Origin of the sequence: Paenarthrobacter aromaticivorans, from assembly GCF_019038615.1 — a bacterium.
Classification (GTDB): domain Bacteria; phylum Actinomycetota; class Actinomycetes; order Actinomycetales; family Micrococcaceae; genus Arthrobacter; species Arthrobacter aromaticivorans.
The window spans coordinates 55,524-111,946 of sequence record NZ_JAHOPC010000012.1 but is presented as its reverse complement, the minus strand read 5'-3'; the positions used below and the strand labels follow the sequence as shown (position 1 = coordinate 111,946).

Genomic DNA, 56,423 nt, shown 5'->3' with positions numbered 1-56,423 from the left:
CGCAGGGCAAGAACGAACTGGACGAATTCTGGAACACCTGGAGCTTCTTGTCCGAACGGCTTGAACAGCTCCGCAAGGAAGGAAACTGACATGGCAGCAAAATGGATCGAAATGGTCACCGGATCACTCGAGCAGAAGAAGCAGTACAAGCAGGCCAAGGCGCGGCTGGATGCCCTGCCCGAGCCCTACCTCACAGTAGCCACAGCCTTCAACCGGTACCTCATGTACTACGGCGGGGTTACCGAAGGGGACACCATGGTGCAGATGTTCACGGATCTCGCAGATCTTTGGGAACGGGCCGCCATCGACGGAACGCCCGTGAGCGAGATCGTCGGCGAGGACCCCGTCGAGTTCGCCGAGGCTTTTGCCCAGGCCTACGGCGGAAAGCGCTGGATCGACAAGGAAAGGGAACGCCTCACCAAGGCAGTAGATAAGGCAAAGGAGGCGGAATCATGACTGCAACAGCCATCCGCGTCCAGGGCATCGAAAAGTCCTACAAGGACCTCCACGTGCTCCGGGGCGTCGACTTTGAAGTAGCGTCGGGCAGCATTTTCGCCCTCCTCGGTTCCAATGGAGCTGGCAAGACCACCATGGTGAAGATCCTGTCCTCCCTGCTGAAAGCGGACGCCGGCACTGCCGCCGTCGAGGGTTTTGATGTTGCCACCGAGTCGCTCCAGGTAAGACAGTCCATCAGCCTAACCGGGCAGTTTGCGGCAGTGGACGAGGTGCTGTCCGGCAAGGAGAACTTGGTCCTGATGGCCAAACTGCGCCATCTGGAGAACCCTGGCGGGATCGCAGATGAGCTGCTGGCGCAGTTCAACCTCAGCGATGCCGGGTCCCGTAAGGTGGCCACCTACTCCGGCGGCATGCGTCGCCGCCTGGATATCGCCATGAGCCTGATCGGCAACCCGAAGGTGATCTTCCTGGACGAACCGACCACCGGCCTGGACCCACAGGCGCGCATCGACGTCTGGCAGACCATCAAGGATCTCGCCCGGAACGGCACAACAGTGCTGCTCACCACCCAATATCTCGACGAGGCCGAGCATCTCGCCGACCGCATCGCGATCCTGCACAAGGGCAGGATCATCCAGAACGGCACGCTCGACGCGCTCAAGCGGCTGCTGCCGCCAGCCGAGATCGAGTACGTCGAGAAGCAGCCCTCACTCGAAGACGTCTTCCTGGCACTCGTCGGCGAAACGGCTGAAGAGCAGAAAGAACAGGAGGCATCCCGATGAGCACCCACGTCCTCGGCGATACCCGCGTCCTCACCGGCCGCTCGCTGCGCCACATCCTGCGCAGCCCCGATACGATCATCACCACCGCGGTCACGCCGATCGCGCTGATGCTGCTGTTCGTGTACGTGCTTGGCGGCGCGATCAATACCGGATCCGACGAGTCATACATCAACTACATGCTCCCCGGCATCCTGCTGATCACGATTGCCTCCGGCATCGCCTACACCGCCTACCGCCTGTTCCTGGATATGCAGGGCGGCATCTTCGAGCGCTTCCAGTCCATGCCGATCGCGCGGTCGAGCGTGCTATGGGCGCACGTGCTCACCTCGCTCGTGGCCAACCTCGTCTCGGTCGCGATCGTCGTCGGAGTGGCCCTCCTTATGGGGTTCCGCACCGGAGCATCCGTGGGCACCTGGCTTGCAATCGCCGGCATCCTGGTCCTGTTCACGCTCGCCCTGACCTGGCTGGCCGTGATCGCCGGGCTCTCCGCGAAAACCGTCGACGGCGCCAGCGCGTTCAGCTACCCGCTGATCTTCCTGCCGTTCATCAGTTCGGCCTTCGTGCCGACCGCGACGATGCCGGGCCCGGTGGCCTGGTTCGCCGAGAACCAGCCAGTGACCTCGATCGTGAACTCCATCCGCGCGCTGTTCGCGCAGCAGCCGGTGGGCAGCGACATTTGGATTGCGCTGGCCTGGTGCTTCGGCATCTTGGTCCTGGCGTTCGCCTTCGCCATGACCGCATACCGGCGGAAGATCGCCTAAGCGCACCCCCGGCCAAAGCTCCCCCCTTTCCAGGGCGGGGAGCTTTCGCCATGAGCGCCGATTAGCCATTTGTCAGACATTAGCTATAGCTTTATCGAAACAGATTTGTAACGGCCGTCACCATTTTGGTGGGCTCTTCGAAGGGTTCTTGAACTAATGTCCGACCAGACGACAAAGGCGCAACTCCACGCCTCCAGCCGGGACAGCGAGCCCCACCTATCACGCTCGCTCAGCAACCGGCACATCCAGCTCCTCGCCATTGGCGGAGCCATCGGCACAGGCCTCTTTATGGGCTCAGGCAAAACCATCTCGGTTGCCGGGCCCTCCGTGATCTTTGTGTACATGATCATCGGCTTCATGCTGTTCTTCGTCATGCGGGCCATGGGTCAACTCCTGTTGTCCAACCTGAACTACAAGTCCTTCAGCGACTTCGCGGGCGACCTCCTTGGCCCGTGGGCAGGCTTTTTCACGGGCTGGACCTACTGGTTCTGCTGGGTAGTCACGGGTGTTGCGGATGTTATCGCCATTGCCGGCTATGCCAATGAGCTGTGGCCAGGTGTTCAACTGTGGGTCCCGGGAATTGCGACCATCATCATCCTGCTCCTCCTAAACCTCCCCACCGTGAAGGCATTCGGCGAGACCGAGTTCTGGTTCGCACTCATCAAGATCGTTGCAATCGTCGCGTTGATCGTCGTTGGCCTGGTCATGATCTTCACCGGCTTCCAGTCCAACGCCGGCACAGCCAGCTTCACCAACCTGTGGAGCCATGGCGGGTTCTTCCCCAAGGAATTCATGGGCTTCGTTGCCGGCTTCCAGATCGCCGTCTTCGCATTCGTGGGCATCGAGCTGGTGGGCACCGCCGCAGCCGAAACCAAGAACCCCGAGCACAACCTTCCCCGCGCCATCAACGCCATCCCCCTGCGCGTCATGCTCTTCTACGTAGGCGCCCTCATCATCCTGATGTCCGTCACCCCGTGGACCGAGTTCAAGGCAGGACACAGTCCGTTCATCGCCATGTTTTCCCTGGCAGGCCTGGGCATGGCGGCAACCGTGGTCAATCTCGTGGTGCTCACCTCTGCCATGTCTTCGGCCAACTCGGGCATCTACTCGACATCGCGCATGGTGTTCGGCCTGGCCAACGACGGCGACGCACCCAAGGTCTTCGGCCGGCTCTCCAGCCGCAAAGTACCCCAAAATGCGCTGTTCCTGTCCTGCGTCCTGCTGCTGGCCGGCGTCGTACTCCTCTACGCGGGCAAGGACGTCGGCGCGGCGTTCGACATGGTCACCACGGTGTCCGCGGTCTGCTTCATGTTCGTCTGGTCCATCATCCTTGCCAGCTACCTCGTGTACCGCAAGCGCCGCCCCGAGCAACACGCGGCTTCCCCGTTCAAGATGCCCGGCGGCATTCCGATGGTGTGGGTTGTTTTCGCATTCTTCGCGTTCCTGGTCTGGGCTCTCACCACACAGCCGGACACGCTCACGGCCCTGCTGGTGACGCCGATCTGGTTCGCGATCCTTGGCATCGCCTACGGCGTGGTCCGCAAATCCCCGCTGCATCAGGCGCGCGTGGCCGAATGGAAGGCGATGGCGGAATCCGAAACGGCGGCACTGAGAAAGTAGCCGAGCGTCTATGGGGCTGTGCCCGCTTCGCGATGCCCACCACGCCGCAGCCCCATAGACGCTCTCTCACATCCCACTGAACTGGTTCAGAGAAGAAGATATGGCTGCCGGTCTTCTCGGCAGAGCAGTATTAACGTCGACGTCGGCACCCAAGGCTGGGTGCCGACGTCGAACGTTTCTTATGTGAGAGAAGATCGCCCACAAACCCGCAGGATGTGAGAGAAGATCGCCGAAAAAGCCACAGGATGTGAGAGAGGAACTAGGCTTCGGCTTTGCGGTCCTCTATGAGCTTCTGGATCGCCGGGAACAGCGGGTGCGACGGCGGAAGTTCGGTAATGCGCTCGACGGCGGCAGCCGCGTCCAGCTCGGAGAGCATGTTTGCGAGTTCCACGGCTTCGTCGTCGGATCCGTCATCGAAACGAAGGGCGGCCGACATCGCCTCCAACAGTGCTACCGGCGTGACACCACGCTCGGCGAGCTCAGCCGCGGGGCCCACAAACCGCTCGTGCCGGCCAAGCTTCCGCAGGGGTGCCCGGCCGACGCGGACCACGGTATCGGGCAGGTACGGGTTGGTGAAGCGGGACAGGATCTTCTGCACGTACGCTTCCTGCTCGGCCTCCACGAATCCGTGCTTGGCCACCAGCAGTTCCTTGGTCTCCTCCAGCACCGCCCGGACCTTCGCCGCCACGGACGGATCAGCCATGGCCTCGGAGATCTTCTCCAGGCCCGCCGCGTAGCCGAAATAGGCAGCAGATGCATGCCCGGTGTTCACGGTGAACAGCTTCCGCTCGATGTACGGGCCAAGATCATCCACAAAGGTAGCACCAGGAATGTCGGGGACGTGGTCACCAAACGGTGTGCGGTCGATGACCCATTCGTGGAACGTCTCCACAGTGACATCCAGGCCCTGGCCCGGCTCCTGATTCGGGACAATTCGGTCCACGGCAGTGTTGGCAAAGACAGCGACTGAATCCAAGTCAGCCGCGGAATCGTCCCAAGCCGCCCGGACTTCCACTTGAAGGAGGTGCGTCGCGTTGATGGCGTTCTCGCAGGCCATTATCTGCAGGGGCGGGAGTGAGGGCTCCCGCGCAGCGAGCCCACGAGCGATCACGGGTGCCACGAACTTCAGGATGTGTGGGCCCACCGCGGTGGTGACCAGGTCCGCCGTCGAGATTTCCTCAACAACGGCGGCTTCCTGCGTGCTCGAGTTCAGTGCACGGAACCGGTCAACGGTTTTAACCGCCGGGTTCTCCCCCACCTCATGGACGTCGTAGCTGCTCGCGGAAGCGAGCTGGCTGATCAGGGCGTCCGCAACATCCGCGAACACCACCTCATAGCCGGCCTCGTGGAGCAGCAACCCCACAAAGCCGCGTCCGATGTTGCCTGCCCCAAAATGGACTGCCTTCACTATGCGTTGACCTTTCCGAACAGCTCCAGCACTTCCTCAACCGTGGTTGCTTCCTCCAACTGGGCTACCTGGGCTTTGTTGGTGAAGATTTTGGCGATCGAGGACAGGATGTGGAGGTGCTCATTGTTGAGGCCAGCGACGCCGACCACGAACTTCACTTGCTTGCCACCCCAGTCGATGCCCTCGGGGTACCGAATGATGGAAACTGCCGAGTGCATGATGTGCTCTTTGGCATCGTTGGTGCCGTGCGGGATTGCCAGGAAGCTGCCCATGTAGGTGGACACGGACTCCTCGCGTTCGTGCATGGCGTGCACGTAGCTGACGTCCACGGCGCCGCGGTCAAGCAGGAGCTGCCCGGCTTCGTCGATCGCGGTATCGCGGTCGCGCGCCGATCCGTTGAGCACAACGCTTTCGGGGAGCAGGACTGCTTTACCCCCGACGACGGCGGCTGGCTCAGCTGCGTGCGCACCGTGCGTCGCGGCTGCTTCAGCTTCGACCGCTCCGTCGGCGTGGGCTGCCGCAGGGCCTTCCGTGTTGCTCGTCTTGACCAAGTCCACGATTTCGTCGTACTTGGGGCTGTTCATGAAGTTGTCCACGGAATAGTGCACCGCGCTGGAAGTTCGCGGCTGGGCACGTTCCGTAAGGTCCTGATGGGTGACCACAACATCGTAGGTGTCACTCAGGTTGGCGATAGCCGAGTTGGTGACCTTGACGTCCGGGAAGCCGGCTGCCTTGATCTTGTTGCGCAGCACCGAGGCGCCCATGGCACTGGAGCCCATCCCGGCGTCGCAAGCGAACACGATGTTCTGCACCGGCCGGGTCAGCACGGCAACGTCGCTGCGGCCACCATGGTCACCCACCAGGGCCGAGGAGACAGAGCTCTTCTTGCCCTTCATGGCTTCCATGCGGGATGTGGCTTCGGAAAGGTCGTCCTCGCCCTTGTTCTTGGAGGTGCGCAGGATCACTGCAGCTATCAGGAAGGAAACGGTAGTCGCCAGGAGTACAGCCAGAATCACGCCGACGTAGCTGTCACGCGACGTCTGGGCGATAACTGCAAGGATGGAACCTGGCGCTGCCGGAGCCACTAGGCCGGAGTTGGTGATGGCCAGTGTTGCGATACCCGTCATGCCGCCACCGATGGCAGCGAGGATCAGGATCGGCTTCATCAGTACGTACGGGAAGTAGATCTCGTGGATGCCGCCGAAGAAGTGGATGATCGCTGCGCCCGGTGCCGAAGCTTTTGCTGCGCCGCGGCCGAAGAACATGTAGGCCAGCAGGATACCCATGCCCGGGCCGGGGTTGGCCTCAAGCAGGAACAGGATGGACTTTCCGTGGTCCAGGGACTGCTGGATTCCCAGGGGAGTCAGCACGCCGTGGTTGATGGCGTTATTGAGGAAGAGAACCTTTGCTGGCTCAATGAAGATGCTGGTCAGCGGGAGCAGGCCATTGTTGACCAGGAACTGGACCACCTGCCCAGCGCCATCGGTGAAAATCTTGACGAGCCACGAAAGTCCGTAGAAGCCACCCAAGGCCAATGCTGCGCCCCAGATGCCTGCGGAGAAGTTGTTCACCAGCATCTCGAAGCCGGGACGGATCTTGCCATCCCAAAGGCGGTCGAGTTGCTTGATGGTCCAGCCACCCAGCGGACCCATGATCATGGCGCCGATGAACATCGGGGAACTTGTACCCGCGATGACACCCATGGTGGCAATAGCACCCACCACGCCGCCGCGGACGTCGTAGACCATCCGGCCGCCGGTATAGGCAATCAGCAGTGGCAGCAGGTACTTGACCATGGGGCCAACGAGGCCGGGGTTGGTTACTCCCTCAGCGTTGGTCCCGAAACCGCCAAGTTCCGCGACTGGAATCCACCCTTCTTTGATGAACAGGGCCGTGATGAGGCCCCAGGCGATGAAGGCGCCAATGTTGGGCATGATCATGCCGGAGAGGAATGTTCCGAACTTTTGGACGCCAACGCGCAGGCTGGTGCGGGGCTTCGCAACGGTCTCTGTTGCCATGTGAATTCCTAACGTGTGTCCCGCAGCGGCGCGGGGTCAGTCGATATAGATCGAGAGAGAACAGCCTTAGGAGCTGCTGGAAATGCGGTGAAGCCACTCAAGGAAGAGCTTCAATTCAGAGCTGGAAAGTTGGTCTGAATGCGAGGCCTGCAGTGCCGCATTCAGGGCGATTGCCGCAACAACCACGGAGGACTTACCGGAGTCCTCCGCTGCGGCGCCACGGGCGGTATCCGTGGAGACGGCGAAAATCATGGAATCCCGGGTCATCGTTGAGAGCTCGAGGTTCCTTTCTTCCACCGGTTCGGCGATGAGCATGAGCGTTACACCCACGTTGGCCGCGAGGATGCTTCGTGCCGCTTCGCGGGGCGGCACATTGATCTGACCGGCGATGGCGGCCTTGTTCAGCATTTCTTCCAGAAGCGCTTCAGCATCGGCCACGATGGCTGGGCGGCTTTCCGGCCTGATATTGCCGAACATCACCAAATACAGGTGGGGCTGGCTCAGCCCGAACTGGACGTGGTTGTCCCACATCCGTCGGACATCTTCCAAAGGCTCCCCGGACGGTGCAAAGTCCCGCTCCCCTGCCACGTACTCTTCAAAGCCAGCGGAAACGACGGCGTCGAACAGTCCTTCTTTGTCTCCAAAGTGGTGGTAGAGCGTTGGGGCCGTAACCCCGGCCAAGGCTGTGATCTGGCGTGTAGAGACCGCTGACCCCTCCGAACTTGCCAGCAATTCAGCAGCTGCACGGAGCAACCGAATTTTTGGCGGAAGCTGGTCATCGAAACTCATAACCGCTACCCTAGCACCTATAGCGTTGCTATATGAAGTGGCTCACAACAGAATTTTGTAGGCTAATTTCACAGGCTCGTGGTGCCGTCGCCGGTGGGTCTGAACCAACACCAAGGAACAGAGGATTCAGTGCAGAATTTCCAAGGAGTAGGGGTAAGCCCTGGCCGCATCATTGGCACCGTCCGCCAGATGCCCAAACCGGTGAGTGAACCGCCGTCGGGTGAACGGTTGGCCGCAGACGTGAGTCCGGAGGACGCCGTCGCGGGCTTGAAAACCGCAGCCCAAGCTGTCCATGACGAGCTCAAGGGCCGGGCCGATTCTGCCTCCGGCGATGGCAAGGCCGTCCTGGAAGCCACGGCGCTCATGGCGAAGGACACCATGCTCCTGAAATCCGCGGCCAAGCTCATCAACGCAGGTTCATCCGCGGAACGCGCCATCTGGGAAGCCGGCGCCTCCGTTTCCGAAATGCTGCACAACCTGGGCGGCTACATGGCCGAACGCGCAACGGACGTGCTGGACGTGCGCGCCCGCATTGTGGCTGAGCTGCGGGGCGTCCCCGCCCCCGGCATCCCGGCTTCGGAGACTCCTTTCATTTTGATGGCCGAGGACCTCGCTCCCGCGGACACCGCCACTCTTGACGCCGAGAAGGTGCTTGCCCTGGTGACCTCGGGCGGCGGGCCGCAATCGCACACGGCGATCATCGCGCGCTCGCTCGGCCTGCCAGCGGTGGTTGCCGCCCACGGCGTTGACCTGATTCCTGACGGCTCCGAAGTCTTCGTGGACGGAGCTGCAGGGTTTGTGGCAGTTTCCCCCTCGGACGAGCAGCGCGCTGCAGCGACCGCCTGGGCGGAAACCTCGGCAACGCTGGCCGCCTTCGACGGAAACGGCACGACGGCGGACGGCCACTTGGTCCCGCTCCTCGCCAACGTGGGTGGGGCCAAGGATGCCGTGGCAGCAGCCGGCCTCGGCGCCCAGGGGGTTGGCCTGTTCCGCACCGAGTTCTGCTTCCTCGAGCGCGATACCGAGCCCTCCGTCGACGAACAAGCCGCAGCGTACAAGGCTGTGTTTGACGCGTTCCCCGGCAAGAAAGTAGTGCTGCGAACCCTCGACGCCGGCGCAGACAAGCCCCTCCCCTTCCTCACCGACGCCACCGAGCCCAACCCCGCCCTTGGTGTTCGCGGCTACCGGACAGACTTCACCACGCCCGGCGTTTTGGAACGTCAGCTGGAAGCCATTGCCCGGGCAGCTTCTCAATCCGAGGCCGACGTCTGGGTCATGGCCCCGATGATCTCCACGGCCGCCGAAGCCGGACGGTTCGCCTCATTGTGCGCTGCTGCCGGCATCCAAACCCCTGGTGTCATGGTGGAAGTCCCCTCGGCTGCCTTGACTGCCGCCTCCGTGCTCCGCGAAGTTGGCTTCGCTTCACTGGGCACCAACGACCTCACCCAGTACGCCATGGCCGCCGACCGCCAACTCGGGCCCCTCGCGGAGCTGAACACTCCATGGCAGCCCGCCGTCCTGAGGCTGGTGCAGCTCACAGTGGAGGGTGCAGAGCAGGAAGCATCCGGCCGGGAAGGCGGCAGCAAACCCGTGGGAGTCTGTGGCGAGGCAGCCGCGGACCCTGCCCTCGCCGTCGTACTTACCGGACTCGGCGTCAGCACACTGTCCATGACCGCGCGCTCATTGGCCGCCGTCGGGACTGTGCTGAAGACCGTCACACTGGAGCAGGCGCAGGAACTCGCCCGGCTGGCCCTCACCGCGCCCAGCGCTACCGAGGCGCGCGAGTGGGTCCGGGCCAAGCTCCCCGTGCTCGAAGAACTCGGCCTCTAAACCCTGCCAATTTCCATCAAAGGAGAAACCCATGCCTGAACGCACAGCCACCATCGCCAGCCGCTCCGGCCTGCACGCCCGGCCCGCCGCACTGTTCGCCGAAGCCGCAGGTGAGCAGCCGGTGGAGGTCACCATTGCCATGCAAGGCGAACCCGCCGATGAAGCCCTCGACGCCGCCAGCATCCTCTCGCTCATGACGCTCGGTGCCGCCAAGGGCGACGTCGTGGTGCTGCGGGCGGAGGGCGACGGGGCCGACGCTGCCTTGGACGCACTGGTGGCGTTGCTGGAGACGGATTTGGACGCGGTGTAGCTTTGGCCTGCGGGCTTGGCTGCCCGATTCGATGGTCCGCTGCGCACTAGACGGTAGGAGTCGTCTGGCCTGCAGGGAGTCATCGAATCGGGCTCACCAGCTTGAATGCCGGGCCTAAGGGAGCGCTGTCACCACCACATCCTGATACGCGGCCCGTCCATCAAACACGTTGACGCCAACCTTGCCTGAAGCCAACGCGGAGTCCGTCACGTCGATTACCTGCGCGCCGTCCACGGAGACCGTGATCCTGTTGCCGACAGCAGACGTGTCCAGGCCATAGCTCACTCCATGGCCCAAGGCTGCGGGCGTGCTCGCAATGACGGTGAATACGCCGTCGACCAGCTTGAACACACGTACCTCGCGCAGGTTGGGGTCCAGGTTCACGTAATAGGCGCTGGATCCGTCGGCGGAGGATCTCAGCAACACCGAGCCTGCACCGCCGTACCCTTTCTCCGGAGCCAGGTCCCGGTTGAGGAGCTCGCCGTTGAACGGTTCGCCGCCGAACCGCACTGTTGCCTGCACTCTCACGTTGGCGAACGCGGCTGCGCTCATGGCCGTCGAATCCTTGTCGAACGTACCTGCCAAGCCCGCGCCTGTGCTCTCCCATTTTCCGCCGGGGACCACTGAATAGGCGCCGAGGTTATGCCGGGCCGTCCCACCCGCAGCAGGCAAAATGTTCGACGGCGGGGCGGCAGTCAGGCGGGCCGTGTCGCTGAGTTGGTGTACTTTGACGGACACCAGCCGCGCATTCCCTCCGGTGGCTGTGAAGGACAAGCCTGCGGAGGAAGGGTCAGGGAAGATCAGCGACGTGATGGCCGCGGTGCCATCCCCACCGAAGACTTCCACGGAGGACGCGTCCACCAGGATTCGAAGTTTCACGCGGCGCTCGGATCCCACCACGGTGGAGCTCCAGGGGGCCGAGGAATTGTCGGCCGTCGAACCCGCGAAGTACCGGGTGAAGTCCTCCCGCCCGGCAGTGCCGCGGTCCACGGTGAGTGCGGCAGCACCGGCGTCGTACTTCACCGTCGTCTCTTGGGCGCCCGAGTCGCCATTGCCCTTCCTTAGCCCGAACGCGAAGGAGGTTGCCCCTCCGAAAGAAGGAATCCCTACCTCCGCCTCGAGTTCGAAAGATCTCCCCGCCGCGCCGGCGAGCGCATTGGCTGACGTTGGCGTGATGGTCACATCAGAGGCCTGCCAGGTGGACGTCCGCAGGGACTCTTCCTCCACAACGGGAGTCTGCGTCAGTCGGAGCCCGGCGCCGGGAACGTCAGCGAGTTTGAGCTCGCGGGGGATGGACAATTGGCCATTCCAGCGGCCTGTGGGCGGGCTGAACGCGTAGTCCCAGTTGCTCATCCAGCCCAGCATGATCCGACGACTGTCCGGCGCGCCGAAGAAGCTCATGGCTGCGTAGTAGTCCCGGCCGTGATCGGCTTGCAGCACCTGCGAAGCTGTGGTGTCCGGGGTAAACGCTGCGCCGTTCCATGTGCCCGTCACATATTGGGCTGCCGAACCGTTCGTGGCCCGGACCGCCCCAGTACTCCACCACAGGACCCACCGCTTCACGCCCGGCTGTCCCTCCACAGGCATCTCGAAGAAGTCCGGGCATTCCCAGACGCCACCACGTACCCAGTCGCCGTAGCCGAAGGTGCTGGAGAAGGTCCAGTGGATGAGATCTGTGGAGGAGTAGAAGCGGATGTGGTCGCCAGCGGCCACCACCATGACCCATTTACTGGAAGCCGCGTCCCACGTGACCTTGGGGTCGCGGAAGTCCCACCCGCCGTCGGGGCCTCCCGGGTTCTCTACTACAGGATCGGCCTGGATTGTTTGCCAAGTTCGCCCCTTGTCCTTGCTGTAGGCGGCGCGGATGGACTGGTTTCCGTTCCAAGCATCATGGTTGAAGCTGGTGTAGTAGGCGATAAGCCCGGACCCGCCGTCGAAGAGGCCACTGGAGTCGGAGGCGTCCACCACCGCCGAGCCGGACCAAGACTCCCCCGCTGCCATGCGCGGGAGGGCGATGGGCAGTTGCTTCCAGTGCATCAGGTCTGCACTGACGGCGTGTGCCCAGCGCCCGCGGTCCTGATGGAAGAGGTGGTACTCACCGTCGAAATAGACCAGTCCGTTGGGATCAGAACTGGTACCCGAGTTCTGGCTGTAGTGGTAGCCGGGCTGGTAGAGACCGTTCATGTACTGATCCGTATCGTCTGCACGGACGTTCTGGAACCAGGCCGTTCCGGTGGTCAGCAGGGCGACACCTTGCCCGGATGAGGCCGGAACCGCGCCATTTAGCACAGGCGTGCCATTAATCAAGACGGACGCTTCGCTGCCTTGGACAGTGAGCTGGACGCGGTTGAGTTGGCCGGCTTTGAAGCTGGTTGGGGGTAACGATCCGGAGTGCAGCAACGCCGACGTGGCCCGGTTGTACAGCGTCGCCGTGCCCGCCCCGGGGTCGATCCTCAGTTCCAGGCCGCCGGTGCCGTCGGTAGCGCTGCGGACCACGACTGAGGCGGTGGCCGGCGAGGTGACGGTCAGGTCCAAGGAGGCAACGACGTCGGAAGCCACCGCCGGGATGAACCGCGCCGCGGTGGCACCCGCCGCGTCCGCTCGGAGCCCCTTGGCATCGGGCTCCCAGGAGCCGGCGGCCGGACGCCAACCCTGCAACGAAGTCTCAAGTCCTCGAAGGGTCATGCTCTGGAACACAGCGGTGCCGTTGAAGGAGCCGAGCCCGACGTGGCCCGACGCATCGGCGGAATCCGTGGCGGTGATAGCGGGTGTGGCGCCGTTCGGGTCCAGGAAGTCGGTCTGCCAGTAGACGGCCAACTGGTTGCCCATGGCCGTGACCCGCAGGCGATAGACCTGGTTGAGGGTTATGGCAGTGCTGAATGTACCCAGTGTGGCATTGTCCGAGACCCGGTAAAGGCGCAAACGTCCGGCGTTCGGGTCCACCTCCGCGGCGTAACCCGCTGTGCCCGCGGCGTTGGTGCGGAACAACAATGTGCCCACGCCGTATTGCGAGCTGACCTGAATGTCGGCGGAGAAGTCGACGTCGGTGGGTAACTGTCCGGTGGCGATGGCCCGGATGTTGCTGTTCGATGGCGCAACACCGCGGAAACCGGTGGCCGAGGCCTGCCAGCCGTTGGCGGTGACAGCCCATCCGCTCAGGTTGGTATCTATGGTCCGTACGCCGGGAGTTCCGAAAGCCACGCTCCCGTTGAACGCGTGCAGGCCCACCCGCCCCGACTCGTAGCGGTAGTCCGTGGCGTCGATCCGCTTGATCCCATCCACGGCGACGTAAATGCGAGGTCCATCCACATGGACATCCACGGTGTAGGCCTGCCCCGAATTCAGCGGGAGGGACACGGGGCTTACAACATCGTCTCCGGTGGCGAGGTCGAACAACCTCACGCGGTCCAGGTTGGGGTCGATCGTCGCGGCGTAACCGGCACCGGCGTCGGGAGTTGCCCGGAAGAGGAGCGCCCCCACACCGTAGGGACTCCCGGCGTCGACCGTCACCGAGGCGGTATATCGGGCGGTTCCTGCAACCACTTGCTCGCTGGTGGCCGCCGCATTCTGGCCGGAAGGCGCGACGGCGGTGTACCCGCCGTGCGCTGTCCGGGTCCACGAACCGCTGACTCCGACGACATCCGGAATGGGGCTCGTGGTGCTGTTGAGGGTGACAGGCGCGGGGTCGAGGGCCACCGCCGGAGCAGTGACCCCCGTCCCCGCCAAGCCAACACCAAGGACCGCGGCCGTGAGGCCGGCAACTATTCTCTTATGCATTCAGATCGCCTTTGATCTCAGGGGTGAGAGAGCGTTCGCCAAAACCTCCTTTGATGTGAGAGAAGATCGGCGAAAAGCGCTCGGGATGTGAGAGAAGGATGGTTTGGGCGGGTGGTGCTAGGGGAAGAGGGGACGCGGGCCTCCCCAGGAGTCGGCCATGGTCCAGGCATCAAAGCTCGCCAAGGTGACGGCGCCCTCTTCCACTGTCAGCGTCACGCGCTCGCCGCCCAGGGTTGGGTATACCCGGGCCGTGAGCGGCTTTCCATTCGCGAAAATCTCGACGGCGGACCGGTCCACCAGGACGCGCAGGCGTACACGTCCGTCAGGCATTGGGACGGCGCCGGACTTGTCCTCCACATCCACGCCAGGATCAAGGCTGCTCCGGGTGCGGTCGAGCCGGAGGATGCCGTTTTCGCCCTCAAGGGAGCAGCTGAGTTCGATGACCGTCTCCTCAGCACCGTCTCCTGATCCGAGGACGCCCAGTTGCAGCACAGAAGCCGGTGCCAGCTGAACGTCCAACTCAAGGTCCAGCTGGTTCCCGGACACACCGGTATCCACAGGCGTACCGCCCCCGACGAGCCTCTTGCCCGGTACGCTCACGTGGTTTCGCCGGAGCTTCTCAACCTCGGGAACCGGCGCAAAGTCCAGGGTTCCGTCATCGGCCAAAGTGGTGACCCGCGGTAGGCTCATGACGCCAGACCATCCTGCCTCCACCATGGCGGCATCACTGCGGCCTTCCTGCATCCAACCGAACATGATGCGCCGGCCCGATTCATCCTCGAACGACTGCGGAGCGTAGAAGAACCGCCCACCATAGTCGAGCCGGTGCAGGGCAGCGGGCTCGAACGTGTCCCCGGAGTAGCGTCCGGTCCAATACAACGGGTGGCGGGTATCGCCGTCGTCCCAGGCAGAGAAAACCAGCACATCAGGATCCTCGTCCGGCTGAACAGAACCGAGCGAGGCAGCACCCAAAGCACCCTCCCCCGCCCTGAACAGGTCCACGCATTCCCACATGGTCCCGGTCCAGTCGGTATCTGCAGGGTCGCCCTGCGAAGCGTCGCCGATGAAGAGGGGGCCGATGTACGTCCAGGTCCGTAGGTCCGCGGACTCGTACAGGAACGCCGTCCCACCGCGCCCCCGAATGCCCGAGCCAACCAGCTGCCGCCACACCGTGCCCTCCCGCCACACGCAGTGGTCCCGGTATGCGGTGATGTCGACGCCGGCCGGAGGGGCCGCGATCACCGGGTTTTCGGACACTTTGGTCCAGGTCATGAGGTCAGCAGATCCTGTGGCAACGCAGGGCAGCTCACGCTCGTCGAGTCGTCCCGAGTACACCAAGGTGGGCGTGCCGCCGTCGTTCACCAACACACCGGACCAGCACCCGTCCGCGTCCGGACCCGCCGACGGTTCCAGGGCAATTGGCTGGTCCGTCCAGGTGACGAGGTCGGTGCTTGTGGCGTGGCCCCACTGGATGCGGTGGTGGAACGCTCCCTCCGGGTTGTACTGGTAGAAGAGGTGGTAGACGCCGTTCCACTGGCTGACGCCATTGGGATCGTTGAGCCAGCCAGCCGGGGAAACAAAGTGGAATCGCGGCCGGAGAGGATCGGCTTCAGCGCGGGCAACCAGCTCGTCACGCGGAACGGTGGCGAGCGGGTGGGTCAGTTCAGTCATGCGGAAGCCTTCTTGTCTGTATGTGCAGTCGCCAGAGGTTCAGTCGCCACGGGTTCGGTTGCCAGCGCGTGTCCGCCCGCTCCAGCCCGCGGCCGGTAGAGGTGGCAGCGCACCCAGTGGCGGTTTGCGGCATCGCCCACCTGATGGCGTACAGGCTCGGAGGCGGAGCAGGCCTGGTGGGGATCGCCGTCGAAAGCGCAGCCCGTGGAAGCCATGACAGCCTGCCGCAGCTCAGCGCGGCGGACAGGATCGTAGGAACCTGCGCGCGCCGGGTCCGGAACGGCTGACACCAACAGTTGTGTGTAGGGGTGGGCCGGGTTGGCCAGCAAGTCCAGGGACTCCCCCTCCTCCACGAGTTCGCCGGCAAACATCACCGCGGTCCGGTCGGCCAGGTAGCGTGCCGAGGCGAGGTCGTGGGTGATGTAGAGCATGGAAATGCCTTGCTCGTCGCGGAGTTTCCGCATGAGATTCAGCACGCCGATCCGCACTGACACGTCCAGCATGGACGTCGGTTCGTCGGCAAGGATGACCTGCGGCTCCACGGCGAGCGCCCGGGCGATCGCTACGCGTTGGCGCTGACCGCCGGAGAGTTCGTGCGGGTAGGAGTTGAGCATGTCGGCCTGCAGGCCAACGGTGGTCATGAGTTCCTCAAGACGACGCTGGGTTTCGGACTCCGAGCCGCCCTTCCCATGGATGGCCAGCGATCTCCGCAGGAAGTGCTCAATCCTGTGGGCCGGATTGAGCGACCCGAACGGATCCTGGAAGACCATCTGCAGCTGTGACCGGAAGGCACGGGACGCTTGGAATCGGTCGCGCTTGAGGACGTCGACGCCGTCAACCAGGATCGCGCCGGAGCTCGGCTTTTCGAGCCGGGCAACACAGCGGGCCAGGGTGCTCTTGCCGGAACCGGACTCCCCAACGAGTGCCACGATTTCGCCGCGGCCAATGGTGAGGTCCACGCCGTGCAGGGCCCGGACGGATTGCCGGGAGAACAGGCCGCCGATGGGGAACGATTTGCCCAGGCCGCGGACTTCGAGAGCGGGTGTCTGGGTGGAAACGTCCGGCCGTGTGGGGGACAGTGCAGAGTGGCTCATCGTGCTGCTCCTTCCAGAACAAGTGCTTCAGCGTCGGCGCCAAACGGGGCCACCAGATGGCCTGGTGCCACCTCGGTGAGATCGGGGATGTTCCGGAACTTCACGCCGTCGGGCAGTCCCGTGAGCGCAACGCGAGGACCGGTGAGCGGCGGGAACGCACCCATGAGCGCCTGTGTATAGGGGTGGCGGGGGTTGGCGTAGACGTCCTGGGCCTTGGCCGTCTCCACGATCCGGCCGCCGTACATGACGGCCATGCGGTGCGAGAGCTCCACCATGAGGGACATGTCGTGGGTAATGAAGAGGACGGAGAACCCGAGTTCGCGCTGGAGTTCCTTGATTTGGGCCATGATTTCCTGCTGCACCACCACATCCAGTGCGGTAGTTGGTTCGTCCAGGATCAGCAGCGACGGCTTGAGGGCAACGGCCATGGCAATCACTGCCCGTTGCCTCATGCCACCTGAGAGCTGGTGAGGGTAGGACTTCAGGCGCGAGGGGTCGATCCTGACGAGCTCCAGCAGATCGCCCGCCCGGCGGAGGGATTCCTTGCGAGAGTAACCGGCGTGCGTGGTGAAGATGTCCACGATCTGTTCGCCGATGGTCAGCACCGGGTTGAGCGAATTCATGGCCGACTGGAACACCATGGCCACGTCCTGCCACCGGAAACGCCGCAGTTCCTCAGGGCTCATGGCCAGGACATCCTTGCCGCCAAAGGAGATGCTGCCCCCGGCGATCTTGGCCGGGTCCTTCAGGAGCCGCATGATCGAGTTGGCAATGGTCGATTTCCCACAACCCGATTCACCAGCCAGCCCGAACACCTCACCGGTGCCGATGCTGAAGGAAACGCGATCGACGGCGGTGGTTGAGCGGGTATCGCCCACGTACTTCACGGTGAGGTCCTTGACGTCCAGGACGGGCTCATGGGAGCCGAAGGAGACTTGGGAGACAGTCACTTGGCGGCCCTCCTTTCTGTGGTTGCAGGGGTCTTGGGTGTCTTGATCTTCCGCAGCCGCGGATTGGTAACCTCGTCCACGGCGTAGTTGATAAGTGCCAGGGCGAAGGCGACCAAGGCGATGCAAACGCCGGAGGGAACAAAGACCCACCAGCTACCGGTCAGCAGGGCGCCTTCATTTCCGGCCCAGAAGAGGTTGTTGCCCCACGAGACCGTGCTGACATCGCCCAGGCCCAGGAACTCGAGACCAGCCTGCGCACCGATGCCGTAAATGACGCAAGCCAGCAGCGTACCCATGACGATCGAGGCCATGTTCGGCAGGATCTCGCGGAACATGATCCGGCCCGCCCGCTCGCCGGACACCACCGCCGCTGCCACGAAGTCCTTTGAACGGATGGACAATGCCTGCGAGCGCAGCACACGTGCCGAACCGGCCCATCCTGTGACCACGAGGACCAGGATCACTGTGCCAAGGCCCGGTGGCAGGAATGCGGCCAGGATGACCAGCAACGGCAGGCCGGGAAGGAGCAGGAAGACGTTGGTCACCAAAGAGAGTGCTTCGTCGATGAACTTGCCGAAGTAGGCGGAAGCAAGGCCCACCAGGATGCCGACGAACGTGGACGCGAAGCCTACGGTGAGCCCGACGAACAGTGAACTTCGTGAGCCGTGGACGGTCAGGGCGAGCACGTCCTGTCCCTTGGCGGTGGTGCCCAGCCAGTGCTCGGGGGAGGGTTCCAGCGAGGCCATCCCGGTGATCCGCGACGGATCGCCAGGGAAGAGCACGGGTGCCAGCAACGCTAGTGCGATGAACACGAGCATCACGGTCATGCCCAGCATGGCTTTCTTATTGGTGAGGAGCCCGTGGACGAAGCTGCGGTTGGGCTTGCGGACAGCGGTTGGAGTTGGCTGCTTCAGAAGTGCGGTTGTCATGATCAGTCCTCTAGTTGCTGCGCACGCGCGGATCGAGGCGGACGTAGAGGATGTCCACCAGGAAGTTCGCCAGCAGCACGGCGGCGGTGATGGTCAGGAACAGGCCCTGCATGAGGGGGTAGTCCAGGCCTTGGACGGCGTTGAGGAGTTGGTACCCCACGCCGGGATATGCGAACACCACCTCTGTGAGCAGCGCACCTCCCACCACGAAACCCAGTCCCATGCCGAAGCTCGTGACTGAAGGCAGCATTGCATTCCGCGCTGCGTAACGGAGCATGATGCGGCCCGGCCGGAGACCCTTGGCCTCGGCCATGGTGATGTAGTCCTCGGAGTTCGTGGCGATCATGGTGTTGCGCATGCCCAACATCCAGCCACCAATGGAAACCAGCACGATCGTCAGCGCCGGCAGCACAAGGTGCGCACCGACGTCGCCGATGAACTCCCACGTAAACCCGGGTTCCAAACCATCCGTGAACGCGTGGCGGATCGGGAACCAGCCCAGCACCACACCGAACAGGTACAGCGCCCCCATCGCGAGCCAAAAATAGGGGAACGAACCGATGAACACAAGCACCGGCGGCAGTGCCGAGTCGATCGCGCCACCCCGCCGCCAAGCGGCCAGGATGCCCAGCAGGTTACCCACGACGGCGGCGATCACCAGTGCGGTTCCGCCCAGCAGGAGGGTCCACCCGATCTGGGCAGAGATAACCTCCGTGACCGGTGTTGGAAAACGGGAGATGGAGACGCCCATCTGGCCGGTGAAGATGTTGTGCATGTAGTCGACGTATTGCTCCCAAATGGGCCGATCGTCCACGCCAAGAAGCTTGCGCAGGGCCTCGATCTGTTCGGGCTGCATTCTGTCCTGGGAGCGGGCAAACATGCGGGAGACGGGGTCGCCGGGCATGAAGCGCGGGAGCAGGAAATTCAGGGTGATGGATGCCCAGAAGGCGATCAGGTAGAAACCCAGGCGGCGCAGGATAAAGCGCACGGTTTCCCTCCATTCGGGAATTGCGGAAAGTTTGGGGCACGCCCGGCGGGGGCTATCAGGTGGCGGCTCGCCGCCGGGCGTGCAGTGTGAAGGATTACTTACGCGGTTCCAGCGTGGTCAGCACCAGGACTGTGGTGGGAGACCGTACCGAGAGGGTTGCGTACGGGTTGCCTTCGGTGGGCCAGCCGGTGAAGCGGGTGTCATTGAAGGCACCCCACTCCGGGCCGGAGAACAGCGGCACCAGCGGTGCGACGTCGTTGTACTCTTCCTGGAGCTTGTTGGCGATGTCCTTCTGCTTGGACTCGTCGGCCTCTGCTGCGAAGTCGGCCAACAGGGCATCAGCCTTGGTGTCACCGAAGCGGTGGTAGTTGTCGAACGTCTTGGTTCCCACCGGCTTCACGGTTGCCGTGCCCATGGAGGTGTTGAAGTACTTGTAAGGGCTGGGGTCGTTGGCGCTCCATACGATGCCGGAATCGAAGTCGCCCGTCTCGTAACCAGCAACCACGGCTGCCCAGTCCGGGGAGTCAACCTTTGCCGTGACGCCAACCTCGGCGAGGTTCTGCGAAATCACGTTGGCTACTGAAAGCCAGTCGGAAGACGAAGCGCCCACGGAGATCTTGAACTCGAACGGCGAGCCATCCTTCAGTTTGCGCTTGCCATCAGCACCCTTCGCGTAGCCAGCCTTGTCCAGCAGCTCGTTGGCTTTCTGCACATCAAGCTTGGTCCAGGTGCAGTTGTCCTTGACCTCGGAGTTCTTCCACTTCTCGTAGTTCCCGGAAAGGCCAGTGCAATCCGCTGGCTTGGCGTAGCCGCTCATGCCGATCTTGGTGACTTGGTCGCGGTCAACGGCCATGCTCAGTGCCTTGCGAACATCAACGTCGTTGAAGGGAGCCTTGGTGGTGTTGAGCTGCCAGTTGATCATGGCGCCGGTTGCCGGGAACCAGTACTGGCGGTGCTCCTTGTCCTTGGAGACGAACGTCTTTTCGATGTTCGGGATGTACTGCGGGGCCCAGTCGACGTCCCCGTTCGCAGCGGCGAGGTTGGCGCCGTCGTTCCCTGCAAAAGCAAGCATCTTGATGCCGGCGATCTTCTGCTTTTCCGGCTGCCAGTAATTGGGGTTCTTCTTCAGTACGAAGGACTGGGCCTGGAAGCTGTCCACTTCCGTGTAGGGGCCGGTGCCCACGGGCTTGGCGTTGGCATCCTTCTCCGGGTCCGCCAGCGCGGACCAGATGTGCTTGGGCAGGATGCTGAGCTGACCGACGTCGTAAAGCGCCGGCGACCACGGCTTATTGAAGTTGAACGTGACCTTGTTAGTGCCATCAGCCGTTACGCTGTCCAGGTACTCGTAACCGCCTTTGATCTTCTTCTGCAGCTCAAACGTGTAAGCCACGTCGTCAGCGACGAAGGGCTGGCCGTCGGACCACTTCACGCCGTCCCGCAACGTGAAGGTGATCGATTTGCCGTCGTCGGCCGCCTTCCACTCAGTTGCGAGCCACGGCACCGTGTCTCCCTTTGCCGGGTTGAAGATCAGCAAGGACTCGTAGATGGACTGCTGGACCATCGGGTTGACGGTGGGTGCGAACGGGTTGAAGTTCTGCACGAACGTGCCCATGTCCTCACGCGGGATGGTGAGGAACGCGCTCGCGTTTGCTGCGGCGTCCGTGCCGGCGGTCTTGTTGACGGTGGCGGCACAGCCGGTCAGCAGCATTGCGCCCACCGCCAGTCCGGCCGCCGTGATGCGGGCAGACCTCAGGAATCGGGGTTGTGTCATGATGGTTATCTCTTTCCTATCTTCATCGTCCAAGGTGAAGGGGTGGGTAAGGGGTTTGCTCTTCGAGGTTGATTTCGCGGTCAGACCGAAGAGCGTTCTAGCAGCGGACAGTCGACCAATTGCTGGTCGGCAATGATCGGCTGTCCTGCTGTAAGAGCGGCGAGCGTCTGGACTCCCAGGGCTCCCATTTTTTGGAACGGCAACGCAACGGTGGTCAGCTTTGGCCTCAGGTAGGCCGCAATCAGCTCCTGGTTATCGAAGCCGATCACTGCGATGTCTCCGGGGATGGTCAGGCCCCGTTCTTTGATGGCGTCGTAGGCGCCCATCGCCATGCGGTCGTTGAGGCAGAACAGCGCGGTTGGCCTGTCCTGTTGGGGATAGCGGTCCAGGATCCGGCATGCGGCTTCGTAGCCGCCGTCGGCCGTTGCGTATCCGGACACCACCAGTTCCGGATCCAGCTCAAGTCCTGCGACGGCCAGTGCTTCGCGGGCACCCTCCAATCGCCCGACTGCTGCGGGAATGACCGGGTCAAGGTTGATGATTCCGATCCGGGTGTGGCCGGCTTGAAGCAAGCGCTCGACGGCGACCCTGCCACCCGCACGCTCGTCAGGGACGATCGAGGGCAGCTTTCCGTCAGCGTCGAAGCAGTTGATCAAGACAGTTGGTACTTCGTTGGCGCTCTGCGGAACGTGCACGCCTCGGTGAAAGGTGGCTGCGTAGAGCAGTCCTTCCACGCGTTGTTCCAGCAGCTTTTCAATGGCGGCATCTTCCAAGCCCTTGTTGGGTCCTACGGCATCGGCCTGGTCGGAGGGCGCGATGAGCAGGAACCGACGATCAAGCCAGGCTTGGTCCTGGGCACCTTTGATGATGTCGACGGCGAACGGTGCCGTCACGATCTCGGTGACAAGCCCGTACCAATCACTGCGCTGGGATGCCAGCGCACGTGCTCCGGCGTTCGGGCGGTAGCCCAGTGCCTGCACGGCGTCGTTGATACGGGTTCGGGTTTCCTCGGAGATGCTGGCGTTTTCGCGGTTGCTCAGCACGAACGAGACTGCGGTCCGGGAGACGCCGGCGTGCTTGGCGACGTCATTCATGGTGACTCCCCGCTGCCGCACAGCCGCGGCTTTGTTGGGGGTGGTGCTTTTCGCCATTGAATGCTCCGGGTGTTGTTTCGGTTGGTGATGCTTATTGTTAGGACGGGACTTGGTAACGCGCGTTACTTGGAACGTGTGATTCAGGTTACGCGCGTTACCTGTTTCCTGTCAACGTCTTCTTTTGGTCCAGCGCAGCCACCAGCCGGCACCGCGCTAGGCTTCTGCCATGGCATTGATAGCTCCCCGCGTTACAGCTGGCCTCCCCGCCGACGACGCCCGGAATCTCGCACGCTCCCTCCAAGACAGCGACGACATCACCGTGTTCGTCGATGGCACGGTCCACCGCCTCCCCGATCAGGCGAGGGACGCCGTCGTCGATCTTCTTGCTCGGCTGAGCCGGGGCGAAACCGTCACGGTCAGCAGCGTGGAGGAAATGCTCACGACGTCCCAGGCCGCGGAGCTCGCAGGCATTTCCCACACCTACCTGCGCAATATGACCGACCGCGGAGAGATCCCCGTGGAATACCGCGGCACGCATCGGCGGATCCGTCAGGCTGCGATCATCGCGTGGCTGGAAACCCAGAAGCGCAAGCAGGCCGAAGCCACCATCGAAGATGACAGCCGGGATGGCCCCGGAAATGACGCGCCCGGCGGCTAAAAGCGTCGGAGTGATAAGGATCAAGCAACGATCCCAGCCAACGGGCCAGCACCTGATTAGCCCGGGGTTACGCTTGTTTGGTGGGCAATTTCAAAGGGTGGCATATCGTGGCCGGGGTGGCCGCAATGGCCCTTGCCGCACCCTTGGGATCGGCCATGGGATTGAACTTCGTTGCCACGTTCATGTTTGCGTGTGTAGTGTTCGTGGCCGTCGCCATGTGGACAGAATCCAAAATCGCCCGACGCCGGGAGGCGGCCGATGCTGCCGGCACCCCTGACGTTTCACATCCCACAAGCGACCCCGCCGAATCGGACGACGCCACCCGGGATTAGCGCGCGGGCGGGTCGAACAGCCCCAAATCCGACCCAGGGCTGTTTCAATAGCGGTATGGCTTCGAGTCCCCGCTCCGTCATTTGGCCCGTTGTGCACGATGAGCGTCGTGCGCTGATCCACGATCTGGAACCCCTTCCCGAGCCACTCTGGGAGACGCCTTCACTCTGCCCGGGCTGGGACATCCATGACGTCCTGGCGCACGTTGTGGACAGCGCAAAGACCACCCGCTTGGGCTTCATCAGGCGAATGATTGAAGCCCGCTTCGACTTCGACCGCGACAACGCCGTGGGCGTGGAACGGGAAAAGGCCAAGGATCCCGGCCGCACGCTGACCGCGCTACGTGCTGTAGTGTCCCGGACATCGGGGCCGCCGGCGGGGATTGCCACCCGATTGGTGGAAGCATTCGTCCATGGCGAAGACATCCGGCGCCCCCTGGGCATGACACGCAACTACCCGGCCGAGCAGGTCGCGTTGGCTCTTGGCTACCAGGTTAAGACAACAACAAGGATGGGCGGCGGCAAGGAGATAGCCGCAGGCTGGCGACTGGTTGCCACGGACACCGATTTCCAGCACGGCGACGGCCCGGAGGTTCAAGGACCAGCCATTTCCCTGCTTCTCGCTGTTTCAGGACGGCCAGTGTCTGAGGACGAGCTAACCGGCCCCGGGGCTCCGGTATTCCTGGAACAGGCCCGGCCTTGACGGGGCGCCGAGGGACGCGGACCACGCTACTGTCTGCCGACGTCGAGGCTTGCGGCCTAGGGGGTCGGATTCTCTGGACGGAAGGAACGCCGCCTCCAGGGACGCACGGGAGCGACCAGCCGGCCTACATCCTTATCCACGGCATCGGCGTCTCGCATCGCTACCTTGCGCGCCTTCACGGCGTCCTGGCAGCGGGCGCGCCCACCTACTCGCTGGACCTCCCAGGCTTTGCCGGTACTCCCAAGCCCGGGCGGCAACTGTCCGTGGAAGACTACGGCGCGTTCATCGCAGAAGCACTGAAGGCCTGCGGCATCGAGTCGTACATCCTGGTAGGCCACTCGATGGGCGTGCAGTTCGCCATTGAAGCGGCCCTCCACGCGCCCGAACGCGCCTTGCACCTTGTCCTTATGGGTCCCGTGGTTGACTCACGACACAAGAACGTGGCACAGCAGTCGCTCGCACTGTTCCTGGACGGAGTACTCCGCGAAAGCCCATCGTCCAACTGGATCGTGATCACGGACTACCTTCAATGCGGTCCGCGCTGGTACATGACGGAGCTGCCCGTGATGATGAGCTACCCAACGGAGAAGCAGCTGGCCAAAGTCCGGATTCCCGTGCTGGTGCTCCGCGGCAGCCGCGATCATGTGGCAGGGCCGGAGTGGTCGCTTAGGCTCTCCCGGGCGGTACCCCAGGGGCGCCTCGTTGAAATCCCCGGAGTAGGGCACGTCGCCCAGCACATGCGGCCGAAGGCCGTGGCGGATGCCATCATGAGCTTCGTTTCGGCAACGTCCCGCTCCAACTAGGCGTATTCGTAGGACGGCGGCGGCAGCCTGGGATGCCCCTTGTTGGGTTTGCGATCTGGAGGCTAGGCTGGCCGGGCAGGCACAATAGTAAGTTTGCTTAGGAAGGGTGACCATGACCAGCTATGACCCTGAGGACGATCCCCGGACCTTCGGAGTCTCCGACGCCCCCGAGCCAGCCGACACGACAGGCGATGTGCACACCGATCCGGATATGCGCCAGGACGAAGACGACGACCCCGCTGCCTCCGCCAATCCCGATCCGTTGGATGGCAACGTCACGGGACTTGAGCCCGGCGGCGGAGTTCCCCCGGGCGAAACCCCGCCGGCCGAGGGCAGCATGAGCAGCGACCAAGGGCACGAAGAGTAGCTCGTCGCCAAGCCGCTATCCCGTCGTTGCTCAACAACGGGATAGCGGCTCAACAACGTGATAACCGGCAACTGACGGACGCCCCGGGCTATGGCAGCCTCAGAATCTCCCCGAGGTCATAGTCAGCAGGCTCCTCCAGTTGGGAGTAGGTGCAGCTCTCCGGAGTCCGGTCCGGACGCCATCGACGAAATTGGGTGGTGTGCCGGAACCGGTCGCCTTCCATGTAGTCATAGGCAACCTCGATAACCAGCTCGGGCCGGAGGGGAACAAAGGAGAAGTCCTTGCCGGCGCTCCACCGGCTCTGCGCGCCCGGCATTCGGGAACCCGTAGCTGCGGCGTCTCCTTGATCGGCCCACTGACCCCAAGGATGTTCGCTGAACTCCGTCTGGTATGGCTCAAGTTCCGCCACCAGGCTTTCGCGCTTGGCCATGGGGAACGAAGCCACCACCCCCACGTGCTGCAGCTGACCGGCGTCGTTATACAGCCCAAGCAGCATGGATCCGACAACCTTTCCCGTTTTGTGCCAGCGGAATCCAGCCACCACGCAGTCCGCGGTCCGTTCATGCTTGGTTTTGAACATGACGCGCTTATTCGGCTGGTACGTCCCCCCGAGCGGCTTGGAAAGTATGCCGTCCAGCCCAGCACCTTCCAGCTGCACGAACCACTCCTGGGCTTGGTCGAGTTCCGTCACCGCCGGCGTAACGTACACGGGCGCCTCAGCCTTGGCCAGTGCCTGCTCCAAGGCAGCTCGACGCTCGGAAAACGGCTTGTCCATGAGGTTCTCGTCTCCCAGCGCGAGGATGTCGAATCCGATGAAGGAGGACGGGGTGCTCCCGGCAAGCATCCGTACACGGCTATCTGCGGGGTGGATTCGCTGCTGAAGGCCTTCGAAGTCGAGCCTGTTCCCAGCTATGAGGACGATCTCGCCGTCGATCACGCATTTGTCCGGAAGATTCTTCTGAAGGGCTTCCACCAGCTCAGGGAAATACCGTGTCATGGGACGTTCGTTGCGGCTGCCCAGGATGATCTCATCCCCGTCCTTGAAAACGATGGTCCTGAACCCGTCCCATTTGGGCTCAAAATGGCCCACATCAGGGATCGAAGGAACGGACTTGGCAAGCATGGGCGAAATGGGCGGCATCACTGGGAGGTCCATACGACTATGTTCTACCTGCCGCTCGCGGCTGAAGCTAGTCTTGGGCCATGGATATCTTGGCCGTTCTAGTGGCAGTGCTGGCAGCACCTGCCCTCGTTGCGGCCCTATGGTTCTGGGTCTCGCGCCAGAACAGCCAGGGGAAAGTCCGGCGCGGCGCCACGGGTGGGATGCTGGGAGTGGCGGACGAAATCTTCCGACCCGAAACCCATTACGCACACCAAGTCCAAAGGATCGAGCACGAGCTGCCAGCCCCGGCTCCGGCACCGGAGCCTAAGTCCTAAGGGACCTTCGCGCTGGAAGGCGTCCCGCCCGTTACATTAATGTGACTTTAGTATGGCGCTCATGTACGGTCTAAGAGCGACCCGTATCTCCGCTGGGCCGCTTCCGGGTTGACGCCGAGCTCTGCCGCAAACCGGGATCCGCCAGACTCGCGGCAGAGACGGGGGACCCAGAGTTCCCGGGCCTGATTTTCCATAGGCCCTTGGGGTGAAGCCGCCATGTGCGGCCGGACGGCCTCGTCCGAACCCGACAGCTAACCTCGCAGGCGTTGAGAGGCAACCACCATGTCCCCAACCATGGATCAGCCGCGCCGCGCCCAAATAGCGCGCGAGCGCACCCAGCCAACCGGACGCCGTCGGGCCCAACCCAGCGGATCCTCCACCAGCGCGCCAGCAGAAGGTTTAGAAGGCACGACGCCGGAACCCGCCACTGCTTCCACTCCCACCCCTGTGGCACCCACCACGCGCGCGGCCGCTCGCGCGGCAGAGCGTGCACGGGCAGCCCAGGCAGTTATTTCAGCTGAGACAGCTCCCGCTGAAACTGCTCCAACAGAAACAGCACCGGTGGACTCTGCTCCGGCGGATTCTGCTCCGGCGGGTTCTGCTCCCCTGGAGCAGGCAACTGCTGCGATTCCAACTGTTCAGGCGCCCGAACCGGTCGCGTCCGAACCGCCTGCGAATCCCGAGCCGGCCACCGCTGCCATCCCGATCGTTCAAGCGCCCATCCCTGCCGCTGCGCCCACCGCCGCCGCGCACGAACCCGAACCAGCCACCGCTGCGATCCCGGTCGTTCAGGCAACGAGCCCTGCCCAGCTCGCCGCGGCCGCGACCGCCGCTGCTGGTCTCGCAAGCCGGAAAGCCCTTCGCGCCCAGGAAACCGAGAGCAGTAATGCCCGTAAGGCGGCACCCGCTGCCGAAACCCTGGCAAGCGCCCCTACCTTCGGAGCTTCATCCGTGGGCGGGTCATCACGGGGTGGGTCATCTCGGGGTGGGTCGTCCTTCAGCCACGAACCACACGCCGTGCTCACCAAGGCGGCCTCGGTTAAAACAATGGGCCAGCGCATGGCAGTTGTAGCTGGAGCCTTGGGCTTGGTGTTGACTGTTGGCACCATGAGCCAGGCCTTCGAGCTTCCCTTCTTCGGGCAGGAAACGCCGACGAAGGAAGCCAGTGACGCAAAGACGGGTGGCGACAGCAGGCAGTCAACTTCGGCCGCCCCTGCACCCACCTCGTCCACCTCCACCGCCACCGCTTCGTCGGCCACCAGCGAGGCCGGACTGCCGGCAACTGTTGCAACGCAGTCGTCAGAAGAGGCACCCGCTCAGTCGCCGTCGTCCCTTCCGACTCCGCAGGTTTCACTTGCGGATCCTGTTTGGGTTCCTTCGGCAGTCCCGTCAGCTGTTGTTCCTGTGCCGGGCGTGACCACTCCTGTCCCAACCCAGCCGGCCCCGAGCCCGGTCCCGTCGGACACGGTTACCACCCCACCGGCCACGACCACCCCGACTCCAACGGGGACTCCGGCGCCCACTCCAACACAGACTCCGGCGCCAAAGCCGACCGGCAGCCCCAGCACCACCACACCGTCCACTGATTCACCCTTGGATCTGGACTCCGTACTTGACGGCGCCACAGGGATCTTGAAATGAGCACGCGGCTTCCCAGGACCAGCGCGCACGTCGGATGGCACGGCCGGTACTGCAGCAGCAGCCGCACTGCCACGTTCCGCAGTCGGATGGGCCGCTGGAGCTGCCAGCGGTTGCGCCGAGCCTAAGGACTCACGGCACCAGGAATCATCGCAATAGGAATAGCAGCAACAAGATGGGGCAGGCACCTACCAGGGTGTCTGCCCCTTGTGCTCCCTTCCGCACCTGATCCGGGGCCTAGATCCGGGGCCGCGAGGCCCACCTCTGGGCCTTCAGTGCGGCGTGCAACTCGAGCCTGATCCCACCGCTCAACGGATCAGCTCCGATGAGCTGGCGGATGCGGCCGAGGCGGTTGTAGATGCTGCTCCTGTGCAGATGAAGTTTCGCGGCAACGTCCTGCACTGAGCTGTCGTTGTCATAGAGCAGTTCCAACACGGGCAGGAGTTCGCCGTTCTTATCCTGGTCCTCCAAAGTCCTGAAATGAACGGAGCCCGTATCATCCCAGCCGCCCGGCGCCTGAAGACGATCGAAGAGTTGATAAACGCCCACCGCCCGGCTCTCCACCAGTTCCCCGAGGGGCGGATCCACGGCTGCGGCCTGCGCTGCCACCTTCGATTGCCTGTAGGCGCCTGCCAATTGCCGGATAACCTGGAACGGCTCACTGATGCCCAGGATCACCCGGTCCACTTTGCGGCCCGCCCGCTTTGCGAGCTCCAATTGATAGTGCACCAGGACCTGGGCGTGATCCGCCCTGCCACCGGATTCGCGGAACAGGACAACGGAATGCGTCTCCGTCCCGGCGCTGAACAGCGCGGCGTTGACACCAATGGTGGACTGCAGCGCTGCTGTTCGGTGCGTTAGCGTGGCGGCGATGGGGTCGACGTCGGTTCCGCCGCCGTCCGCGTCCAGGATGGTCACCAGTTGCCACGGACCGCGGCCTTGGATCTCCTTCCAACCGGCCACCGCTGCCACTGCGTTCGACTCGCCGGTGCAGGCCGCCAGAAACTCCTGCTCCCGCCTCCTGCGAAACTCTGACTCGGCCGTATTGGAATCGAGCAGCAAACCAGCCAACAGATCCAGTTCGTCACGCACGCCGGGCAATTCGGCGAGTATCGCCGTCGCGGTTTGCTCCTCAAGGTCCTGCTGCACCCATAAGTAGCCCACCCGAAAACCGCGCACCAACAGTGGGACGCAAACGCGCCCGAGCATGCCCAGCTCGTCGTTCGCCGGAACAACAACCGGGCGCACCGCCGTCGCGATGCCGTGGGAGAGCTGCCAAGCACTGACATCGCTCGGCACGCGTTTGCTCAACAGGAAGTTCACGCGGACGCGGTCGGCGTGCGACTGGTTGGAACTGTAGGCCAGGAGGACGCCGTCGAGGTCCTCCAGGGACAGCCCCCTGCCTAGCTTGAGCGCCACGCGTTCAACGATCTCCTCGACGTCCTGCTGCATCAAGAAAGCGTACCAACACAAGGCGACACCTGACGTCTCAGCCCTCGACAAATGTCGAGCTTGATTTGAGCTGTTCCTTGAATTTACGGGGTTTTCACTTGCGCCGAGCTGCGAGGTCCATGTCGCCTGCCTCACAGCCGGATTTATTCTGGAATCACAGCCCGCAGCAAATATCCGGCCGAAAAGCCGCTAACGATGGAGCCAGCAAATGATCATCGGCGTCCCCAAAGAAATCAAGAACAACGAGTTCCGCGTAGCCATCACGGCCGCAGGTGTCCACGAGTTCCGCACTCACGGACACACCGTTCTGGTTGAGCGGGGCGCGGGCCTGGGCTCGGGAATCACGGACGAGGAATACTCGATCGCGGGCGCCGAGATCGTTGCCGACGCGGACGACGTCTGGGGCCGGGCCGACATGGTCATGAAGGTCAAGGAACCCATCAAGGCCGAGTACCACCGCTTCCGCAAGGGCCTCATCCTCTTCACATACCTGCACCTCGCCGCAGAGCCTGAACTCACCGCCGAGCTCATCAACTCCGGCGTCACGGCAATCGCCTACGAGACGGTCCAGGAAGGACGCACCCTCCCGCTGCTCGCCCCGATGTCCGAGGTCGCGGGCCGCCTGTCCGTGGTGGTCGGCGCTTCCTCGCTGATGGCTCCGGCTGGCGGCAAGGGCATCCTCCTCGGCGGTGTGCCGGGTGTCCGTCCCGCCAAAGTTGTTGTCCTCGGTGCCGGTGTTGCCGGAACCAACGCTGCCGCCATGGCACTGGGCCTCGGTGCTGATGTCACCATCATGGACATCAACATCAACCGCCTGCGGGAACTCGACGCTCTTTACCAGGGCCGCTTGAAGACCGTGGCATCCAACGCCTACGAGATCGAGAAGTCAGTTGTCGACGCAGATCTCGTGATCGGCTCCGTCCTGATCCCGGGCGCCAAGGCTCCCAAGCTGGTCACCAACGAACTCGTGTCCCGAATGAAGCCGGGTTCGGTTCTGGTGGACATCGCCGTGGACCAGGGTGGCTGCTTCGAGGACACACACCCCACCACCCACCAGGAACCGACGTACAAGGTCCACAACTCGATCTTCTACTGCGTTGCCAACATGCCTGGCGCTGTTCCGAACACGTCCACGTACGCACTGACCAACGTCACCCTGCGCTACGCCGTGGCACTGGCCAACCTGGGCGTCAAGGCCGCATTCGACCGCGACCCCGCCCTCGCCGCAGGCCTCAATATCGCTGCAGGCCACGTGGCACACCACTCGGTGTCGGAGGCGCACAACCTGCCCCTCGTCGCCGACTGGCACAGCGTGGTTACGGCGTAGGCTTTGCCCTTGCGGCGGTGACAAGTCGCTCGCCCGCTATCCCGTTGCTGCCCAGCAACGGGATAGCGGGCTTTGCACGTGTTGGGGCGGGCAGACCCGTGCTGGGCGGCAAACCCATGCTGGGCGGGCAGACCCGTGCTTAGTCGTTGCCGGGGGCGACTGGTTCCTCAGGGACAACGTGGGTGGGAACCGGAACGGGGATATCCGATTGCCGAAGGGTCGGCGGGGTTACATTGGGCGCCTCGATGCCCGGCGGCGTGATGGGTGCCGCGGGAGTCGGGATGCTGATGTTTCCGGGCTGACCATTCCCGGGGAGCTTGGGTGTTTCGGGCGTTCCCGCGTTGGGAGCCTTGGGCGAATTGGAGTGTCCGGACGCGCCATTGGTGCCGCCTTGTGGCTCTTGGCCTGGGTTGGCTCCATTTCCCGAGGTGCCACTGCCCGCCGGGTTGCGGCCGGACGGGTATGGGGTGGCCGGAGTCACGGTGCGGCCACGCTCCTGCTCGGAGGGGGAACCAGGATTCTGCCGCGATCCATTGCCTGATCCCGGCGTGAGCTGCGAAACTACTGAACCGATTGTCGAGCCCAGGTGTTGGAAAGCGCCCGGGATGCCACCCTCGGAGGCGGCCGCGGCTGTAGCACCGCCTGCCAATGACACTGCCACGGCGAGCCCGGCGATCGCGGTGCGGCGCTTACGACGACGGCGGGCCGCGAGTTCGTCAGTAGAGGTCGGGTCAGTGAATCCTTGGACCGAGGTAAGTACTGCCGTCGGTACACCTGCCACGGTGGAGGCGAGCTCCGCCGTCGTGCTTCTGCCGCCGGCAGCCCGGTCACTGATCATCAACGCGCGCACGGCCGCTGAGGGCAGCGGAGCAGTGCTGGCGAGGGAGCGCAGTTCAAGAAGGTCGGCACGGATGTCGCGGGCATCGCCGAGTCCGGAATCGGCCAACAGGCGGTCAATTGCCTGCTCGCCCGTATAACCCTCGGTGCGAGCCGTCCGCCGTCCGGCCGGGGTGCTGTCTTCACTCATGGTGTGCCATTCCTTCGTAGTGCACTTTTCCTCAGTGCACCCAATGCCCTGCGCTGCAGTTGTTTTATTGCCCCTTGGGACTTGCCCATGATGGCCGCCGTTTCTTCCACGGAGAGATCAGCCACCACCCTCAATGCCAGGACTTCGCGATAATCTGCAGCGAGGTCCTCCAGAAGTTCCGTGACACCCAGGCTGCCGCGGCCAAAGGCCTGCTCCTCCGCCGAGGGCGCCCTCCGCGCATCCAACTCAGCCTCATACGGAGCTGAATCCGGGGTCCGTTCACGCTTGCGATAATGGTCCACCATGCGCGCGTGGGCGATCGAGAACAGCAGGGTCCTGGCCCCTTGGAGACCACCCTCAAGGTTCGCCAGCTTCGGATACAGGGCAAGGAAGACGTCCTGCGTCACGGCTTCGGGATCGTCCACACCGCGGGCGCGTAGGTAGCCGAAAACTGGGCCGGAGAACTGGTTGTAGGCATCGGTGAAGAGCAGAGCGGGATCGTCATCGTCCGTCTGCACATATTCATCAGCTAATGGGTTTAGCACCCGTGGATGCCTCCATCCCGCGCAGCGCAGCGGCCTCTCTGGAGCACCCTCCCCGGTTGTTTCCCGGGCTCAGGACATCCGTTGCCACTGCCGTCTGTTACGTACGCCACCGTCCGTAAAGTGGTGGGGCTCCCCGTACTAAACGAAGGAGCCCCACCCTTAAACCGTAACCGCTGAGTGCTTAGCGGACCGAATCGAGGCCTGCACCGGGAGCGGCAGGAACATCGGTGGGCACCTGCGTCGGCAGCGCGGGGGCGGTCGGTGCTGCAGGGACAGCCGGGACAGCCGGGACAGCAGGGGCACCGTCCGTTCCCGGTACGGCCGGGACAGCAGGAACGGCCGGCACCTTGGCTGCAACAGAAGCGTCAGCGTCAGCGGAACCGTCAGCCTTGAGACCGGCAGCCTTGCCGGCGTCGACTACGGCCTGGCAGTGCGATTCAACGTTGGCTTCGCCGCCTGCGGCCACAACCAGGGACTTGAAACCGGGGACCTTGGTGTCAGCCTTGAGTCCGCCATTGATGAAGGCAGTGCAGAGACCGAAAGCTTCAGGCGTTGCAGCGACGGCGTCTTCGGCCTTGGACTTCGCAGCGTCAACAGCGTCCGTTGCCTTGTCTTCGCCAGCCTTGGCAGCGTCAGTTGCCTTTGCCTGTGCGGTCTCAACGGCGTCAGTCGCCTTGGCCTGGCCAGCTTCGGCTGCGTCTGCTGCCTTCGTGGCGAGGGGCGCAGGAGCACCGACGAGGTCGTGGGCGCTCTGCTGGATTTCGGTGGGAAGCGCGCCATTGAAGGCAGCGACACCGGTTCCGCCAGCAGCTACAGCTCCGGCAGCCAGGACGCCGGCGGCGACTTTGCTAGTGGCAAGGACAGTGAACAAGGACATAAAAGCCTCCGACAAACGATGTGGGGATTGCCCCGGCAGCGTTTGGGTCGCTGCCGGATGATCAGCGTGCGGACGTGGCCCGCACACCCTCTACATCGTTCCGGAAGCGGTTGAGGTTACGCCTTCCTCAAGAATTTTTTCGGCGCCGCAATGGAGGTGCTGGTTTTCCACATCCGATAGTTCTCCCCATGGCAGCTTCATCGGGCAGGCGATTATGCTCATGGGATGCCCGGCGCAGCACTTCATGCCCGTCGGCGATCGACACGCCACGGCGTACAGGGGGAGCGTTATGGGACAGGGACTGGTTGGCGCCGACGTCGAAGACCTGCGGCGACTATCGGCCGTCATGGACTCCGAAGCAGAGAAGATCACCAATCTTCAGCGGCAGCTCAGCACGATGATCCAGAACGGCCACTACTGGCGCGGAAACGATGCCGAGCAGTTCCGTAGCCAATGGAACAGCGACCTCCATGGAAGGCTCGCAGCAGCAGCACTGTGCTTGAAGACCAACGCGCGCACCCTTCGCCTCAACGCGGAGCAGCAGGAACAGGCGTCCCTTGGTCTCCCCGGGGGCGGGGGTGGTTCAGGTGTTTCAGGTGCTTCAGAGGGCAAGGACCCGTCTGGCCTACCCGGTTTCACCATGAGCCCCCGGACCTATGGGCCCATCACTGTCCAGGGCAGCGGAGCCGTCGGAACTGAAGGCACAGCAGAGGCCCACGTATCGGTTGGTCCTGATGGAATCAGCATTGACGCCTCGGGGAAGGTCTCATCCGGCGCTCGAGTAACGTTCACCGCCGAGGCGGAACGGGGACCTGCCAAAACCACCGTAACCAACGAGACGTTCGCCGGGTGGCGCGCCGACGGCAAGTTTGACGGAAAAATTCCCATTGGCTTCGGCCCGGCACACCTTGAAGCAAACGGTGAAGCGTTCGTGGGCGTGGAGAACATCACCACTGCGAAGAGCGACTTCTTCGATGGCTGGATCAACAACACCGTCACTACCAGGGTCATGACTGGTGCGGAAGCAAGCGCCCACATCACCGGACAAAGCCCGTTCCTCTTCTCCCCCGGCGGCGAAGCGTTTGCGGGCCAGAAAATGACCGTCGGCAACGAGACGGAAATCGCCGGCGGCCTGTTCGGATTCGGGCAGGGCACGGAAATCCGTGGCGGCGCCTGGGCAAGCGCTGGAGAAAGCGAAATCAACGTCAACAAAACCGGTGATGTGACGGGTGCAGGCGCCAGTGCAGGTGTCGGCGCCGAACTGACCGCATCCCAGTACGTTGAAGTCCTCGGCCAAAAACTCGCGACGTCGGAAACAGTTGCCGCCGGTGCGGGCGAGGGACACTTCTTCAACGCTTCCCTGGACGAGGACGGACTCACCTTGGGCGTTGGTGCCAAGATCACGGCGGAGTTGGGACTTGGCGCTGGCGTGCAGGTCACGCTCAGTCCGTCCGCATTTGTGGATTCCGTCACCGGCTTTGTCGATTTTCTCAACAAATAAGCATTCCCGTTCCCTGAACTTCCCTAAAACAGCGCCGGAAGGGCTCTCACGATGACCGCACAGCAAGTTTTCCCGTCAAAGGCATTCCCCGCCTACCCCACTATCCGCGTCAACCCGCCGGCAGGTTGGACGGAGCAGGTGGTCCCCGACGCCGTGGGTGCGCTGATGGGACCCGCTTCCGAGGGCGGCTACACGCCGAATGTGGTGATTTCCGTATCCCGCCGCCTGCCTGGCTACCAACTGCAGGACATCGCTGCTTCCGTGGACGCCTTCCTGGCTGACTTGCCTGACGCCGTACTTCTGGGGACCGAGCCTGTGGTCATCAATGGCCGCCCATGGCATGTCCGGGAGGCCCGTTATACGCACCCGCAAGCCGGCTCCCTGGCACAATTCACGGCAGTGACGGTGTTCCACCACGAAGTAGCCGCCGACGTCGTGCAGTTGACCGGTAGCTGCCAGCCGCTTGAGGGAGACCAGGACCTGAAAGCGATCTATTCCTTGGTGGCGAGTGCGGACGTGACTGCCGGGCCTGCTTGAACAGGTCCCCGTTTAGGAACTCAGGGCACGCGCCTGTTCGATCAGCTTCAGCACTTCCACCGAGTCAGCCGGATCCACTGGTGCGGGACGTGCGGATGCCGCACCGCCGTCGTCGATCTTTTCGGCGAGGAGGCGATAGAACTCCGGGTAGGCTCCGCGCTCGGTGGTGATGGTTCGGCGCTGGCCGTCGGACTCAAGGGTGCCGTAATTTTCGGCAGGTTCGACGCCGTACTCCGCGTCCGTCGGCAATCCACCGCCCAGAACAAAGGGCTCCTGCGGATCGGTGCCGAACTTTACAAATCCACCCTTCGTTCCCAGCACGCGGAAACGCGGTCCATGGAGGTGGCTGTTGAGGTTCAGGGTCACGTGGCTGACGACGCCGGATTGGTGCTGGAGCGCGATGAAGACGTCGTCGTCGGCCTTCTCCTGCGGACGACGTGCACTGATCTCCGCATAGGTGACGTACGCGGGCCCGAAGAACTGGACGGCCAAGTCCAGTACGTGTGCACCAAGGTCGAACAGCACCCCACCGCCGTCCTCGGCAGTAGCGCTTGCCTTCCACGCTTTGGCGATCTCCGGCGCCCAGCGCTCCATCCCCGCTTCAAACCTGGTCACGGTACCCAGCGTCCCGGCGTCGAGCAGTTTCTTCAAGGTGAGCGCGTCTCCGTCCCAGCGGCGGTTTTGGTAGACAGTGAGGACGCGGCCCGCTCGCGCGGCGAGTTGAATCAGTTCCTCACCTTGCGCACTGTGCACAACAAACGGCTTATCGACGACGACGTCGAGCCCGGCTTCCAGCGCAGCTTTCGCCAGCGGATAGTGGGTCGCTGGCGGTGTGCCGAGGATGATGAGGTCCAATTCGTCGGCCAGCGCCAGGATGTCCGCTGGCGTGTTGACTACCTTTGCCTGCGGGTAGCGTTCAACCGCACTTGCCTGCCTTTGCGCGTTCGCTGTGGCAATGACGGCAAGGTCAAACGAAGGGTTGCTTGCAATGAAGGGCGCATGGAACACGCTGCCCGATAACCCAAAACCTGCGATGGCGGTACGGATCGGCCTGGAAGTCATGCCCCAAGGCTAATTCAGTAAGTGTCCCGCCGGTGCGCTGTTCCCAGGATCAGGACGTGAGAGAACGTTCGGGAAAAGGCAGCAGGATGTGAGAGAGGGATGGCATGGCAAAGGCCGGGACCTCCCAAACCATTTACAGGTTCAGGAAGATCCCGGCCTTCGTGTGTTTCAAGCTTTACTGCAGAGCGTTACTTCTTGGCGCCCTTTACCCAGCCGAGAGTGGTCCAGTCCGGAACGTTGGACAGGCTCTTGAACAGTGACGGGCCGTAGTTGGCCAGGCCCGTGCGGACGAACTGGATCTCCGGGCCGTTGAGGACGGTGCCCATGGAGAAGTACTTCTCCATGTGCTTCTTCTCTACGTCCATGGCCGCCTTGTTGCGCTCCTTGTCATCTGCGATGGTTGCCAGGCGCTTGATCTCGGCATCCAGCTCAGCGTCGCCCAGGCCGTTCTCGTTGGTGGTGGAGTCGTAGAACTGCTTCACGGCGTCGGTAGCGTCTGCGCCCACGGTGTAACCGGAGATCGTTACGTCGAACTCTCGGCCACCGATGACCTTGCCGAAGTCGGCGTCTCCGCGCTGATCGATGGCAACATCCATTCCCGCAGCCTGGAGCTGCTTCTGCAGCGTCTGCGAGGTTGCGGCCGTGGTGGGGTCGTCGCCGAAGTTGGTGATCTTGAAGGAAACAGGAACACCGTCCTTCGCCATGATGCCCTTGTCGTTCGGGGCGTAGCCGGCATCGGTCAGGACCTTCTTGGCAGCCTCAGCGCCGGTGTCCTTCACGGGGTAGTTGTCCTGGTAGTACTCGGAGAACGGCATGAGCATCATGGAACCCGAGCTCTCTTCGGACCAGTTCAAGCCGTTGAAGCGGACATCGCGGATGGCCTTGCGGTCCACTGCGGTGAAGATTGCCTTGCGTACGGCCACATCGGTAAGGGCCGGGCGCTTGGCGTTCAGGTTGAGGCCACCTGCGAACAGGCGCTGGCCGCGGCGGATATCGGAATCCTTGGTACCTTCGAGCTGCTTGTACCGGCCCAGGGTACGGCCGTTGGCTGCGTCGATTTCACCATTCTTGAAGGCGGCAATCGTGGCGCTCGGCTCCATCTGGCGCCAGACAACCTTGTCAAGGACCGGCTTCTGTCCCCACCACTTGTCGTTGGGAACCATGGTCACCGTTTTTGCGGTGGTGTCGTAGTTTTCAATCTTGAACGGGCCGGCCATCCACTCGGGGTGCATGTTGCCTGCGAAGCCCGTGTTGAAAATTTCAGGCGTGTTGATTGCCGGGTGGATCAGGCCGAAGAAAAGGCCCTCCAGGGGGAAGACCGGCTGGGTGGTGGTAACAATGACTTCTTTGTCGTTGGCGCCGGCCTTTACCGAGTCCACGAAAGCGTAAGCGCCGGCGGAAACGATGTCGATGGACTTATCGTCGCCCTTGAGCATCTTCCACGTGTTTTCGAAGGTCTTGACGTCGATCGGCGTTCCGTCGTTCCAGGTCGCCTTGTCATTGACCTTGATGGTGATGGTCTGCTTCCCATCCTTGACTTCGCTCTTGACGTCTTCGCAGAAGTCCTTGTTGGGCTCTGCTTTGCCGTCGAAGTCCAGCTTCCAGCAGCCGCCGATGCCGCCGCTGTTGATGGAGGCCGTATTAACCGGAGTCATCAGCGCAGAGTTGTCTGCGCTGTTGCCCACATTGGAGAAGCCGTTAAAGTCCGGGCCAATGCTGCCTATGGCAAGGGTGACAGTGCCGCCCTGCTCCAGGTCCTTGGTTTCCTTGGCATTAACGCTAATGAGCTTGCTGATGTCACCGCCAGCTTCTTCGGCCTTCTGGGAGGCCGGACCCGACGGCGTTCCCCCGCCGCAAGCGGTCAGCAGCAGTGCTGCTGCAACTGCCACGCCGCCGATCGTCGTGTACTTCTTCATGGTTTGCCCTTCATGTTTTACGACTGGAATTCTTTACGAATTGAATACAGGGTTCAATCAATGAGTCATTTGTCGTCAGGCATGCACCACCAGCATGTCGGCATCTATTTCCCCGTCCGGGAAGAAGCATGCAAACTCCTGTTGACCTTCTGAAGCAAGTGGCGGCTCCAGAGTAAGGCACTTCTCCTGCTTGGCGGCAGGTAGTGCGGCGAATACGGGGCAACGCGTTGCGAAATTGCAACCCTTTGGCGCGTCAAGCGGGCTGGGCAGGTCGCCCTGCAGAATGATCCGTTCACGCGTGCGTTCCAGGTTGGGATCGGGTACCGGGATCGCAGAGAGCAGGGCCCTGGTGTAGGGATGCCGCGGATTGTCGAACACTTCATCCACATCGCCGGTCTCCACGATCTTGCCCAGGTACATCACAGCCACGCGGTCCGAGATGTGGCGGACCACGGAGAGATCATGGGCAACCATGAGGTAGCTCAGGCCCAGCTCGGCGCGAAGTTGGTCAAGCAGGTTGATGACACCAGCCTGGACCGAAACATCCAGGGCTGAGACGGGTTCATCCAGCACCACGAGTTTCGGATTCACTGCGAGCGCCCGCGCAATGCCGATGCGCTGGCGCTGACCTCCGGAGAACTGGTTGGGGAAACGGTTCACGTGGTCCGCCTGCAGGCCCACGAGCCGCATGAGTTCCATGATGCGCTTCCGGACGGCGGCCCTTGGCATCCCGAGGTTTTCCAGCGGCTCAGCCAGGACCTCGTACACCGTGAAGCGCGGATCCAGCGCACCCGTGGGGTCCTGGAACACCATCTGCATTTCCTTGCGCATGGCCATTTTGGTCTTGGAGTCGGTGGCCACCTTATTGCTGACGCCGCCAATGACCACTTCGCCCACTTGGTCCGGGTGGAACTCCATGATCTCCAGCAGTGTGGTGGTCTTGCCGCAGCCGGACTCGCCCACGATTGAGAGGCATTCACCTTCACGGATGTCGAAGCTGAGCCCGTCAACGGCTTTCACTGTGCCGATGCGGCGCTTGATCAGCGCGCCCTTGAGCAGTGGGAAGTGTTTCTTGACGTCCTTGAGCTCAAGGACCTTGTCGCGCTCAAGCCGGGCAACGCCGTCGAACTTTGAAACGGGCTTGGCCGGCGCCTGGAAAATCGCGTGGGCATTAGCTTCGCCGGAGAGTTCGTCCGTTTTGATGCAGGCAGCCCTGTGGCCTTCGGAGCCTGGCACCGAAACGGGTTCGGGCTCACCGTGCAGGCAGGCATCGCTGGCCAGCGGGCAGCGCGGTGCGAAGGAGCAGCCGGTTACGGGCAGTGCCAGGTTGGGCGGCGTTCCCTCGATCGGAACAAGTGACTGTTTGTTGGCGGTGTCGACGCGTGGCACGGCGCCGAGGAGACCCATGGTGTACGGCATACGGGGGTTGTAATAGATGTCCTCCACGGTCCCGGTTTCCACCGGCTTGCCTGCGTACATGACCATGATGTCGTCCGCCATGCCCGCTACGACGCCGAGGTCGTGCGTAATCATGACGACGGCGGCCCCGGTCTCCTCTTGCGCTGTGTGCAGGACTTCCAGCACCTGCGCCTGGATGGTGACGTCCAGCGCCGTCGTCGGTTCATCCGCGATGAGGACCCGCGGATCGTTGGCAATCGCAATGGCGATCATCACGCGCTGGCGCATGCCGCCGGAGAATTCGTGCGGGAATGCCTTCAGCCGGTCCTTGGGGCTCGGGATGCCCACCATCCGCAGAAGTTCGACGGCGCGGGCTTCTTTAGCCTGTTTGCTCATGGTGGGGTTGTGGACGGTAAGGGCCTCGATGATCTGGTTCCCCACGGTGTAGACGGGGGTCAGCGACGACAGCGGGTCCTGGAACACCATGGCGATATCGCTGCCACGGTGCTTGCACATCGCTTTGTCGCTGAGGCCGAGGAGTTCCTTGCCCTTGTAACGCACGGAGCCGGAGATGTCCGCGGTCTCGGGGAGGAGTCCCATGATGGCCATGGACGTCACAGACTTCCCCGAGCCCGATTCGCCCACGATGCCCAGGGTTTTTCCGGGCATGAGGTCGAAGTCCACACCGCGAACGGCGTGGACGACGCCGTTCTCAGAATTGAAGCGGACGTTGAGGTCCCTGATGCTCAGGACGGCGTCGCCAGGGGCGTAGAGTCCGGCGTCGCGAAGTCGCTCGGCAGGCGTGTGGGAGATGTTGGTGCTCATTTGATCGTCTTCTTTGCGGTCTTGGTCTTCGCGCGGCCGATGGAACTTGAGCTGGGATCGAAGGCGTCGCGGAGGCCGTCGTTCATCATGGCCAGCGAACCGGTCAGGAGGAACATGACGGTCAGCGGAACCCAGAACATCCACGGGAACGAGGACACCTGGCCGGTGGCTTGGCCGATGAGGACTCCCAGGCTGACGTCGGGGAGCTTGATGCCGATGCCGATGAAGGAGAACGCCACTTCGGCCAGCACTGCCCCGGTGATACCGCGGGTGAAATCGAGGACCAGGAGTGAGCCGATGTTCGGAACGAGGTGACGCCACACGATTTTTCGGGAGGGAACACCCATATACTTGGCGGCTTTGACGTAGTCCCGCTGCATGAGTGACATCGACAAAGAACGCACCAGTCGGGCGGTGCCCATCCAGCTGAAGAACAGCAAAACAATGATCAGCAGGAGCCAACTGGGAAGGTTCTTCAGTCCGCCGCCCCCACTGGTGGCCACTGCGACCACCAGAATCGCCGGCATCATGATGAGGGCTTCAAGGATGAACAACATCACGGCGTCCACTTTGCCGCCGAAGAACGCCATGGTGCAGCCGTAGACGGCGGAAATCAGGACAGACACGCCGCCCACGATCAGACCGATGAAGATCGAGATCCGCGTGCCTTCAACGATGAGCGCCATGAGGTCGATACCTGCTTGGGACGTGCCCAGGAAGTGATCGGGTGACGGTCCCATTCCGATGTTGAGGGGATCAATCGTGTCCTTATCCCAGGGTGTCAGGAACCCGCCGAACAGGGAGAAGAGGAACAGCGCCAGGAAGATGAACAAACCGGCGACGGCGGTACGGTTCCGCATGAAACGGCGGAAGATAATGCGGGACTTCCCAATCACGACGTCCTGGTCGGCAGCCCTTGACTCGTCGATTTCCGCAATGGGATCAATGATGTTCGTCATTACTGGACCCTCACTCGTGGATCCACCAGCGTCGTCGCGAAGTCGGCAAGGATGGCGCCGATCGCGAAGATCACCGACCCGTAGGCCAGTGTGGCCGTGGCGACGTTGACGTCTTGAAGCCCGATTGACTGGATACTCCACAGGCCAATGCCGGGCCAGGCGAAGATCGCCTCGGCAAAGAAGCCGCCGGTGAAGATCGCGGGGATGGTGAAGGCGATGCTCTGTGCCACGGGAATGAAGGACACCCGCAGGGCATGCCTGCGGATGGCTTGGTTGCGGGTAAGTCCTTTTGCCCTGGCGGTGCGGACGAAGTCGGCATTCACGTTGTCCAGGAGATACTGCCTCTGGGCGATCTGGTAACCGGCCCAACCGAAGATGGTCATTGCGAAGGTGGGCACGGCGTAGTGGGCAACGAGGTCAACGAAAGCCGGCCAGCCCGGCTCGATCCCCGGCGTCGAGATGCCCGTGACGAAAAAGATGCGCTGGCCTACGGTTTCGTTGACGCTGATGGCGCCCAACTGGACCAGGAAGTAGGCGATCGGCGCTGGAAGGATGTGCACCAGGTAGCTGTAGGACGTGATGACGCGGTCCTGGTACTTGTATTGCCGCGCCGCTGAATAAACGCCGAGCGCGACGCCGATGATCAGCGTCAGGATGATGGAGGCGATAAACAGCCTGGTTGAAACAAGTACCCGGTCAGCGAATTCGGCGTTGACGAATGCCCCGTTTGGGCTGCGGCCCCAATCCCAGCGGGTGATGATGCCGCCGAGCCAACCAATGTAGCGTTCCCAAGGAGTGGCGTCAGGGTCCAGGCCGAGTCCACGGAAAGAGGCGGCTACTTGTTCCGGGGTTGGCCGTGGGATCTTCTCCTGTTCCAGGACCGCCGGTTTGAGCGTTGACACTGCCAGGAAATAGCCCGCGCTCGTGGTCAGGAAGATCATGATCAGGTAGATGCCCGACCGCTTTGTCAGATATTTCAGCATGTCGGGCGGCTGCCCTGGATCGTGGCAAAGCTCAATGCTCGTCCTTCCGCGGTTCCCGGCTGTGGCCGGCGTCAGCTACGAATTGGCGCAGCGGGTAGTTTGGGTCCCCCAGCGCCCCTTCCGTGATCACCGAGCCATGTATGGCATGGGTCACATTCAAGAGGAAACTACCACAATAACTGCTTCACGTTTCGTTCAATGAGGGCCCGTTTCATGCCTGCAGCCAGATTGTTATCTGGGCCCGCGTCACGATTTCGACGTCGGCGACACTATGGCGCGTACTGCCCCACTCGCGTTGTGAGGCCTCAGCGGGTGCTAACGAAGACGAACTTGAGCTAGGAAGATCGCATGAGGCGCGCGACGAGTTCGCGCCAGGATTCCGTGAGCCTCTTCGGCGAGATGCCGTGAACCCTCACGTCGTTGACGATTCGTTCCGGGTCCAGCGCGGAAAGCAGCGACATCGCCATGACCCACGGATCCGCGATATCGGCCTCCCGCAGCAGGACCTCGATGTGCCGGTGGGCAAGGACCGTGGCCGGGACATCAAAGCGATTCCGGGCATTGGTTGCGGCCGCTTTCAGGAGCTCACCATTTTCCAGGATGAAGTAGATGCGGCCCTCGCCGAAGGCCATCAGCCGTTCACTGGGTGTCCCGCCCGGACCCAAGGGTGGTGGACCAAACATGAAGCCGCGCTGGAATTCAGATTCAGAGTCACTCAGAAGGGTCATCATCAGGCCGGCCCTGCTACCGAAGCGACGGAACACGGTCCCCTTGCCAACCTGGGCCTTGCAGGCGAGCGCGTCCATGGTGAGTGCTTCCACGCCGAACTCGTCAACCAACTCGCGGGCAGCGCAAAGGAGTCGCTCGCGATTCCGGGCGGCATCGCTGCGCTCATGCGGCGGACCTAAGGGCACGTCCGGCTGGATTGGGATCGAGCTCACAAGAAACATTCTAGACCCGGGAATAGAAACCGGACCGCGGTCCGTTTAGTATCAGTGAAGGTCCAAACACTTACTAAGGAGACACCATGTCAAAGAGCACCGTTCTTACCCTCGTCGGCAGCCTCCGCGCTGATTCCCACAACAAGAAGCTCGCCGAGGCCATCCAGCTGAACGCACCGGAAAACGTCGAAGTCCAGATCCACGATTCCCTCGGCACCATCCCGTTCTACAACGAAGACATCGACGTCGAAGGCCAGGTTCCCGCCGAAGCTGCGGCCCTTCGCGCTGCGGCAGCAAACGCCGACGCCCTTCTCCTCGTCACCCCCGAGCACAACGGCACCATGCCCGCATCGCTGAAGAACGCCATCGACTGGCTGTCCCGCCCCTACGGCGCCGGCGCACTCAGTGGCAAGCCGACCGCCGTCGTCGGAACCGCTTTCGGTCAGTTCGGTGGCGTATGGGCGCAGGACGAAGCCCGCAAGGCAGCTGGCATTGCTGGCGCCAAGGTCCTCGAGGACGTCAAGCTCGCCGTCCCGGGTTCCATGATCCGCTTCGCTGAGCTCCACCCGAAGGACGACGCCGAGGTTGTCGAGCAGATCAAGGGCATCTTCGAGCCCCTGACCGCCGTTCAGGAAGAAGAAGCCGCAGCCTAGTTTCTTCGCTCTCCTTGCCCCCGCTCCCGCGCCTGCCACTTCGCAGTGCGGGGCGGGGGGCATGTGCGTTTCCGGTGTCTACGGGATGCAGCGTGATCAACTCTTGTCCGAACCGTCACCGTAGCGGCATTTTGCTCCGGGTCCCACCGGCCTAACGTTGAACTACAGGCGGACGGACAGGAGCGTGGGGCTGTCATGGGTGCCGGGCGGAGACCAAAAAGCACGACGGCGATCGCGGCTGCCTGCCTTGTGTTGAGTCTGTGGCTGGCTGGCTGTACTTCGGACCCAGGGACCCTGCCCTCCGCCGGTGATACTTCATCTGCTCCTGTGGTGGGGCCATCGGGTTCCGCGCGAGATGCTGCGGTGGATGAGGCTTCCGACGCCCCGTCTGCAACATCCACCGCAACGGGAAGCGGCACTGCGACTCGTCCGGATGCGCTCGCCACTCCCTCTACCCCTTCGGGCTCCAGTGGTGCTGGCTCTGGTTCTGGTTCCGGATCGGGGTCTGGCTCTGGCTCTGGCTCTGGCTCTGGCTCTGGCTCTGGCTCTGGCTCTGGGGTCGACCCTACGTCTGGGCCGAGTGCCGCCGTCGCGCCTTTACCCGCTGCCACGCCAAGCCCTTCACCGACGGCTGTTGCGCCCGTTGCCCGGGCTGCGACCGTACCCCAAGACCTGAATTTGGGGCCGGCGGTGTACTACGTTGCCGTTGACGACGGGGGTGCAAGAGGTGTTCGGTTCGGCTGCAACGACAGCCTGGTGCCTGTCCGCGGCGCCCTGGTGCCCGGTGACCCTTTGACGCTGGCGCTGAGCCGCCTGCTGGAAGCTGGCATGCCCATGGACACCGGCGCGGGCCTCTACGATTCGTTGGCTAATTCCTCGTTGCACTTCGTGTCCGGCTACATCAGTGGGGCAACAGTTGTGGTGAATTTGAGTGGAACGCTGCGACCCGGTGGGGTCTGCGACATCCCGCGCATCGAAGCCCAGTTGACCCACACCGTCGTCTCCGCCAGCGGGGCATCCCGAGCCGAAATCTACGTCAATGGCAAGACTTTGTCTGAGGCGCTGAGCCTGCGCTAGCACGGGGACCCTCCGGATTTCTTGAGGGCTTCTGGCCGCAAGCTCTCAAGCTGTGGCCTCAAGCCGCAAGCTCTCAAGCTGTTGCGATGGCCAGCACCCGCCGTAGTGCCCACGCCACACGGAGCAGCGCCAATACGGACGCGAAGGTGAGGACGAAGACAACTGACTCCGGAATCCAGAGTCCCCTGGGACCATCTCCCTCCAGTACCACGGCGACAAGGGCAGCCACCACCAGCAGGCCAAGGCCCGGTATGGCGAACAGGAACACTTCTCCGATTTGGCGGCGATGCAAGGCGGTGAGCTTCTCCAGGGGAAGCTCACGCTGCCCGGGGGCCGCCTTTTTACCGAGCACGTTGATGAGCATGGAGACGCTGGTAAGCGTGAGGCCAGCGGTAGCTCCAGCCAACGTAGCGAGGGTCTGGAACAGGGTTCGACGCGCACCGGGATCGACGCCCTCCAGCATCAACGGCTGCTTCAACAGCCATGCCAAGCCCAGCCACATCAGCACAGCCAGAACCGCCCATGCATAGTCTGCTGGCGGATGGAGCAGAAACCACCTCCACACCGTCCGGCGGCGCCCGGCGTGTTCTACGTCAACGTCGTACAAGCTCATGGTCCGCGCCGCCTTCTGATCCCTCCGTTGGTTTCGCGTCCCTAGGTTTCGCCTTGGCGGGTTCCTCCTTTGTGACCGCAGCCAGGGCTTCCCGCACTGCGGCCATCCCACCTGCGACGATGTCCGGCACAGGGACCGAATCTGCGGAGCCTCTGATTTCCGGCAGTGTGAGGGCGAAGAATGCTTCGTTGTCCCTGGCCTGTCTGTTGAGAATTGCGACTGCCTCAGCAGCGGACTTCCGGGGGTCGTTGAAAACGTCGGGATCCACTTCGATGTGGGAGATGAAACGCTCCTTCAGGAGATCGACCACCTCGCGGTCGCCGGTCAGGGAGTCTTTGCCCTCGGCTACCACGTAGTCGAAGTGCTCTACCGAGCCTGCCCTCCGGAACAGGTCAATCAGTTGCTGGATGCGGTCCCGGATCCGCTGCTTGTCCTCGGCCCTTCCCGAACGGCCCACGCTCAGGGAAATCCGGAAGGTTCCCTCGGTCACCAGGCGCGAGGCACTCTCCAGAACGTCAGCCCATTCTCCCTCCATCAACTTTCCCGAGAGGCGTTCAGCAGGAAGAGCGAACTCGAAGCGACTCACCTCAAGCCTGGTGAGGATCTCCTCGATATCCTCGCGGACCACCGGAACCAAGCCAGGTTCGAGCCCCAACATGCCTTCGAGGTACTCCCCCATCCTGGAAGCCCGCGGGCCATTGCCGCTGGTGAGCACGGCGATGACGTTGCGTTTGAGGAAGGCAAAGTAGGTGGTTTCCAGAAGATGGTCGCCCGGCGCCAAGGGGAGGGGCTTGCGGCGTCCAAGCGCATCTCCAACGCTGGGCAGGTTGCTGCTGCGGACCCGATCCAGGAGGATCACCGGATGCGGTGAGAAGGATGCAGTCTGAGCGACCAGCACCGTGCCGTCCATGCCGATGAAATGCCTGTCCGTCCCAGCCTCTTGTGCCTTCTTGAGTACCTCGGCCACGCGGCGCGCCGGAAACGGAGCGCGCAGATCCTCGCCATTCAGTTGGTCAATGCGCCAGAACTGCACACTGCGTCTTGCCATCCGCCCTCCCCGGCCCGCGGTCTTTGCTACTGATTCCAAGCTAATAGCGGGGTAAGACATTAAAGCCGGGTTCCGCCGTCGTGCGCTTTCCTCTGCCGCAAACCGCGCTGCTTAGGGCCGGTACTTGGGCCCCTGGGCAAAGAGCGCATCCATCTCGTCGTGGCTGCGGGTGCCCGCCAAGCCTGCCCAGTTACCGTCGCCCAGAATCTCCTTGGCCACCCGCGCGACTTTTGCGTAGGCAGCTTTAGCCGTATTTCCGCCGATGCTGACCCGCCGTATGCCGGCGTCGTGAAGTTCCAGCGGCGATGGCGCGCCTACTCCAGCCAATGCATTGAGTGGCGCGGGGATCTTGCTGGAGAGTTCATGCAGGACGTGAAGGTCCACCACTCCGGGAACGAAGATGCCGTCCGCACCCGCCGTGAGGTAGGACTCAGCACGGCGCAAGGTCTCTTCGTAGGCGTTATCCGGATACTCTCCGGAGAGGTATGTGTCCGTTCGGGCATTGATGAACAACGGGATTCCGCGCTCGTCCGCTACGGCACGGATCAAAGCGATACGCCGCGATTGTTCCTTGATGTCCGTCAGTGGCTCCGCGGCCGAGTCCTCGATGTTGATGCCAATCGCGCCTGCATCCAGCACGCCGTGCACGGTGGCACGCAGTTCGTCATCTGTTCGCCCGTATCCAGTTTCGATGTCGGCAGTAACCGGCAGTTTGGTTGCCCCTACCACCCGCCCCAGCGCCGCCATGGCCAATCCCCACGGCACGTGGTCACCGTCCCGGAAACCCAGGCTCCAGGAAACCGCCGAACTTGAGGTGGCTATCGCCGTCGCACCAGCCTCCTGCACCACGCGGGCCGAAGCCGCATCCCAAACATTCACCAGAACCAGCGGCGTGGGTCCGGCGTCGTGAAGCTTGTGGAAGAGTTCGGCCTTGGTCACGGATCCCCGGTGCAGTGTCATAGCTACATTCCAGCCCCTAGCGTTCCCGGCGTAAAGGAAACCCTGCAATTCGGCGCGTTCTTGAAAACATATGTTGCCTAATTAGCAACCTTCAGGAGTATCCTGTCACTGTGACCCACGAAACATTGGACGCCGGCACCAAGCTGCCCGCTGAAGCCATCGACGCCATCGAGCGCGCCGCCACGGCCGCCACCCACCCGCACGAGGAGCTGTTCTCCGCGCGGGCCGCCAACATCAAGCAGTCCGCTGTCCGCGACGTCTTCGATATCTCCATGCGGCCCGGCCTTGTCTCGCTCGCAGGCGGGAACCCATACCTCCAATCGCTGCCCCTGGAAAAGCTCGGCCAGACCGCTGCCAGGATCATCGCCGAAGACGGGATGACCGCCCTGCAATACGGCGGAGGCCAAGGAACCGCGGAATTGCGCCAACAAGTCTGCGCGATCATGGCCGCAGAAGGCATCATGGACGCACAGCCTGAGAACATCGTGATTACTGCAGGTTCCCAGTCAGCGCAGGATGTGGCTACCAAGGTCTTCTGCAATCCCGGCGACGTGGTCCTCGTCGAAAACCCCACCTACGTTGGGGCCCTGAATACTTTCGAGGCTTACCAAGTGCAGGTGGAGCCAATCGAAATGGACGACGACGGGTTGGTACCTGAACTGCTTGAGGCCAGGATCGCCGCGCTCCAGTCAGAGGGCAAGAGCATCAAGTTCCTCTATACAATCCCTAACTTTAACAATCCCTCGGGCATCACCTTGGCGGAAGCGCGCAGGCAGCAGATCGTCGATATATGCCGCAAGGCGAATATTATCGTCCTGGAGGACAACCCCTACGGCCTGCTGCGCTTTGACGGTCACCCCATCGCACCGATGCGGGCTGCAAATCCAGACGACGTCATCTACTTGGGGTCCTTCTCCAAGATCTTCGCACCGGGTCTTCGCATTGGCTGGGCCTTGGTGCCCGCCCACCTGCAGCGTCGTTTCTACCTGGCCTCCGAAGCAGTCACGCTTTGCCCCCCGCCCCTGAACCAAATGCTTGTATCCGCATATTTGCGTGACTACGACTGGCAGGGGCAAGTCGAAACCTACCGGGGCCTGTACGCGGAACGCTGCAATGCCCTTCTCAGCGCCTTGGACGAATACATGCCAGCCGGCGTCTCGTGGACACGCCCTGACGGTGGATTCTTCGTCTGGGTCACGTTGCCTGAAGCCGTGGACACCTACCCTTTGTTGAAGAAGGCCATCGACGCGGGGGTTGTTTTCATTCCCGGCGCAGCTTTCTCGCCGGCAGATGGCCCCTCCAACAAACTCCGTCTGGCGTTCAGTGCTGTGCCGCCGGATACGATTGCCGAAGGCGTACGTCGTCTGGCCCCTGTTCTCGCAGAGGCCATCAAAGCCACCACTGAAGGAGCAGCACTATGACCGGGGTTGTCATTGTAGGAGTAGACGGTAGCGAGACGGCGATGAGGGCGGCCAAGGCTGCCCAGCAACTGGCCATCGGGCTTGGCGCCAGTCTTCGCGTCGTGAGCGCTTTTGACAGCAACAAGACCGAGGTAGTTGAGATCGGGACCGACAAATGGATCGTGTCAGACGCTGCCGAAGCCGAAGCCGTCGCCCGCACCGTGGCGGAGCGCCTGGCTGACGAACGTCTCGAGGTAACGTACTCGGCTGCCCGCGGCAAGCCCGGTGAAGCCTTGGTCAAAGAAGCAGAAATGCTCGAAGCGCAGTTGATCGTGGTGGGTAACCGGCGCATGCAAGGCCTGGGTCGCGTCCTCGGCAGCGTGGCCAACACGGTTGCCCACAATGCTCCTTGCGATGTCTACATCGCCAAGACCGACCAGCCGTAAAGCGAGCTGAATCACGCCGCCGGGTGGGGAGCCTCACCCGGCTTTTGGCCTGATTTTGGCCTGCCCCGCGAAGTCATCGTTATAAAATTGAGATGCCCCCAATGGCGTGAGCCATCCTCCATCAACTGACTTCAGGGGACTTCACTTGCTTACTTTGCAGCCGCGCCAGCGCGTTGGACACGACATCCTGCTTGCCCGCCACGGCAACAGCATCAGCACGATGCGTTTTGACCGCGCGAATGACCGCATCATCGCGATGCTCGACGACGGCTCCTGGGACAGCGCCCCCAACATGATTTCACCCAGCCTGAACATGCCGGAAACTTTCGGCACCGTCATGCGCAAGGACTGGCGGTTCCTCTCCCTCGCCTGCGCCGCAATGATCACCGTCGCAGCCATCGCTATGGGCATCAGCGTGGAGATGGCAAACCACATGTCCACCACCGAACTTCAGGCGTTGCTGGTCAACTACCCCGCGTTCTAAAGCGGGTCCCTAACAGCAGGTGTCCGGAGGGCTGCCCTCAGAGCATCCACTCTCGTAGCAGCCACCACAATCCTGCGATGACGGTGCCGCCGAACAAAGAACCGGCGACGACTTGGCCGAGCGTGTGGGCGCGAAGCACCACCCGCGACCACCCCACGGCCGGAACAATGACCAACAGGGGCAGCCAAGCGGGCCCAAACATCAAAACTGTAATGACGGCAGCGGCGGCGATGGCCGAAGCGTGTCCACTCATCTTCCAAAAAGCACTCACCACCGCCAGAACGGCGATGCCTCCGAGCAGGGCGATGATCATCACTGAAACGCTCATCGGACCCCCAATCAGCTGAAGCACCCCAACGCCCGCAAGCACGGAAATCAAGGCAAGCCACAGCAACGGGGGCCGCTGCCGGCGGTCGCTGACGTGATGATCGGTGATTCTGCCCAGCCTGATCATCACCAGCACGTACGCCAACGGCAGAACACAGACGAAGAGGGCTCCCAGCAACCCAAAGCCCATGGTGCCGGGAAACCCGGGTTCGATAGCCGGACTGATCAGCAGTAGCGCCGTCACTACAATGGGCGGCTGGAAGGCCTCCGTCAGAACGCTGGCGACAGTGCGCCAAGGTCCTGACAGCAACTGGGCAGGCACATGACCAGACTTGCCAGCGGCCGTACTTGTGGCGGCCGCCGGGCGATCAGTCAAGCAACCCGGATCAGTCAAGCAACAGCGCCGGTTCTTCAAGAATGGCAGCTACGTCGGCCATAAAGCGGGCCGAGAGATCGCCGTCCACAACGCGATGGTCAAAGGACCCACCCAGCGTGGTGATCCACCGCGGGATCACTTCCCCGTCCAAGACCCACGGCTTCTGTTTGATGGTTCCAAACGCAATGATGGCAACCTCACCGGGATTGATGATGGGCGTACCCGTATCAATGCCAAGCGCACCGATGTTGGTGATGGTCAGGCTGCCACCCTGCATCTCGGCAGGCTGCGTCTTGCCCGCACGGGCCTTGGTGGCGAGATCGTTGAGGGCGAGGGCCAGCTCCTTCAGGGAGAGGTCCTGGGCGTCCTTGATATTGGGCACCATCAAGCCACGCGGTGTCGCAGCAGCAATACCCAGGTTCATGAAGTGCTTGATCTGGATCTCCGCACCACCATTGCCATCGGCATTCTCCACCCACGTGGCGTTGACACTGGGGTTCCGCGCGGCGGCCCAAATGACTGCCTTTGCCAAAATAAGCAGCGGAGATACCTTGATGCCCTCGAAGTCCCGCGAAACCTTGAGCCGCTTGACGAACTCCATGGTCCGGCTCGCGTCGACGTCAACAAAGATGCTGACGTGCGGTGCCGTGAACGCGGACTCCACCATGGCCTTGGCGGTCGCCTTACGCACACCCTTAACAGGTACGCGCTCGATCCTCTGGTCCTGCGGCTTCTTGGAAGCACCCCAGAACGACTCCGCCTGATCAAGCTCAGCGTCACGCTGCGCCTGATAGCTGACCAGGTCCTCGCGGGTCACCTCTCCCCGCTGTCCCGTCGCTACGACGTCGGCAAGGTCAATGCCGAGATCGCGGGCGAACTTGCGCACCGGCGGCTTCGCCAAGACCTTGTTGACGAGCCCGCTGATGGTGCCACTGATGGCGGCACCGCGTGATGCGGCGGTCTGGGCCGTTGACGCTCCCGTCGCTGCTACTTCTGGCGTCGTGACTTCTGGCGCTTGGGTAACGGGCGCTTGCTTTACGGGCGCTTGGTTGACCGGCCCGACGATGGCGCGTGCCGCCGTCGGGCGTTGAGGCACCGGCGTCTGTGCTGCTTGGGCAGCCAGAACCGCTTGGTGGTCCTGGACTGTACCTTCGGCGTTTTCGGCGACCGTGGTTGCCTCGCCAGTACCGGCTGGACGCTTGCGCGCACGGCGCCTCACGGCGTCGGCCTTGGGGCCGGAACCCACCAGCGGGCCGCCTGCCGGGCCGTTTTCGCCACTGTCAGTATCAGCGGGAAGCTTGCCGTAGAGAGGGGCCTCGACGGCGGGAGCCGCCGCCGGAGCCTGGGTCACAGGCGCTGCATCCCCGGGCTGGTTGTCTGAAACGGCGATTATTGCCGTGCCAACCTCAACCGTGATGCCTTCCTCGACCAACAACTCGGTGACCGTTCCGGCGAAGGGCGACGGGAGCTCAACGAGCGACTTCGCTGTCTCGATCTCGCACAGGACATCGTTGATGGCAACGGTGTCGCCGGGCTTGACCTTCCAAGCCACTACCTCGGCCTCGGTAAGGCCTTCGCCGACGTCCGGCAGGTTGAATTTCTTTACAGTCACGGTGGTCCTCGATTTCCGTCTGCCCGGCTGTGAAGCCGGACTGGATCAGGGCGGTTTAGTAAGCCAGGGAGCGGTCGAGCGCTTCGAGGATCTTGTCGATGTCCGGCAAGTAGTCCTCTTCAACCTTGGCCACGGGATATGGCATGTGGAAACCGCCAACGCGGATCACAGGTGCTTCAAGGTGCAGGAACGCCCGTTCGCTGATCCGGGCGGCAATTTCTCCGCCGATGCCCCCGAACGTGGGTGCTTCGTGGGCGACGATCAGGCGGCCGGTCTTCTTGACCGACGCCTCAACGGTGTCGAAGTCCAAAGGCGAGATGGAGCGGAGATCAATGACCTCGATGCTGCGTCCATCCTCGATTGCGGCGTTTGCTGCAGCCAGGGCAACCGGAACCAACGGGCCGTAGGCCACAATCGTGGCGTCCGTACCTTCACGGACCACGTGTGCTTTGAAGGGGTCTTCTGACAGGCCTGCATTCTCAACATCCACTTCGCCTTTGAGCCAGTAGCGGCGCTTGGGCTCGAAGAAGATCACGGGGTCCTGGCACTCAATGGCCTTCTGGATCATCCAGTAAGCATCGTGCGCGTTGGACGGCGAAATGATACGGAGGCCAGCGGTGTGCGCGAACAACGCTTCCGGGGATTCGGAGTGGTGCTCGATCGAACCGATGCCGCCACCGTACGGGATCCGAATAACCACAGGAACAGTCAGCCGGCCATGGCTGCGGGCATGGATCTTGGCCAACTGCGTGGTGATCTGGTTGAAGGCCGGATAGACGAAGCCATCGAACTGGATTTCGCACACAGGAGAGTAGCCACGCAAAGCGAGCCCAATCGCAGTACCAACGATGCCGGACTCGGCCAGAGGGCTATCGACGATACGGTCCGCACCGAATTCCTTGATCAGGCCGTCCGTCACCCGGTAAACGCCACCGAGGTGCCCGATGTCCTCGCCCATCAAGAGGGACTTCGGGTTGCTCTTCAGCGATGCGCGGAGACCTTCGTTGATGGCCTTTGCAATGGTCATTGTTGCCATCAGTTAGCTGCCTCCTGTTCGGTTTCGAAGCCTGCCGAGTATTCTTCGAACCACGCCTGTTCCTCCGCAATCAGCGGGTGTGCTTCGGCGTAGACGTTGGCGAAAGAATCGCGGATGTCCGGCACCTCAAGGCCATGCGTGGTGCTGCGGACATACTTGGCCAGCTCATCGCCGTCGGCCTGCACCTGATCGAAGAAGGCTTCATCGGCGAGCCCTTCAGTCCTCAGGTATTTCTCCAAACGCTCCAGCGGATCCTTCTCACGCCACGCGGCTTCTTCAGCCAGTTCGCGGTACTTGGTGGGGTCATCAGCTGTAGTGTGTGCGCCAACCCGGTAGGTGTAAGCCTCGATGAGCACAGGGCCCCTGCCTTCACGGGCATGCTCAAGGGCCCATTCAGTGACGGCATGGACGGCAATGACGTCGTTGCCGTCCACGCGGATGCCCGGGAAACCGTAGCCCTTGGCACGGTTGGCCAACGGGACCTTGGTCTGGACTTCGGTGGGTACGGAGATGGCCCAGTGGTTGTTCTGGCAGAAGAAAACAACCGGGGCATCGTACGAGGCAGCGAAAACCATTGATTCGTGGACGTCGCCTTCGGAGCTGGCGCCGTCACCGAAGTAGGCAATCACGGCAGCCTTGGGATCATTGGACTCACCGGCAACCGCGAGCTTCTGGTCCCGCTGGATGCCCATGGCGTAGCCCACGGCGTGAAGTGTTTGGGCGGCCAGGACCAGGGTGTAGAGGTGGAAGTTGTTCCCGCGCGGGTCCCAGCCTCCGTTGGAGACTCCGCGGAACTGTTTCAACAATTCAGCAAGGTCCACGTTTCGCACCAGGGCGACACCGTGTTCACGGTAGGTGGGGAAAATGTAGTCCTGGGGCTGGCTGGCGTGTGCCGAGCCGATCTGGGCGGCCTCTTGGCCGGTCAGCGGCACCCACAATGCGAGCTCGCCTTGACGCTGCAGAGCGGTGGCTTCCTGGTCAAAACGGCGGATCCTGGCCATGTCGGCATAAAAGACGCGGAGCTTTTCCGGGTCTATCCGTTTGGCATAGTCAGAGAAGACGGGATCGGTGCCTAGCTTTCCGTCAGGGCCGAGCAACTGGACCATCTCTACGGGTTCACCCGAGGCAGCTACAGCCGCTGAGGTTGCCGCCAGAGTTTCGTCGGTCCCGGGGGGCAGTTGTGTCGAGCCCATTCCGTCTCCTTGCTTGCCGCAGCTAGTGCCGGGCAATGTCTGTCGCTGGGATATATGCCCATTCCGGAATGCATTCCGGAATGGGCATATATTTTGGCTTTCATCCTTACTTTATCGGCAGTAAGTAGCGTAGGCGCATTTGTTAACCGCTAGGAACTGTGCGGAGCCTTTGTATAACCTGCACAGAGTTTCAGGAACCGTGTATTGGCTTCCACTTCACCAATGCTGACCCGCACTCCCTCATTGCCGAAGGCCCGGACAGACAAGGCCTGCTCGGCTGCCAACGCCGCAAACTCGCCGCTGTTCGCGCCTAGGTTCAACCAAACGAAGTTCCCTTGGGCTTCCGGCACGAACCATCCGAGATCGCGGAGACCCGAGGTGACGCGGTCTCTCTCGTCCACCAGGCTTTGTACCCTTTCGACAACCTGGTCGAAATTCTCGAGGGATGTAATCGCGGCGCGTTCTGCAATTTGCGAAACGGCGAAGGGTGTAGCCGTGACGCGAAGGTGCTGGGTGAGCTGTGGGCCGGAAACACTGTAGCCAACGCGCAGTCCTGCCAACCCGTGGGCTTTGGAGAAAGTCCTCAGCACCACAACATTGGGGTATTTCCGGTAGAGCTTGATCCCGTCTACAGCAGCTTGGTCGCGGACGAATTCCTGGTAGGCCTCATCAATCACCACCACCACGTTGGGCGGCACCGACTGGATGAACCGCTCCGTTTCCTCAGCCGTAAGGATGGGCCCGGTGGGGTTGTTCGGGGTGCAGAGCAGGATCACCTTGGTGCGCACAGTAACCGCTGCAGCCATGGTTTCGAGATCGTGACGGCCATCCGGAAGCAACGGAATCTGCACGCTGGCCGCGCCGGCAAGGCCCACACAAATGGGATAGGCCTCGAAGGAGCGCCAGGCGTAGATCACCTCATCCGACTTGCCGTCGTCATTCTGGCCCGCAAAGGTGGCAAGAATCTGGTTGAGTGCGCCGAGGCTTCCTGCACCGGTGACGACGTCGTCAGCTGGGACATCAAGGAAGTGAGCCAAAGCATTGCGCAATTTGGTTGCAAGGGGGTCTGGGTAGCGGTTGATGTCGGTCTGATCTGCGATGGCCTGCAACACTGCAGGGATCGGAGGCAGCGGGTTTTCATTGGACGACAATTTGTAGCTGGTGAGGCCCTCGATCGCAGCGGGGGGTTTACCAGCCGCGTACTTGGGGAGCCTGTCCACGACCGGTCGAGGGAGTACGCCCTCCGGTGCGTTGTCAGTAGTAGTCATGGATTCAAGCCTACTTGCACGCCTGCGGCGTTTGGGGTGTTCGGCCGCCAACGTTCATCCTCATCAAGCTACCTCTCCTTTAGTGATGTCCCAGCCGAGCCACAGACGAGTGTGAAAGCATGGGCGCATGGGTTCATTCATCGTTCGCGTCCTGATCAATGGTCTAGCTCTGTGGATCGCCAGCTGGCTGTTGGAGGGACTGGAGATCTCCTCCTCTGCCACTGAGAAGGCGGCAGCCAACGCGGGGATCACAGAGGGCGCGGATGCAGCAGGCATCGTCTTGGCTTACCTCTTTATCGGCCTGATTTTTGGGGTGGTCAACGCGTTCGTGCGCCCGCTGGTGAAGATCCTGTCCCTCCCTGTGACGATCCTGACCCTGGGGCTGTTTACGATCATC

General features: G+C 62.7%; 53 protein-coding genes and 1 riboswitch (2 of these 54 cut by a window edge). Of the genes, 23 read left to right on the top strand and 30 right to left on the bottom strand.

What is annotated here, in order from left to right:
* The 5 genes from KSW38_RS17915 to cycA all read left to right on the top strand — a co-directional run.
* Nucleotides 1–89, top strand: the final stretch of a protein-coding gene (locus KSW38_RS17915; RefSeq protein ID WP_216926291.1) for a PadR family transcriptional regulator. 241 nt of this gene lie to the left of the window's left edge; 89 of the gene's 330 nt are visible here — the last part of the coding sequence; its start codon lies beyond the left edge, outside the window; the stop codon is at nt 87–89.
* A 1-nt stretch (nt 90) separates the two neighbouring features.
* Nucleotides 91–456 (top strand): DUF1048 domain-containing protein, encoded by a 366-nt coding sequence (locus KSW38_RS17910; protein WP_216926290.1) that lies wholly within the window; start codon nt 91–93, stop codon nt 454–456.
* Entirely contained in the window at nt 453–1,238 is a 786-nt protein-coding gene (locus KSW38_RS17905; RefSeq protein WP_216926289.1) for an ABC transporter ATP-binding protein, read from the top strand. Before KSW38_RS17910 ends, KSW38_RS17905 begins: the two co-directional genes overlap by 4 nt.
* Nucleotides 1,235–1,999 (top strand): ABC transporter permease, encoded by a 765-nt coding sequence (locus tag KSW38_RS17900; RefSeq protein WP_216926288.1) that lies wholly within the window; start codon nt 1,235–1,237, stop codon nt 1,997–1,999. The genes KSW38_RS17905 and KSW38_RS17900 overlap by 4 nt, the downstream gene beginning before the upstream one ends.
* 156 nt (nt 2,000–2,155) lie before the next feature.
* Nucleotides 2,156–3,619, top strand: coding sequence for a D-serine/D-alanine/glycine transporter (gene cycA, locus KSW38_RS17895; RefSeq protein ID WP_216926287.1), 1,464 nt, complete (start codon nt 2,156–2,158; stop codon nt 3,617–3,619).
* A 259-nt stretch (nt 3,620–3,878) separates the two neighbouring features.
* Here cycA and KSW38_RS17890 read toward each other — a convergent pair whose 3' ends face one another.
* The 3 genes from KSW38_RS17890 to KSW38_RS17880 all read right to left on the bottom strand — a co-directional run bounded on the left by KSW38_RS17890 (nt 3,879) and on the right by KSW38_RS17880 (nt 7,834).
* On the bottom strand, nt 3,879–5,027 hold the full coding sequence (locus tag KSW38_RS17890; protein WP_216926286.1) for a mannitol-1-phosphate 5-dehydrogenase: 1,149 nt from the start codon (nt 5,025–5,027) through the stop codon (nt 3,879–3,881).
* Nucleotides 5,027–7,045: a PTS mannitol transporter subunit IICBA gene (locus KSW38_RS17885; protein ID WP_216926285.1), complete on the bottom strand. Its 2,019-nt coding sequence runs from the start codon at nt 7,043–7,045 to the stop codon at nt 5,027–5,029. Before KSW38_RS17885 ends, KSW38_RS17890 begins: the two co-directional genes overlap by 1 nt.
* A gap of 66 nt (nt 7,046–7,111) precedes the next feature.
* Entirely contained in the window at nt 7,112–7,834 is a 723-nt protein-coding gene (locus KSW38_RS17880) for a TetR/AcrR family transcriptional regulator (protein WP_216926284.1), read from the bottom strand.
* A 129-nt stretch (nt 7,835–7,963) separates the two neighbouring features.
* Here KSW38_RS17880 and ptsP point away from each other — a divergent pair, with 129 nt between their 5' ends.
* Both ptsP and KSW38_RS17870 read left to right on the top strand, forming a co-directional pair.
* A complete protein-coding gene (gene ptsP / locus KSW38_RS17875; RefSeq protein ID WP_216926283.1) occupies nt 7,964–9,664 on the top strand; it encodes a phosphoenolpyruvate--protein phosphotransferase in 1,701 nt (566 codons plus the stop codon).
* Nucleotides 9,665–9,695: 31 nt separating this feature from the next.
* Nucleotides 9,696–9,974 carry an HPr family phosphocarrier protein gene (locus tag KSW38_RS17870; RefSeq protein WP_216926282.1) on the top strand — a complete coding sequence of 93 codons (279 nt, stop codon included), beginning with the start codon at nt 9,696–9,698 and terminating at the stop codon, nt 9,972–9,974.
* A gap of 114 nt (nt 9,975–10,088) precedes the next feature.
* Here KSW38_RS17870 and KSW38_RS17865 read toward each other — a convergent pair whose 3' ends face one another.
* The 8 genes from KSW38_RS17865 to KSW38_RS17830 form a co-directional block, all read right to left on the bottom strand.
* On the bottom strand, nt 10,089–13,751 hold the full coding sequence (locus KSW38_RS17865) for a glycoside hydrolase family 32 protein (protein ID WP_216926281.1): 3,663 nt from the start codon (nt 13,749–13,751) through the stop codon (nt 10,089–10,091).
* A gap of 117 nt (nt 13,752–13,868) precedes the next feature.
* On the bottom strand, nt 13,869–15,422 hold the full coding sequence (locus tag KSW38_RS17860; protein ID WP_216926280.1) for a glycoside hydrolase family 32 protein: 1,554 nt from the start codon (nt 15,420–15,422) through the stop codon (nt 13,869–13,871).
* Entirely contained in the window at nt 15,419–16,516 is a 1,098-nt protein-coding gene (locus KSW38_RS17855) for an oligopeptide/dipeptide ABC transporter ATP-binding protein (protein WP_216926279.1), read from the bottom strand. Before KSW38_RS17855 ends, KSW38_RS17860 begins: the two co-directional genes overlap by 4 nt.
* Nucleotides 16,513–17,466 carry an ABC transporter ATP-binding protein gene (locus tag KSW38_RS17850; protein WP_216926278.1) on the bottom strand — a complete coding sequence of 318 codons (954 nt, stop codon included), beginning with the start codon at nt 17,464–17,466 and terminating at the stop codon, nt 16,513–16,515. The genes KSW38_RS17855 and KSW38_RS17850 overlap by 4 nt, the downstream gene beginning before the upstream one ends.
* Nucleotides 17,463–18,395 (bottom strand): ABC transporter permease, encoded by a 933-nt coding sequence (locus KSW38_RS17845; protein ID WP_216926277.1) that lies wholly within the window; start codon nt 18,393–18,395, stop codon nt 17,463–17,465. The genes KSW38_RS17850 and KSW38_RS17845 overlap by 4 nt, the downstream gene beginning before the upstream one ends.
* A 10-nt stretch (nt 18,396–18,405) precedes the next feature.
* Nucleotides 18,406–19,383 carry an ABC transporter permease gene (locus KSW38_RS17840; protein ID WP_056080554.1) on the bottom strand — a complete coding sequence of 326 codons (978 nt, stop codon included), beginning with the start codon at nt 19,381–19,383 and terminating at the stop codon, nt 18,406–18,408.
* 94 nt (nt 19,384–19,477) lie between these two features.
* A complete protein-coding gene (locus tag KSW38_RS17835; RefSeq protein WP_216926276.1) occupies nt 19,478–21,154 on the bottom strand; it encodes an ABC transporter substrate-binding protein in 1,677 nt (558 codons plus the stop codon).
* A gap of 80 nt (nt 21,155–21,234) precedes the next feature.
* Nucleotides 21,235–22,305 (bottom strand): LacI family DNA-binding transcriptional regulator, encoded by a 1,071-nt coding sequence (locus KSW38_RS17830; RefSeq protein WP_216926275.1) that lies wholly within the window; start codon nt 22,303–22,305, stop codon nt 21,235–21,237.
* Between the two features lie 169 nt (nt 22,306–22,474).
* On the opposite strand from KSW38_RS17830, the gene KSW38_RS17825 reads away from it, so the two are divergent.
* From KSW38_RS17825 to KSW38_RS17805, 5 genes are all read left to right on the top strand, one after another.
* A complete protein-coding gene (locus KSW38_RS17825; RefSeq protein ID WP_216926274.1) occupies nt 22,475–22,906 on the top strand; it encodes a helix-turn-helix domain-containing protein in 432 nt (143 codons plus the stop codon).
* Between the two features lie 80 nt (nt 22,907–22,986).
* The gene (locus KSW38_RS17820) at nt 22,987–23,238 is read left to right on the top strand and encodes a hypothetical protein (RefSeq protein ID WP_308169434.1); all 252 of its coding nucleotides are present in this window, start codon (nt 22,987–22,989) and stop codon (nt 23,236–23,238) included.
* A gap of 55 nt (nt 23,239–23,293) precedes the next feature.
* Nucleotides 23,294–23,938, top strand: coding sequence for a maleylpyruvate isomerase family mycothiol-dependent enzyme (locus tag KSW38_RS17815; protein ID WP_216926273.1), 645 nt, complete (start codon nt 23,294–23,296; stop codon nt 23,936–23,938).
* Complete coding sequence (locus KSW38_RS17810) at nt 23,935–24,741, top strand: alpha/beta fold hydrolase (RefSeq protein ID WP_216926272.1); 807 nt, start codon at nt 23,935–23,937, stop codon at nt 24,739–24,741. Before KSW38_RS17815 ends, KSW38_RS17810 begins: the two co-directional genes overlap by 4 nt.
* 112 nt (nt 24,742–24,853) lie before the next feature.
* Nucleotides 24,854–25,108 (top strand): DUF6480 family protein, encoded by a 255-nt coding sequence (locus tag KSW38_RS17805; RefSeq protein WP_216926271.1) that lies wholly within the window; start codon nt 24,854–24,856, stop codon nt 25,106–25,108.
* Nucleotides 25,109–25,196: 88 nt separating this feature from the next.
* Here KSW38_RS17805 and KSW38_RS17800 read toward each other — a convergent pair whose 3' ends face one another.
* Nucleotides 25,197–26,264, bottom strand: coding sequence for an ATP-dependent DNA ligase (locus KSW38_RS17800; RefSeq protein ID WP_216926270.1), 1,068 nt, complete (start codon nt 26,262–26,264; stop codon nt 25,197–25,199).
* A 47-nt stretch (nt 26,265–26,311) separates the two neighbouring features.
* Between KSW38_RS17800 and KSW38_RS17795 the strand changes: the two genes are divergently transcribed.
* Both KSW38_RS17795 and KSW38_RS17790 read left to right on the top strand, forming a co-directional pair.
* Nucleotides 26,312–26,545, top strand: coding sequence for a hypothetical protein (locus KSW38_RS17795; RefSeq protein WP_216926269.1), 234 nt, complete (start codon nt 26,312–26,314; stop codon nt 26,543–26,545).
* Between the two features lie 129 nt (nt 26,546–26,674).
* Nucleotides 26,675–26,825: riboswitch (cyclic di-AMP (ydaO/yuaA leader) on the top strand.
* Between the two features lie 2 nt (nt 26,826–26,827).
* Nucleotides 26,828–28,186, top strand: coding sequence for a hypothetical protein (locus KSW38_RS17790; protein ID WP_216926268.1), 1,359 nt, complete (start codon nt 26,828–26,830; stop codon nt 28,184–28,186).
* Nucleotides 28,187–28,420: 234 nt separating this feature from the next.
* Here the strand turns inward: KSW38_RS17790 and KSW38_RS17785 are convergent, their stop codons facing one another.
* Nucleotides 28,421–29,638, bottom strand: a complete 1,218-nt coding sequence (locus tag KSW38_RS17785) for a PucR family transcriptional regulator (RefSeq protein ID WP_216926267.1) — start codon at nt 29,636–29,638, stop codon at nt 28,421–28,423.
* Nucleotides 29,639–29,843: 205 nt separating this feature from the next.
* Here KSW38_RS17785 and ald point away from each other — a divergent pair, with 205 nt between their 5' ends.
* Complete coding sequence (gene ald / locus KSW38_RS17780; RefSeq protein ID WP_216926266.1) at nt 29,844–30,962, top strand: alanine dehydrogenase; 1,119 nt, start codon at nt 29,844–29,846, stop codon at nt 30,960–30,962.
* A gap of 139 nt (nt 30,963–31,101) precedes the next feature.
* On the opposite strand, the gene KSW38_RS17775 is transcribed toward ald, so the two are convergent.
* The 3 genes from KSW38_RS17775 to KSW38_RS17765 all read right to left on the bottom strand — a co-directional run bounded on the left by KSW38_RS17775 (nt 31,102) and on the right by KSW38_RS17765 (nt 33,411).
* The gene (locus KSW38_RS17775) at nt 31,102–31,989 is read right to left on the bottom strand and encodes a hypothetical protein (RefSeq protein WP_216926265.1); all 888 of its coding nucleotides are present in this window, start codon (nt 31,987–31,989) and stop codon (nt 31,102–31,104) included.
* On the bottom strand, nt 31,986–32,534 hold the full coding sequence (locus tag KSW38_RS17770) for an RNA polymerase sigma factor (RefSeq protein WP_216926264.1): 549 nt from the start codon (nt 32,532–32,534) through the stop codon (nt 31,986–31,988). The genes KSW38_RS17775 and KSW38_RS17770 overlap by 4 nt, the downstream gene beginning before the upstream one ends.
* Nucleotides 32,535–32,715: 181 nt before the next feature.
* Nucleotides 32,716–33,411, bottom strand: a complete 696-nt coding sequence (locus KSW38_RS17765) for a hypothetical protein (protein WP_216926263.1) — start codon at nt 33,409–33,411, stop codon at nt 32,716–32,718.
* 289 nt (nt 33,412–33,700) lie between these two features.
* On the opposite strand from KSW38_RS17765, the gene KSW38_RS17760 reads away from it, so the two are divergent.
* Nucleotides 33,701–34,912, top strand: coding sequence for a WXG100 family type VII secretion target (locus KSW38_RS17760; RefSeq protein ID WP_216926262.1), 1,212 nt, complete (start codon nt 33,701–33,703; stop codon nt 34,910–34,912).
* Nucleotides 34,913–34,963: 51 nt separating this feature from the next.
* On the top strand, nt 34,964–35,449 hold the full coding sequence (locus KSW38_RS17755; RefSeq protein ID WP_216926261.1) for a hypothetical protein: 486 nt from the start codon (nt 34,964–34,966) through the stop codon (nt 35,447–35,449).
* A gap of 12 nt (nt 35,450–35,461) precedes the next feature.
* On the opposite strand, the gene KSW38_RS17750 is transcribed toward KSW38_RS17755, so the two are convergent.
* From KSW38_RS17750 to KSW38_RS17725, 6 genes are all read right to left on the bottom strand, one after another.
* Nucleotides 35,462–36,511, bottom strand: a complete 1,050-nt coding sequence (locus KSW38_RS17750) for a Gfo/Idh/MocA family protein (protein ID WP_216926260.1) — start codon at nt 36,509–36,511, stop codon at nt 35,462–35,464.
* A 188-nt stretch (nt 36,512–36,699) separates the two neighbouring features.
* Nucleotides 36,700–38,427 carry an ABC transporter family substrate-binding protein gene (locus tag KSW38_RS17745; RefSeq protein ID WP_216926259.1) on the bottom strand — a complete coding sequence of 576 codons (1,728 nt, stop codon included), beginning with the start codon at nt 38,425–38,427 and terminating at the stop codon, nt 36,700–36,702.
* A gap of 75 nt (nt 38,428–38,502) precedes the next feature.
* A complete protein-coding gene (locus KSW38_RS17740) occupies nt 38,503–40,650 on the bottom strand; it encodes a dipeptide ABC transporter ATP-binding protein (RefSeq protein ID WP_216926258.1) in 2,148 nt (715 codons plus the stop codon).
* Nucleotides 40,647–41,609, bottom strand: a complete 963-nt coding sequence (locus tag KSW38_RS17735; protein WP_216926257.1) for an ABC transporter permease — start codon at nt 41,607–41,609, stop codon at nt 40,647–40,649. The genes KSW38_RS17740 and KSW38_RS17735 overlap by 4 nt, the downstream gene beginning before the upstream one ends.
* Nucleotides 41,609–42,592: an ABC transporter permease gene (locus tag KSW38_RS17730; RefSeq protein ID WP_216926256.1), complete on the bottom strand. Its 984-nt coding sequence runs from the start codon at nt 42,590–42,592 to the stop codon at nt 41,609–41,611. Before KSW38_RS17730 ends, KSW38_RS17735 begins: the two co-directional genes overlap by 1 nt.
* 335 nt (nt 42,593–42,927) lie before the next feature.
* Complete coding sequence (locus tag KSW38_RS17725) at nt 42,928–43,533, bottom strand: TetR/AcrR family transcriptional regulator (protein WP_216926255.1); 606 nt, start codon at nt 43,531–43,533, stop codon at nt 42,928–42,930.
* 86 nt (nt 43,534–43,619) lie between these two features.
* Here KSW38_RS17725 and KSW38_RS17720 point away from each other — a divergent pair, with 86 nt between their 5' ends.
* Nucleotides 43,620–44,186, top strand: a complete 567-nt coding sequence (locus tag KSW38_RS17720; RefSeq protein ID WP_216926254.1) for an NAD(P)H-dependent oxidoreductase — start codon at nt 43,620–43,622, stop codon at nt 44,184–44,186.
* Between the two features lie 690 nt (nt 44,187–44,876).
* The gene (locus KSW38_RS23525; protein ID WP_308169432.1) at nt 44,877–45,263 is read left to right on the top strand and encodes a GerMN domain-containing protein; all 387 of its coding nucleotides are present in this window, start codon (nt 44,877–44,879) and stop codon (nt 45,261–45,263) included.
* A gap of 73 nt (nt 45,264–45,336) precedes the next feature.
* On the opposite strand, the gene KSW38_RS17710 is transcribed toward KSW38_RS23525, so the two are convergent.
* From KSW38_RS17710 to KSW38_RS17700, 3 genes are all read right to left on the bottom strand, one after another.
* Complete coding sequence (locus KSW38_RS17710; protein ID WP_216926252.1) at nt 45,337–45,876, bottom strand: hypothetical protein; 540 nt, start codon at nt 45,874–45,876, stop codon at nt 45,337–45,339.
* Nucleotides 45,857–46,924 carry a hypothetical protein gene (locus tag KSW38_RS17705; RefSeq protein ID WP_216926251.1) on the bottom strand — a complete coding sequence of 356 codons (1,068 nt, stop codon included), beginning with the start codon at nt 46,922–46,924 and terminating at the stop codon, nt 45,857–45,859. The genes KSW38_RS17710 and KSW38_RS17705 overlap by 20 nt, the downstream gene beginning before the upstream one ends.
* Before the next feature lie 111 nt (nt 46,925–47,035).
* Nucleotides 47,036–47,884 carry an isocitrate lyase/PEP mutase family protein gene (locus KSW38_RS17700; protein WP_216926250.1) on the bottom strand — a complete coding sequence of 283 codons (849 nt, stop codon included), beginning with the start codon at nt 47,882–47,884 and terminating at the stop codon, nt 47,036–47,038.
* 110 nt (nt 47,885–47,994) lie between these two features.
* Between KSW38_RS17700 and KSW38_RS17695 the strand changes: the two genes are divergently transcribed.
* From KSW38_RS17695 to KSW38_RS17685, 3 genes are all read left to right on the top strand, one after another.
* Nucleotides 47,995–49,305: an aminotransferase-like domain-containing protein gene (locus tag KSW38_RS17695; protein WP_216926249.1), complete on the top strand. Its 1,311-nt coding sequence runs from the start codon at nt 47,995–47,997 to the stop codon at nt 49,303–49,305.
* Nucleotides 49,302–49,730 (top strand): universal stress protein, encoded by a 429-nt coding sequence (locus KSW38_RS17690; protein WP_216926248.1) that lies wholly within the window; start codon nt 49,302–49,304, stop codon nt 49,728–49,730. The genes KSW38_RS17695 and KSW38_RS17690 overlap by 4 nt, the downstream gene beginning before the upstream one ends.
* Before the next feature lie 145 nt (nt 49,731–49,875).
* The gene (locus tag KSW38_RS17685; RefSeq protein WP_254186652.1) at nt 49,876–50,214 is read left to right on the top strand and encodes a hypothetical protein; all 339 of its coding nucleotides are present in this window, start codon (nt 49,876–49,878) and stop codon (nt 50,212–50,214) included.
* Nucleotides 50,215–50,251: 37 nt separating this feature from the next.
* Here the strand turns inward: KSW38_RS17685 and KSW38_RS17680 are convergent, their stop codons facing one another.
* From KSW38_RS17680 to KSW38_RS17660, 5 genes are all read right to left on the bottom strand, one after another.
* On the bottom strand, nt 50,252–50,848 hold the full coding sequence (locus KSW38_RS17680) for a phosphatase PAP2 family protein (RefSeq protein ID WP_216926346.1): 597 nt from the start codon (nt 50,846–50,848) through the stop codon (nt 50,252–50,254).
* Between the two features lie 79 nt (nt 50,849–50,927).
* The gene (locus tag KSW38_RS17675; RefSeq protein ID WP_216926247.1) at nt 50,928–52,529 is read right to left on the bottom strand and encodes a dihydrolipoamide acetyltransferase family protein; all 1,602 of its coding nucleotides are present in this window, start codon (nt 52,527–52,529) and stop codon (nt 50,928–50,930) included.
* Between the two features lie 55 nt (nt 52,530–52,584).
* On the bottom strand, nt 52,585–53,565 hold the full coding sequence (locus tag KSW38_RS17670) for an alpha-ketoacid dehydrogenase subunit beta (RefSeq protein WP_216926246.1): 981 nt from the start codon (nt 53,563–53,565) through the stop codon (nt 52,585–52,587).
* Nucleotides 53,565–54,758: a pyruvate dehydrogenase (acetyl-transferring) E1 component subunit alpha gene (pdhA, locus tag KSW38_RS17665; protein WP_223947246.1), complete on the bottom strand. Its 1,194-nt coding sequence runs from the start codon at nt 54,756–54,758 to the stop codon at nt 53,565–53,567. Before pdhA ends, KSW38_RS17670 begins: the two co-directional genes overlap by 1 nt.
* Nucleotides 54,759–54,907: 149 nt before the next feature.
* Nucleotides 54,908–56,026, bottom strand: coding sequence for a histidinol-phosphate transaminase (locus KSW38_RS17660; protein WP_216926245.1), 1,119 nt, complete (start codon nt 56,024–56,026; stop codon nt 54,908–54,910).
* 127 nt (nt 56,027–56,153) lie between these two features.
* Between KSW38_RS17660 and KSW38_RS17655 the strand changes: the two genes are divergently transcribed.
* Nucleotides 56,154–56,423 carry the 5' portion of a phage holin family protein gene (locus tag KSW38_RS17655; protein WP_216926244.1) on the top strand. It continues 159 nt past the right edge of the window, so 270 of the gene's 429 nt are visible here — the first part of the coding sequence; the start codon lies at nt 56,154–56,156; its stop codon lies beyond the right edge, outside the window.

What these genes read in the sequence shown, in the direction of transcription:
- KSW38_RS17720 (WP_216926254.1), top strand. Translation starts at nt 43,620, where the DNA reads ATGTCAAAGAGCACCGTTCTTACCCTCGTCGGCAGCCTCCGCGCTGAT.
- KSW38_RS17805 (WP_216926271.1), top strand. Translation starts at nt 24,854, where the DNA reads ATGACCAGCTATGACCCTGAGGACGATCCCCGGACCTTCGGAGTCTCC.
- KSW38_RS17735 (WP_216926257.1), bottom strand. Translation starts at nt 41,609, where the DNA reads ATGACGAACATCATTGATCCCATTGCGGAAATCGACGAGTCAAGGGCT.
- KSW38_RS17740 (WP_216926258.1), bottom strand. Translation starts at nt 40,650, where the DNA reads ATGAGCACCAACATCTCCCACACGCCTGCCGAGCGACTTCGCGACGCC.
- KSW38_RS17790 (WP_216926268.1), top strand. Translation starts at nt 26,828, where the DNA reads ATGTCCCCAACCATGGATCAGCCGCGCCGCGCCCAAATAGCGCGCGAG.
- KSW38_RS17825 (WP_216926274.1), top strand. Translation starts at nt 22,475, where the DNA reads ATGGCATTGATAGCTCCCCGCGTTACAGCTGGCCTCCCCGCCGACGAC.
- KSW38_RS17900 (WP_216926288.1), top strand. Translation starts at nt 1,235, where the DNA reads ATGAGCACCCACGTCCTCGGCGATACCCGCGTCCTCACCGGCCGCTCG.
- KSW38_RS17705 (WP_216926251.1), bottom strand. Translation starts at nt 46,924, where the DNA reads ATGGCAAGACGCAGTGTGCAGTTCTGGCGCATTGACCAACTGAATGGC.
- KSW38_RS17775 (WP_216926265.1), bottom strand. Translation starts at nt 31,989, where the DNA reads ATGAGTGAAGACAGCACCCCGGCCGGACGGCGGACGGCTCGCACCGAG.
- KSW38_RS17755 (WP_216926261.1), top strand. Translation starts at nt 34,964, where the DNA reads ATGACCGCACAGCAAGTTTTCCCGTCAAAGGCATTCCCCGCCTACCCC.
- KSW38_RS17750 (WP_216926260.1), bottom strand. Translation starts at nt 36,511, where the DNA reads ATGACTTCCAGGCCGATCCGTACCGCCATCGCAGGTTTTGGGTTATCG.
- pdhA (WP_223947246.1), bottom strand. Translation starts at nt 54,758, where the DNA reads ATGGGCTCGACACAACTGCCCCCCGGGACCGACGAAACTCTGGCGGCA.
- KSW38_RS17845 (WP_216926277.1), bottom strand. Translation starts at nt 18,395, where the DNA reads ATGACAACCGCACTTCTGAAGCAGCCAACTCCAACCGCTGTCCGCAAG.
- KSW38_RS17700 (WP_216926250.1), bottom strand. Translation starts at nt 47,884, where the DNA reads ATGACACTGCACCGGGGATCCGTGACCAAGGCCGAACTCTTCCACAAG.
- KSW38_RS17870 (WP_216926282.1), top strand. Translation starts at nt 9,696, where the DNA reads ATGCCTGAACGCACAGCCACCATCGCCAGCCGCTCCGGCCTGCACGCC.
- KSW38_RS17880 (WP_216926284.1), bottom strand. Translation starts at nt 7,834, where the DNA reads ATGAGTTTCGATGACCAGCTTCCGCCAAAAATTCGGTTGCTCCGTGCA.
- KSW38_RS17835 (WP_216926276.1), bottom strand. Translation starts at nt 21,154, where the DNA reads ATGACACAACCCCGATTCCTGAGGTCTGCCCGCATCACGGCGGCCGGA.
- KSW38_RS17760 (WP_216926262.1), top strand. Translation starts at nt 33,701, where the DNA reads ATGGGACAGGGACTGGTTGGCGCCGACGTCGAAGACCTGCGGCGACTA.
- KSW38_RS17660 (WP_216926245.1), bottom strand. Translation starts at nt 56,026, where the DNA reads ATGACTACTACTGACAACGCACCGGAGGGCGTACTCCCTCGACCGGTC.
- ald (WP_216926266.1), top strand. Translation starts at nt 29,844, where the DNA reads ATGATCATCGGCGTCCCCAAAGAAATCAAGAACAACGAGTTCCGCGTA.
- KSW38_RS17860 (WP_216926280.1), bottom strand. Translation starts at nt 15,422, where the DNA reads ATGACTGAACTGACCCACCCGCTCGCCACCGTTCCGCGTGACGAGCTG.
- KSW38_RS17865 (WP_216926281.1), bottom strand. Translation starts at nt 13,751, where the DNA reads ATGCATAAGAGAATAGTTGCCGGCCTCACGGCCGCGGTCCTTGGTGTT.
- KSW38_RS17745 (WP_216926259.1), bottom strand. Translation starts at nt 38,427, where the DNA reads ATGAAGAAGTACACGACGATCGGCGGCGTGGCAGTTGCAGCAGCACTG.
- KSW38_RS17830 (WP_216926275.1), bottom strand. Translation starts at nt 22,305, where the DNA reads ATGGCGAAAAGCACCACCCCCAACAAAGCCGCGGCTGTGCGGCAGCGG.
- KSW38_RS17815 (WP_216926273.1), top strand. Translation starts at nt 23,294, where the DNA reads ATGGCTTCGAGTCCCCGCTCCGTCATTTGGCCCGTTGTGCACGATGAG.
- KSW38_RS17710 (WP_216926252.1), bottom strand. Translation starts at nt 45,876, where the DNA reads ATGAGCTTGTACGACGTTGACGTAGAACACGCCGGGCGCCGCCGGACG.
- KSW38_RS17730 (WP_216926256.1), bottom strand. Translation starts at nt 42,592, where the DNA reads ATGCTGAAATATCTGACAAAGCGGTCGGGCATCTACCTGATCATGATC.
- KSW38_RS17765 (WP_216926263.1), bottom strand. Translation starts at nt 33,411, where the DNA reads ATGTCCTTGTTCACTGTCCTTGCCACTAGCAAAGTCGCCGCCGGCGTC.
- KSW38_RS17905 (WP_216926289.1), top strand. Translation starts at nt 453, where the DNA reads ATGACTGCAACAGCCATCCGCGTCCAGGGCATCGAAAAGTCCTACAAG.
- KSW38_RS17855 (WP_216926279.1), bottom strand. Translation starts at nt 16,516, where the DNA reads ATGAGCCACTCTGCACTGTCCCCCACACGGCCGGACGTTTCCACCCAG.
- cycA (WP_216926287.1), top strand. Translation starts at nt 2,156, where the DNA reads ATGTCCGACCAGACGACAAAGGCGCAACTCCACGCCTCCAGCCGGGAC.
- KSW38_RS17670 (WP_216926246.1), bottom strand. Translation starts at nt 53,565, where the DNA reads ATGGCAACAATGACCATTGCAAAGGCCATCAACGAAGGTCTCCGCGCA.
- KSW38_RS17910 (WP_216926290.1), top strand. Translation starts at nt 91, where the DNA reads ATGGCAGCAAAATGGATCGAAATGGTCACCGGATCACTCGAGCAGAAG.
- KSW38_RS17885 (WP_216926285.1), bottom strand. Translation starts at nt 7,045, where the DNA reads ATGGCAACAGAGACCGTTGCGAAGCCCCGCACCAGCCTGCGCGTTGGC.
- KSW38_RS17795 (WP_216926269.1), top strand. Translation starts at nt 26,312, where the DNA reads ATGGATATCTTGGCCGTTCTAGTGGCAGTGCTGGCAGCACCTGCCCTC.
- KSW38_RS17690 (WP_216926248.1), top strand. Translation starts at nt 49,302, where the DNA reads ATGACCGGGGTTGTCATTGTAGGAGTAGACGGTAGCGAGACGGCGATG.
- KSW38_RS17800 (WP_216926270.1), bottom strand. Translation starts at nt 26,264, where the DNA reads ATGGACCTCCCAGTGATGCCGCCCATTTCGCCCATGCTTGCCAAGTCC.